The organism is Pseudomonas sp. MM213 (assembly GCF_020423045.1).
Taxonomy (GTDB): domain Bacteria; phylum Pseudomonadota; class Gammaproteobacteria; order Pseudomonadales; family Pseudomonadaceae; genus Aquipseudomonas; species Aquipseudomonas migulae.
Genome location: NZ_CP081943.1, coordinates 6,586,125 through 6,643,427, shown reverse-complemented (window position 1 = coordinate 6,643,427; position 57,303 = coordinate 6,586,125). Strand labels below are relative to the sequence as shown.

General features: G+C 59.4%; 52 protein-coding genes, 1 tRNA gene and 1 pseudogene (2 of these 54 running past the window's edge). 18 read left to right on the top strand and 36 right to left on the bottom strand.

Annotated elements, in window-relative coordinates:
* Together K5R88_RS30265 and pabB are read left to right on the top strand one after the other, a co-directional pair.
* Window positions 1-465 carry the 3' end of an alpha-L-glutamate ligase-like protein gene (locus K5R88_RS30265; protein ID WP_008027343.1) on the top strand. The gene continues 522 nt to the left of window position 1, outside the view, so the window shows 465 of its 987 coding nt (coding positions 523-987); its start codon lies beyond the left edge, outside the window; its stop codon occupies window positions 463-465.
* Between the two features lie 217 nt (window positions 466-682).
* A complete protein-coding gene (pabB, locus tag K5R88_RS30260; RefSeq protein WP_226298873.1) occupies window positions 683-2,020 on the top strand; it encodes an aminodeoxychorismate synthase component I in 1,338 nt (445 codons plus the stop codon).
* Window positions 2,021-2,125: 105 nt separating this feature from the next.
* On the opposite strand, the gene thrH is transcribed toward pabB, so the two are convergent.
* Window positions 2,126-2,743: a bifunctional phosphoserine phosphatase/homoserine phosphotransferase ThrH gene (gene thrH / locus K5R88_RS30255; protein ID WP_008027341.1), complete on the bottom strand. Its 618-nt coding sequence runs from the start codon at window positions 2,741-2,743 to the stop codon at window positions 2,126-2,128.
* A gap of 173 nt (window positions 2,744-2,916) precedes the next feature.
* Here thrH and K5R88_RS30250 point away from each other — a divergent pair, with 173 nt between their 5' ends.
* From K5R88_RS30250 to K5R88_RS30240, 3 genes are all read left to right on the top strand, one after another.
* On the top strand, window positions 2,917-3,657 hold the full coding sequence (locus K5R88_RS30250; protein WP_008042297.1) for a phosphoadenylyl-sulfate reductase: 741 nt from the start codon (window positions 2,917-2,919) through the stop codon (window positions 3,655-3,657).
* A 574-nt stretch (window positions 3,658-4,231) separates the two neighbouring features.
* Complete coding sequence (locus K5R88_RS30245; RefSeq protein WP_008042296.1) at window positions 4,232-5,758, top strand: NCS1 family nucleobase:cation symporter-1; 1,527 nt, start codon at window positions 4,232-4,234, stop codon at window positions 5,756-5,758.
* Between the two features lie 57 nt (window positions 5,759-5,815).
* Window positions 5,816-6,544 (top strand): aspartate/glutamate racemase family protein, encoded by a 729-nt coding sequence (locus K5R88_RS30240; protein WP_008027338.1) that lies wholly within the window; start codon window positions 5,816-5,818, stop codon window positions 6,542-6,544.
* A 107-nt stretch (window positions 6,545-6,651) separates the two neighbouring features.
* Here the strand turns inward: K5R88_RS30240 and K5R88_RS30235 are convergent, their stop codons facing one another.
* Entirely contained in the window at window positions 6,652-7,575 is a 924-nt protein-coding gene (locus K5R88_RS30235; protein WP_226298872.1) for a LysR family transcriptional regulator, read from the bottom strand.
* A gap of 126 nt (window positions 7,576-7,701) precedes the next feature.
* On the opposite strand from K5R88_RS30235, the gene K5R88_RS30230 reads away from it, so the two are divergent.
* Entirely contained in the window at window positions 7,702-8,448 is a 747-nt protein-coding gene (locus tag K5R88_RS30230; protein ID WP_008042294.1) for a 3-oxoacyl-ACP reductase family protein, read from the top strand.
* A gap of 156 nt (window positions 8,449-8,604) precedes the next feature.
* On the opposite strand, the gene K5R88_RS30225 is transcribed toward K5R88_RS30230, so the two are convergent.
* A complete protein-coding gene (locus tag K5R88_RS30225) occupies window positions 8,605-9,300 on the bottom strand; it encodes an HAD-IA family hydrolase (protein WP_008042293.1) in 696 nt (231 codons plus the stop codon).
* Between the two features lie 261 nt (window positions 9,301-9,561).
* Between K5R88_RS30225 and K5R88_RS30220 the strand changes: the two genes are divergently transcribed.
* Both K5R88_RS30220 and K5R88_RS30215 read left to right on the top strand, forming a co-directional pair.
* On the top strand, window positions 9,562-14,439 hold the full coding sequence (locus tag K5R88_RS30220) for an RHS repeat-associated core domain-containing protein (protein WP_226298871.1): 4,878 nt from the start codon (window positions 9,562-9,564) through the stop codon (window positions 14,437-14,439).
* Window positions 14,436-14,828, top strand: coding sequence for a hypothetical protein (locus tag K5R88_RS30215; protein ID WP_226298870.1), 393 nt, complete (start codon window positions 14,436-14,438; stop codon window positions 14,826-14,828). Before K5R88_RS30220 ends, K5R88_RS30215 begins: the two co-directional genes overlap by 4 nt.
* 269 nt (window positions 14,829-15,097) lie before the next feature.
* Here the strand turns inward: K5R88_RS30215 and K5R88_RS30210 are convergent, their stop codons facing one another.
* The 11 genes from K5R88_RS30210 to K5R88_RS30160 all read right to left on the bottom strand — a co-directional run bounded on the left by K5R88_RS30210 (window position 15,098) and on the right by K5R88_RS30160 (window position 23,763).
* Window positions 15,098-15,520, bottom strand: coding sequence for a glycine zipper domain-containing protein (locus tag K5R88_RS30210; RefSeq protein ID WP_226298869.1), 423 nt, complete (start codon window positions 15,518-15,520; stop codon window positions 15,098-15,100).
* A 190-nt stretch (window positions 15,521-15,710) separates the two neighbouring features.
* Window positions 15,711-16,082, bottom strand: a complete 372-nt coding sequence (locus K5R88_RS30205; protein ID WP_008027331.1) for a hypothetical protein — start codon at window positions 16,080-16,082, stop codon at window positions 15,711-15,713.
* Between the two features lie 312 nt (window positions 16,083-16,394).
* Window positions 16,395-16,583 carry a hypothetical protein gene (locus K5R88_RS30200; protein WP_032828671.1) on the bottom strand — a complete coding sequence of 63 codons (189 nt, stop codon included), beginning with the start codon at window positions 16,581-16,583 and terminating at the stop codon, window positions 16,395-16,397.
* A 178-nt stretch (window positions 16,584-16,761) separates the two neighbouring features.
* Window positions 16,762-17,082 carry a YbjQ family protein gene (locus tag K5R88_RS30195; RefSeq protein WP_192226200.1) on the bottom strand — a complete coding sequence of 107 codons (321 nt, stop codon included), beginning with the start codon at window positions 17,080-17,082 and terminating at the stop codon, window positions 16,762-16,764.
* Between the two features lie 45 nt (window positions 17,083-17,127).
* Window positions 17,128-17,841 (bottom strand): phosphocholine cytidylyltransferase family protein, encoded by a 714-nt coding sequence (locus K5R88_RS30190; RefSeq protein WP_192226198.1) that lies wholly within the window; start codon window positions 17,839-17,841, stop codon window positions 17,128-17,130.
* A 28-nt stretch (window positions 17,842-17,869) separates the two neighbouring features.
* A complete protein-coding gene (locus K5R88_RS30185; protein WP_192226196.1) occupies window positions 17,870-18,484 on the bottom strand; it encodes a gamma-glutamyl-gamma-aminobutyrate hydrolase family protein in 615 nt (204 codons plus the stop codon).
* Window positions 18,481-20,796, bottom strand: a complete 2,316-nt coding sequence (locus K5R88_RS30180; RefSeq protein WP_226298868.1) for a PEP-utilizing enzyme — start codon at window positions 20,794-20,796, stop codon at window positions 18,481-18,483. The genes K5R88_RS30185 and K5R88_RS30180 overlap by 4 nt, the downstream gene beginning before the upstream one ends.
* Before the next feature lie 5 nt (window positions 20,797-20,801).
* Complete coding sequence (locus K5R88_RS30175; protein ID WP_223480800.1) at window positions 20,802-21,551, bottom strand: class I SAM-dependent methyltransferase; 750 nt, start codon at window positions 21,549-21,551, stop codon at window positions 20,802-20,804.
* Window positions 21,548-22,129 carry an adenylyl-sulfate kinase gene (locus K5R88_RS30170; RefSeq protein WP_207286653.1) on the bottom strand — a complete coding sequence of 194 codons (582 nt, stop codon included), beginning with the start codon at window positions 22,127-22,129 and terminating at the stop codon, window positions 21,548-21,550. Before K5R88_RS30170 ends, K5R88_RS30175 begins: the two co-directional genes overlap by 4 nt.
* Complete coding sequence (locus tag K5R88_RS30165) at window positions 22,126-23,316, bottom strand: hypothetical protein (protein WP_226298867.1); 1,191 nt, start codon at window positions 23,314-23,316, stop codon at window positions 22,126-22,128. The genes K5R88_RS30170 and K5R88_RS30165 overlap by 4 nt, the downstream gene beginning before the upstream one ends.
* A 357-nt stretch (window positions 23,317-23,673) precedes the next feature.
* A tRNA-Ser gene (locus tag K5R88_RS30160) sits at window positions 23,674-23,763 on the bottom strand.
* Window positions 23,764-24,072: 309 nt separating this feature from the next.
* Here K5R88_RS30160 and K5R88_RS30155 point away from each other — a divergent pair.
* The 3 genes from K5R88_RS30155 to K5R88_RS30145 all read left to right on the top strand — a co-directional run bounded on the left by K5R88_RS30155 (window position 24,073) and on the right by K5R88_RS30145 (window position 26,806).
* On the top strand, window positions 24,073-24,762 hold the full coding sequence (locus K5R88_RS30155) for a crotonase/enoyl-CoA hydratase family protein (protein WP_226298866.1): 690 nt from the start codon (window positions 24,073-24,075) through the stop codon (window positions 24,760-24,762).
* Window positions 24,763-24,974: 212 nt separating this feature from the next.
* Window positions 24,975-25,697, top strand: a complete 723-nt coding sequence (locus K5R88_RS30150; RefSeq protein WP_008027326.1) for a 1-acylglycerol-3-phosphate O-acyltransferase — start codon at window positions 24,975-24,977, stop codon at window positions 25,695-25,697.
* Window positions 25,698-25,834: 137 nt separating this feature from the next.
* Window positions 25,835-26,806, top strand: coding sequence for a magnesium and cobalt transport protein CorA (locus tag K5R88_RS30145; protein WP_008027325.1), 972 nt, complete (start codon window positions 25,835-25,837; stop codon window positions 26,804-26,806).
* A 66-nt stretch (window positions 26,807-26,872) separates the two neighbouring features.
* On the opposite strand, the gene K5R88_RS30140 is transcribed toward K5R88_RS30145, so the two are convergent.
* The 3 genes from K5R88_RS30140 to K5R88_RS30130 all read right to left on the bottom strand — a co-directional run bounded on the left by K5R88_RS30140 (window position 26,873) and on the right by K5R88_RS30130 (window position 31,066).
* Window positions 26,873-27,595, bottom strand: coding sequence for an amidotransferase (locus K5R88_RS30140; protein WP_207286655.1), 723 nt, complete (start codon window positions 27,593-27,595; stop codon window positions 26,873-26,875).
* 95 nt (window positions 27,596-27,690) lie between these two features.
* Entirely contained in the window at window positions 27,691-29,835 is a 2,145-nt protein-coding gene (locus K5R88_RS30135) for a 3-hydroxyacyl-CoA dehydrogenase NAD-binding domain-containing protein (protein ID WP_226298865.1), read from the bottom strand.
* Window positions 29,836-29,860: 25 nt separating this feature from the next.
* The gene (locus K5R88_RS30130; protein ID WP_008042192.1) at window positions 29,861-31,066 is read right to left on the bottom strand and encodes an acetyl-CoA C-acetyltransferase; all 1,206 of its coding nucleotides are present in this window, start codon (window positions 31,064-31,066) and stop codon (window positions 29,861-29,863) included.
* 591 nt (window positions 31,067-31,657) lie between these two features.
* Between K5R88_RS30130 and K5R88_RS30125 the strand changes: the two genes are divergently transcribed.
* A complete protein-coding gene (locus tag K5R88_RS30125) occupies window positions 31,658-32,479 on the top strand; it encodes a c-type cytochrome (protein WP_226300296.1) in 822 nt (273 codons plus the stop codon).
* Window positions 32,480-32,599: 120 nt separating this feature from the next.
* Here K5R88_RS30125 and K5R88_RS30120 read toward each other — a convergent pair whose 3' ends face one another.
* The 8 genes and pseudogenes from K5R88_RS30120 to K5R88_RS30085 all read right to left on the bottom strand — a co-directional run bounded on the left by K5R88_RS30120 (window position 32,600) and on the right by K5R88_RS30085 (window position 39,187).
* Complete coding sequence (locus K5R88_RS30120; RefSeq protein ID WP_223553762.1) at window positions 32,600-33,415, bottom strand: transglutaminase family protein; 816 nt, start codon at window positions 33,413-33,415, stop codon at window positions 32,600-32,602.
* Window positions 33,412-34,328 (bottom strand): annotated as a pseudogene (locus K5R88_RS30115) (alpha-E domain-containing protein). The gene K5R88_RS30120 and the pseudogene K5R88_RS30115 overlap by 4 nt, the downstream one beginning before the upstream one ends.
* A 45-nt stretch (window positions 34,329-34,373) precedes the next feature.
* A complete protein-coding gene (locus tag K5R88_RS30110) occupies window positions 34,374-35,783 on the bottom strand; it encodes a circularly permuted type 2 ATP-grasp protein (protein WP_008027316.1) in 1,410 nt (469 codons plus the stop codon).
* A gap of 497 nt (window positions 35,784-36,280) precedes the next feature.
* Complete coding sequence (locus K5R88_RS30105) at window positions 36,281-36,622, bottom strand: ribonuclease E inhibitor RraB (RefSeq protein WP_008027314.1); 342 nt, start codon at window positions 36,620-36,622, stop codon at window positions 36,281-36,283.
* Between the two features lie 219 nt (window positions 36,623-36,841).
* On the bottom strand, window positions 36,842-37,075 hold the full coding sequence (locus tag K5R88_RS30100; protein ID WP_008042188.1) for a hypothetical protein: 234 nt from the start codon (window positions 37,073-37,075) through the stop codon (window positions 36,842-36,844).
* A gap of 218 nt (window positions 37,076-37,293) precedes the next feature.
* Window positions 37,294-38,169 carry a polyamine aminopropyltransferase gene (gene speE, locus K5R88_RS30095; protein WP_008027310.1) on the bottom strand — a complete coding sequence of 292 codons (876 nt, stop codon included), beginning with the start codon at window positions 38,167-38,169 and terminating at the stop codon, window positions 37,294-37,296.
* 228 nt (window positions 38,170-38,397) lie between these two features.
* The gene (locus K5R88_RS30090) at window positions 38,398-38,589 is read right to left on the bottom strand and encodes a PLDc N-terminal domain-containing protein (protein WP_008027309.1); all 192 of its coding nucleotides are present in this window, start codon (window positions 38,587-38,589) and stop codon (window positions 38,398-38,400) included.
* A gap of 67 nt (window positions 38,590-38,656) precedes the next feature.
* Window positions 38,657-39,187 (bottom strand): hypothetical protein, encoded by a 531-nt coding sequence (locus K5R88_RS30085; protein ID WP_226298864.1) that lies wholly within the window; start codon window positions 39,185-39,187, stop codon window positions 38,657-38,659.
* A gap of 179 nt (window positions 39,188-39,366) precedes the next feature.
* Between K5R88_RS30085 and K5R88_RS30080 the strand changes: the two genes are divergently transcribed.
* Complete coding sequence (locus K5R88_RS30080) at window positions 39,367-40,848, top strand: methyl-accepting chemotaxis protein (RefSeq protein ID WP_223414520.1); 1,482 nt, start codon at window positions 39,367-39,369, stop codon at window positions 40,846-40,848.
* Window positions 40,849-41,052: 204 nt separating this feature from the next.
* Window positions 41,053-41,418, top strand: coding sequence for an Mpo1-like protein (locus K5R88_RS30075; RefSeq protein ID WP_008027303.1), 366 nt, complete (start codon window positions 41,053-41,055; stop codon window positions 41,416-41,418).
* Here the strand turns inward: K5R88_RS30075 and K5R88_RS30070 are convergent, their stop codons facing one another.
* The 3 genes from K5R88_RS30070 to K5R88_RS30060 form a co-directional block, all read right to left on the bottom strand.
* Window positions 41,419-42,216: an acyl-CoA thioesterase gene (locus K5R88_RS30070; RefSeq protein WP_192226186.1), complete on the bottom strand. Its 798-nt coding sequence runs from the start codon at window positions 42,214-42,216 to the stop codon at window positions 41,419-41,421.
* 263 nt (window positions 42,217-42,479) lie between these two features.
* Window positions 42,480-43,238, bottom strand: a complete 759-nt coding sequence (locus tag K5R88_RS30065) for a CHAD domain-containing protein (protein ID WP_226298863.1) — start codon at window positions 43,236-43,238, stop codon at window positions 42,480-42,482.
* A 95-nt stretch (window positions 43,239-43,333) separates the two neighbouring features.
* Window positions 43,334-43,612, bottom strand: a complete 279-nt coding sequence (locus tag K5R88_RS30060; RefSeq protein WP_008027298.1) for a hypothetical protein — start codon at window positions 43,610-43,612, stop codon at window positions 43,334-43,336.
* A 222-nt stretch (window positions 43,613-43,834) separates the two neighbouring features.
* Here K5R88_RS30060 and K5R88_RS30055 point away from each other — a divergent pair, with 222 nt between their 5' ends.
* On the top strand, window positions 43,835-44,875 hold the full coding sequence (locus K5R88_RS30055; RefSeq protein WP_008042183.1) for a patatin-like phospholipase family protein: 1,041 nt from the start codon (window positions 43,835-43,837) through the stop codon (window positions 44,873-44,875).
* Window positions 44,876-45,005: 130 nt separating this feature from the next.
* Here K5R88_RS30055 and K5R88_RS30050 read toward each other — a convergent pair whose 3' ends face one another.
* The 6 genes from K5R88_RS30050 to kdpF all read right to left on the bottom strand — a co-directional run bounded on the left by K5R88_RS30050 (window position 45,006) and on the right by kdpF (window position 53,106).
* Complete coding sequence (locus tag K5R88_RS30050) at window positions 45,006-45,704, bottom strand: response regulator (RefSeq protein ID WP_226300295.1); 699 nt, start codon at window positions 45,702-45,704, stop codon at window positions 45,006-45,008.
* Between the two features lie 56 nt (window positions 45,705-45,760).
* Entirely contained in the window at window positions 45,761-48,418 is a 2,658-nt protein-coding gene (locus tag K5R88_RS30045) for a sensor histidine kinase (RefSeq protein WP_226298862.1), read from the bottom strand.
* Window positions 48,419-48,549: 131 nt separating this feature from the next.
* Window positions 48,550-49,095: a potassium-transporting ATPase subunit KdpC gene (gene kdpC / locus K5R88_RS30040; protein WP_226298861.1), complete on the bottom strand. Its 546-nt coding sequence runs from the start codon at window positions 49,093-49,095 to the stop codon at window positions 48,550-48,552.
* 150 nt (window positions 49,096-49,245) lie between these two features.
* Window positions 49,246-51,303: a potassium-transporting ATPase subunit KdpB gene (gene kdpB, locus K5R88_RS30035; protein WP_192226176.1), complete on the bottom strand. Its 2,058-nt coding sequence runs from the start codon at window positions 51,301-51,303 to the stop codon at window positions 49,246-49,248.
* 10 nt (window positions 51,304-51,313) lie between these two features.
* Window positions 51,314-53,008 carry a potassium-transporting ATPase subunit KdpA gene (gene kdpA, locus K5R88_RS30030; protein ID WP_008042180.1) on the bottom strand — a complete coding sequence of 565 codons (1,695 nt, stop codon included), beginning with the start codon at window positions 53,006-53,008 and terminating at the stop codon, window positions 51,314-51,316.
* A gap of 8 nt (window positions 53,009-53,016) precedes the next feature.
* Complete coding sequence (kdpF, locus tag K5R88_RS30025) at window positions 53,017-53,106, bottom strand: K(+)-transporting ATPase subunit F (RefSeq protein ID WP_007899818.1); 90 nt, start codon at window positions 53,104-53,106, stop codon at window positions 53,017-53,019.
* 393 nt (window positions 53,107-53,499) lie between these two features.
* Here kdpF and eat point away from each other — a divergent pair, with 393 nt between their 5' ends.
* On the top strand, window positions 53,500-54,864 hold the full coding sequence (gene eat / locus K5R88_RS30020) for an ethanolamine permease (RefSeq protein WP_192226174.1): 1,365 nt from the start codon (window positions 53,500-53,502) through the stop codon (window positions 54,862-54,864).
* Between the two features lie 125 nt (window positions 54,865-54,989).
* Window positions 54,990-55,157 (top strand): DUF2897 family protein, encoded by a 168-nt coding sequence (locus K5R88_RS30015; protein ID WP_008031772.1) that lies wholly within the window; start codon window positions 54,990-54,992, stop codon window positions 55,155-55,157.
* A gap of 122 nt (window positions 55,158-55,279) precedes the next feature.
* On the opposite strand, the gene K5R88_RS30010 is transcribed toward K5R88_RS30015, so the two are convergent.
* Complete coding sequence (locus K5R88_RS30010) at window positions 55,280-56,131, bottom strand: urea carboxylase-associated family protein (RefSeq protein ID WP_008031773.1); 852 nt, start codon at window positions 56,129-56,131, stop codon at window positions 55,280-55,282.
* 15 nt (window positions 56,132-56,146) lie between these two features.
* Window positions 56,147-56,800, bottom strand: coding sequence for a GntR family transcriptional regulator (locus tag K5R88_RS30005; RefSeq protein ID WP_008042177.1), 654 nt, complete (start codon window positions 56,798-56,800; stop codon window positions 56,147-56,149).
* Window positions 56,801-56,976: 176 nt separating this feature from the next.
* Between K5R88_RS30005 and K5R88_RS30000 the strand changes: the two genes are divergently transcribed.
* Window positions 56,977-57,303: the 5' portion of a TetR/AcrR family transcriptional regulator gene (locus K5R88_RS30000; RefSeq protein ID WP_008042176.1), read on the top strand. 231 nt of this gene lie beyond the right edge of the window; the window shows 327 of its 558 coding nt (coding positions 1-327); its start codon is at window positions 56,977-56,979; the stop codon falls past the right edge of the window.

Here is a 57,303-nt window from a genome sequence, read left to right as displayed (position 1 = left end):
GCGATGTTGCGCTTGCCGACACGCCAGTCCGGCGGCAAGGCCAACCTTCACCAGGGCGCCATCGGCGTCGGTGTCGACCTCGCCACCGGCCTGACCCTGCGCGGCACCTGGCTGAACAACATCATCGCCAAGCACCCGGACACCACCAACGCGGTGGACGGTGTGCAACTGCCCTACTGGGACGGCTTCATGAAACTCGCGGCCGGCTGTTACGAGCTGTGCGGACTGGGTTACATCGGGGTCGACATGGTGCTGGACCAGGAGAAAGGCCCGCTGATTCTTGAGCTGAATGCCCGGCCGGGGTTGAACATCCAGATCGCCAATGATTGCGGCCTGACGTTGCGCACCCATGCGGTCGAGGCGCGGCTGGAAGAGTTGAAAGCACGCGGGATTACCGAGACCGTCGAGGAACGCATGGCGTTTGTGCAGGAGATGTTCGGGCATATTCCTGCGGTTGAGGGTTGATCCGGGACCGAGTCGCGCCCTTTCGCGGGCAAGCCTCGCTCCTACAGGTTTTGCACTAACCCTGTAGGAGCGTGGCTTGCCCGCGAAGACTTACTCACAGTCACCAAACCATTCAACCCTACCCCCAATCTGCCAATCCCCGACATCCCCTCTAGGAGCAATTCCCCGAGGGGACTACAATCGCCACCCCCGCCTCGATGGCTGATCTGCCCCGCCCATGCTGACCTGTTCCGTACATCCGCTCCCCTATCGCGCCAACCCCGCCGAGTACTTCGCGGCGATCCGTCATGCCCCCGGCGCCGTGCTGCTCGACAGTGGCCGGCCAACGGCTGATCGCGGGCGTTATGACCTGCTCAGTGCCTGGCCACTGGAACAACTGGCGGTAATGCCTGACGAAAGCGGTGGCGATTTCCTGCAACGCCTTCGCGACAATCTGACACGACTCGGTGAGGCGGCGCTGGCACCTGACCTGCCCTTCGCCGGTGGCCTGATCGGCTACCTGAGCTACGATTTCGGCCGTCACCTGGAAAACCTGCCGAGCCAGGCACAGGACGATCTGCAATTGCCGGATGCGCGTTTCGGGCTCTACGACTGGGCTCTGATCAGCGATCACCAACGGATGACCAGTCAGCTGGTGTTCCACCCGTCGCTGATCGACAGCGAACGTCAGCGCCTGATCACGCTGTTCAGTCATCCCGTGGCTGAAACGATCGAATCGTTCAAGCTCAAGGCACCGATGAGCGCCGACCTGAGCGCTGATGACTATCGCCAGGCGATAGAACGTATTCAGCAATACATTCAGGCCGGTGACTGCTACCAGGTCAACTTTGCCCAGCGCTTCCGCGCCGAGTGCCAAGGTGATCCGTGGGCCGCGTACTGCGCGTTGCGCGCGGCGTGCCCGACGCCATTCTCCGGTTTCCAGCGCCTGCCCGACGGTGGCGCAGTACTGAGCCTGTCGCCGGAGCGCTTCGTCAAAGTCAGCGACCGCCACGTGGAGACCCGTCCGATCAAGGGCACTCGCCCTCGTGGTCAGAACGCAGCCGAAGATGCGGCGAACGCCGCCGAACTCCTGGCCAGCCCCAAGGATCGCGCAGAAAACCTGATGATCGTCGACCTGCTGCGCAATGACCTTGGCCGTACGTGCCGCATTGGCTCGGTGCGGGTGCCGGAGTTGTTCAGTCTCGAAAGCTATCCGAATGTGCATCACTTGGTGAGCAGCGTGACCGGCGAACTGGCGGATGACCGGGATGCGCTGGACCTGATCGCTGGCAGCTTCCCCGGCGGTTCGATTACCGGGGCGCCGAAGATTCGCGCGATGCAGATCATTGATGAACTGGAGCCGACCCGACGCGGTTTGTACTGTGGTTCGTTGCTGTATCTGGATGTGCGCGGCGAGATGGACAGTTCAATCGCGATCCGCAGCTTGCTGGTCAAGGATGGGCAGGTGTGTTGCTGGGGCGGCGGCGGGATCGTTGCGGATTCGCAGTGGCAGGCCGAGTATCAGGAGTCGATCACCAAGGTGAAGGTGTTGCTCGATACCCTGCAAAACCTGTAGGAGCGAGCCTGCTCGCGAAAAACGCCCAGGCAACGCATTGTTCCAGACAGCACGCGTTATCGTTGACGACCATCGCGAGCAGGCTCGCTCCTACAGGGTGTGGATTTACAGGCTCAACGCCCGATTCGAAGCCTTGATGAACTCCTGCTTCAAGTCCTCAAACGTATGCACCGCCGGGAATTGCGGGAACTCGCGAATCACGTTATCCGGCGCATGGAACAGAATCCCCGCATCCGCCTCGCCCAGCATCGTGGTGTCGTTGTAGGAATCCCCCGCCGCAATCACCCGGTAGTAAAGACTCTTGAACGCCAGAACCGACTGACGCTTCGGATCTTTCTGACGTAACTGGTAGCTCGTCACCCGCCCGGCATCGTCGGTAATCAGGCGATGGCAGAGCAAGGTCGGGAAACCCAATTGGCGCATCAGCGGTTGGGAGAACTCGTAGAACGTGTCCGACAGAATCACCACCTGAAAGCGCTCACGCAGCCAGTTGACGAACTCGATGGCGCCGTCCAGCGGCTTCAACGTGGCGATCACTTCCTGGATGTCGGTGAGTTTCAGGCCATGCTCATCGAGAATCCGCAGGCGCTGCTTCATCAGCACGTCGTAGTCGGGAATATCCCGAGTGGTGGCCCTGAGGGATTCGATTCCGGTTTTTTCGGCGAAGGCGATCCAGATTTCCGGGACCAGCACACCTTCAAGATCCAGACAGGCAATTTCCACAAGACACTCCCATTTGTATTGATTATTGAGTCGAGCGAGCAAAAGGACTGCCGAACTCTAGCGACTCGCACTGACCTGCGCAACGCAGAGGGCGCGCCAGTGGTTGCAGGATTTTGTTACCATCAAGGCCATATAGAGCGCCCAGCGCCACCGACCTGTAGGAAGCCGCCCTGATGAGCCCATCGTTCGATGTCGTGGAACTCGCCACGACCTATGCCAACAAATCCGCCCAGGACATCCTGAAACTCGCGTTTGCCGAGTTCGGCGATGACCTGTGGATATCTTTCAGCGGCGCCGAAGACGTGGTGCTGGTAGACATGGCCTGGAAGCTGAACAAGAACGTCAAAGTGTTCAGCCTCGACACCGGCCGCCTGCACCCCGAGACCTACCGCTTCATCGATCAAGTGCGCGAGCACTACAAGATCGACATCGAACTGGTGTCGCCGGACTACACGAAACTCGAACCGTTCGTGAAGGAAAAAGGCCTGTTCAGCTTCTACAAGGACGGCCATGGCGAGTGCTGCGGTATCCGCAAGATCGAGCCGTTGCGCCGCAAGCTTTCGGGCGTGACCGCCTGGGCCACCGGCCAGCGTCGGGACCAGAGCCCTGGCACCCGTAGCGCCGTTGCGGTGCTGGAAATCGACACCGCCTTCTCCACCCCGGAACGCACCCTGTACAAATTCAATCCGTTGGCGCAAATGACCAGCGAAGAGATCTGGGGCTACATCCGCATGCTCGAGCTGCCGTATAACAGCCTGCATGAACGCGGCTTCATCAGCATCGGCTGCGAACCGTGCACCCGCCCGGTGCTGCCGAACCAGCACGAGCGTGAAGGTCGCTGGTGGTGGGAAGAGGCGACGCAGAAAGAATGCGGGTTGCATGCGGGGAATATCATCAGCAAGTCAAAAGCCTGATCCCGCCCGGGTACGGCGAAATCCCTGTAGGAGCCGGCTTGCTGGCGATAGCGGTGTGTCAGTCACAGCTGCATTGACTGAAAGATCGCAATCGCCAGCAAGCCGGCTCCTACAGGTTTCGTGACTGATCTGAATAGATGTGTACACACGAATGTCACCTTAGGTGCCATTTATGTGTGCACTTTTCGTTTATGCGCCCTGAAAAGTTACATTCATCCCGCCTGACACTCCCTCGTTCACACCTCCACGAATCCCGCCGAAAAATAAATACCTGTTCAATCGGTCAATTTATATCGTCTTTATTTCAGTCACTTACCAATTACAGATAACAAAACGAAATTACCGGTGAATTTTATAGATCGTTGACTGGCATGGATCTGGCTTAAGTGCATACATGTTTTGTATACAATCACCTCAAAACATACACACACTTTAGATCCGCAAGCCTGAAGCGCCCTATCCCGTACAGGCTGCAGATGCCCCGTAACCAATGATGCTTGTTGTCCGCGACGAAGATTTGTCGAGCCCACGCTCATGCACAGTCATCGCGACGCCAAGCTCGGAGCCTGCCGGAATGCGTACTAGCCTCTCCAATAACAACATCGCGCTGGATCTGCCCTCCTCTTCCCCCGTTCAAACGTTTCAAGACCCCGTGGTGCTCAGCCCGCGCCTGCACAACAAAGACCTGGCACCGACCAAGGCCGAAGGCCGGCGCTGGGGCCGTTACAGCATTTTTGCCCTATGGACCAACGACGTTCACAACATCGCCAACTACTCCTTCGCCATCGGACTGTATGCGTTAGGTCTGGGCGGCTGGCAGATTCTGTTGTCGCTCGGGATCGGCGCGGCGCTGGTGTATTGCTTCATGAACCTCTCCGGCTACATGGGCCAGAAAACCGGTGTGCCGTTTCCGGTCATCAGCCGGATCAGTTTCGGTATCCATGGGGCGCAAATTCCTGCATTGATCCGCGCCGTTATCGCCATCGCCTGGTTCGGTATTCAGACGTACCTCGCCTCGGTGGTGTTTCGCGTGCTGCTGACGGCGGTGCATCCGGGATTCGCCGACTACGACCACAACTCGATACTCGGTCTGTCGAGCCTGGGCTGGGTGTGTTTCGTCGCGATCTGGCTGGTACAACTGGCGATTCTTGCCTACGGCATGGAGATGGTGCGGCGCTATGAAGCGTTCGCCGGTCCGGTGATTCTGCTGACCGTCGCCGCCCTGGCCGCCTGGATGTACACCCAGGCCAACGCGACCATCGCGTGGTCGATCCGTGAGCCGCTCACTGGCGGCGAGATGTGGCGCAACATCTTTGCCGGTGGCGCGTTGTGGCTGGCGATCTACGGCACACTGATCCTCAACTTCTGCGACTTCGCCCGCTCTTCGCCGTGCCGCAAGACGATCAAGGTCGGAAATTTCTGGGGCCTGCCGGTGAATATTCTGGTGTTCGCCGGCATCACCGTCCTGCTCTGCGGTGCGCAATTTCAGATCAATGGCCGGATCATCGAAAGCCCGACGGAAATCATCGCGTCGATCCCCAATACCTTCTTCCTGGTCCTCGGTTGCCTGGCCTTCCTCATCGTCACCGTGGCGGTGAACATCATGGCCAACTTCGTCGCCCCGGCCTTCGTGCTGAGCAACCTGGCACCGAAATACCTGACCTTTCGCCGCGCCGGGCTGATCAGCGCGACCATCGCCGTGCTGATCCTGCCGTGGAACCTCTACAACAGCCCGTTGGTGATCGTGTATTTCCTGTCCGGCCTCGGCGCCCTGCTCGGCCCGTTGTACGGGGTGATCATGGTCGACTACTGGCTTGTACGAAAAGGTCAGATCAACGTGCCGCAGTTGTACAGCGAAGACCCCGACGGCGCTTATTACTACAGCCGTGGCGTCAATTTACGTGCGGTCGCGGCGTTCATTCCTGCGGCGCTGATTGCCATCGTCCTGGCGCTGGTGCCGGGTTTCCATCTCGTATCGCCGTTCTCCTGGCTGATTGGTGCCGGGATCGCCGGAATGCTGTACCTGATCATCGCCAAGCGGCAGCCGCACTACGCGGATGTCAGCGGCGAAGCCATCGCGGTCGATAACGTCAGCCATTAACCCCATGACGGTCCGGCACCGTCGGGCCGCAGAACCACCCCGCTATAAGGACTTTCCATGCGAATTCTCGTGGTCAACGTCAACACCACCGAATCCATAACCCAGGCCATCGCCCGTTCGGCTCAAGCCGTGGCCGCGCCTGGCACCGAAATCATCGGCCTGACACCGCACTTCGGCGCCGACTCCATCGAAGGCAATTTCGAAAGCTACCTGGCTGCCATCGCCGTGATGGATCGAGTGATGTCCTACGATCAACCCTTCGATGCGGTGATTCAGGCCGGTTACGGCGAGCACGGTCGCGAAGGGTTGCAGGAACTGCTCAACGTACCGGTGGTGGACATCACCGACGCTGCCGCCAGCACGGCGATGTTCCTCGGTCATGCCTATTCGGTGGTCACTACGCTGGACCGTACCGTGCCGTTGATCGAGGATCGGCTGAAACTCTCAGGGCTGTGGGACCGTTGCGCATCCGTGCGGGCCAGTGGCCTGGCGGTGCTGGAACTGGAATCCGATCCGCAACGGGCGCTTGAGGCGATTGTTCGTCAGGCGGAATTGGCAGTACTGGAGGACAAGGCCGAGGTGATTTGCCTCGGTTGCGGCGGGATGGCCGGGCTGGACGAGCAGATTCGTCAGCGCACCGGGGTGCCAGTGGTGGATGGCGTGACGGCGGCGGTGACGATTGCCGAGTCGCTGGTGCGATTAGGGTTGTCGACGTCGAAGGTAAGGACGTATGCGACGCCTCGACCGAAACACATCATTGGCTGGCCTGGGCGGTTTGGGCGGTAGACCGCGTTATCGTTCATCGCGGGCAAGCCTCGCTCCTACAGAATACGTGCAATCCCTGTAGGAGCGAGGCTTGCCCGCGAAAGGGCCGACTCGGTCTCAATCCTTGCTCAAACCGCACTAAACCGCGATGCCAACCCCTGCTCCGCAAACTGCTCAATGATGAAATCCACAAACGCCCGGGTCTTGCCCGGCAACAATTTGTGCTCAGCGTAGTAAATGGAAATGTTGCCATCGTCGACAAACCAGTCCGGCAATACCCGCTGCAACGTCCCGGTTTCCAGATAACCCGAAGCGAACGGCATGCTCACCAACGCGATCCCCAACCCCTGAACCGCTGTCGCACATGCCGCTTCAGAATCGCTCATGGTCATCCGCGCCTTTAGCGTCAAAGGGCTGTGTTGCTGGGTGCGGCTGGTCAATTGCCAGGACCGCACTCGCCCCGTCTGCGGCGACCGAATCAGAATCCCGTCGTGATGCTTGAGATCATCCGGTTCAACGACCACCTCGCGCCCCGCCAGATATTCGGCTGACGCCACCAACACCCGATGCGCCGGTGTCAGCTTGCGCGCGACCACGCCCTGCGGCAGCTCGAATCCACCGCCAATCGCGGCATCGAACCCTTGTGCAATCAGATCGACCTGGCGGTTATCAAAATGCCAGTCCGGATTGATTGCCGGAAACCGCCTCAGAAACTCGCCCAGCAACGGCACCACATACAACCGTCCGAACACCGTGCCCATGCTGACTTTCAAAGTTCCCGCCGGACGTCCTTCGGCGCTCGCGAGATTGGCCACGGCATTCTGGATCGTGTGCAGGCTGGAACTGACTTCGCCGAGAAACAGATGGCCGGCCTCGGTCAGCGTCAGGCTACGGGTGCTGCGCTGAAACAGCCGCACACCGAGCCGCGCCTCAAGCTTTGCCACACTCTTGCCCACCGCCGCCGGGGTCAGGCTCAGGCGTCGCGCGGCCTCGGCAAAGCTGCCGACTTCGGCGCTGCGCACGAAGCATTCGATACTGATGAAGGTTTCCATAAGCGCCACTATAAACTTTTGGTTTACACAGACTATCGCAATTACCGTCTACACAGCCTGTAATCCTGAATCAATACTAGGCTCCATCAACCGCGGCATCTCGCCACGGCGACTTTGGAGATCGACATGACTACTCAGAACCTCAGCGGCAAAGTGGCTTTGATTCAAGGCGGGTCCCGCGGCATCGGCGCGGCCATCGTCAAACGCCTGGCCGCTGAAGGCGCGACGGTTGCCTTCACCTACGTAAGCTCCACGGCCAAGGCCGAAGAACTGCAGAACAGCCTCACCGCCAACGGCGGCAAAGCACTGGCCATCAAGGCTGACAGTGCCGACGCCGAGGCGATTCGCGATGCGGTGAGCGCCACCGTCAAAGCCTTCGGTCGCCTGGACATCCTGGTCAACAACGCTGGCGTGCTGGCCGTTGCCCCGCTGGAAGATTTCAAACTCGAAGACTTCGACCAGACGTTGGCGATCAACGTACGCAGCGTGTTCATCGCCACCCAGGCCGCCGCGAAACACATGACCGAAGGCGGTCGCATCATCAACATCGGCAGCACCAACGCCGACCGCATGCCCTTCGCCGGCGGTGGCCCGTACGCGATGAGCAAAGCGGCACTGGTCGGTCTGACCAAAGGTCTGGCACGCGACCTTGGGCCACGGGGCATCACCATCAATAACGTGCAACCGGGCCCGGTCGACACCGACATGAACCCGGCCAGCGGCGACTTCGCCGAAAGCCTGATCCCGCTGATGGCTGTGGGTCGTTATGGTAAAGCTGAAGAAATCGCCAGCTTCGTCGCCTACCTTGCAGGCCCGGAAGCCGGGTACATCACCGGTGCCAGCCTGACCATCGACGGTGGTTTCGGCGCCTGATACGGCCCAGTCAAACGCAAAGTAAATGTAGGAGCGAGCGGTGCGGCGATCCGACTTGCCCGCGAAGGCGTTGTGTCAGTCAACATCAGTGTCGATTGACACAACGCCTTCGCGGGCAAGTCGGATCGCCGCACCGCTCGCTCCTACATTTGTGCATTAAGACCACTCAAGCGCCGGCAAACCGCACGCACTCGGCTTGAACGCTTTCAACGTACGAAGAATGCCATCGGCGTGTGCGTATTTTTCGTCGGCCATCGCGGCGTCGGGAATCGCAATCGCCGTCATCCCCGCCGCTTTCGCCGCAGTCACGCCGAACGGCGAATCTTCGAACACCAGGCAATCCCCGGGCGCCACGCCCAGGCGTCGCGCTGCGGTGAGGAAGATGTCCGGCGCCGGTTTGGCCGCACCGACTTCCGGGTCATCGGCTGTCACGACGAAGTCGAACAGCGCAAACCAGTCACGGTGCAATGTGGTTTTCTGGCCGAACGACAGACGCGACGAACTGGTGCCCACCGCGATCGGAATGTTGTTGGCCTTCAAGTGCCGCACCAGCTCCTCGGCACCGGGCATCGCCAGCGCAGTGGGAAAACGCTCGCGCATCAGCGGCTCGCGGATCACCAGGAACTCCTCGGCGGTAATCGGCAGGTCCAGCGCTTCAACCACATAACGCGCCAGATCACCCGCACCACGGCCGATGATGTTCTGTTTGACACTCCAGTCGAAGGTCCGGCCATATCGCTCGGCAATCATCGACGTGACTTCGGTGTAAATGCCCTCGGTGTCCAGCAGCAAGCCGTCCATGTCGAAAATCACGGCTTTGATCGGGCCGAACTCTTTCAGCGGTGCATTCATCGCATCTGATCCGTTTTTAATGACACCCCGGTTGGCTCAGGCATAGCTGATTCCGGGATTTGATTAAAGGGTTCAGCAGCATAGCGAGCGCGGCCGGCAGAGAGCAACGGGCAATCTCCCGACGGTGACAAAACCTTCGCCGAATCGCTGAGCATGATTTAGCGATTCGCCCTACACCAAACACCTCCTTTCCCGACTTCTTTCCTCGTTGATCCCCCGCAAAGTCTCGCGACCCCAATTTATCCGCGCGAGGGACTGCGAATGTTCAACCCTGACAAGGTCCTGGCCTTGAACAACGCCATCGGCCTGTTGGTAGTGGCAGCCATGAACCCCGAGCAACCGGACGTTGAAGCACTGCTCGGCGATTTTCGCCTGTGCCTCAACGACTACGAGGCCTGGGCGGAAAGCTTCTGGACAGGATGGGCGCTGGATGTCGAGCAAGTGTTCAAGGTCGGCAACGACGTTCGTTTGAGCACACCGAGGGATTCCACCGCCCCCGTCAGTTCGACGATCGCCAGATGCCCGGCCAGCGGCCCGTTGACCCTCGTGCATATGTTCGACGCGGCTCGCTTTGTGCCCATTGGTGATACGCCGGTGATGCTCGAACCGATCATTGAAAAGAGCAACGGCGAGATGACCTTTGGCGAACCGGTGCATCACACCATCGGCCCCAGCGGCATCCTCGAAATCCCTGAGTGTTGGCGCGGTCATCGTTACCGCATCACATTCTTTCCCAATGTTTCCACCGCTCATGTCCAGGCGCTTCATGCCTCCTATCACAGCGTGATCGATGAGCTTGAAGGCTGGTTGCGCAACGAGTGGACGAGTGAATTCCAGCCTTTATGGGCGGGGTTTTCCGAGGCCGTTTTCCCTGAACGCTACGGCATGCTGCAACGGGCCGACTGGCGCGGATTCGAGAAGTCGCTGCACGGTTTGTGGGATGACGTAAAGCAGATCTACGCCCTGATCGCGGACCTGCAGGCCAATAGTGAAAAGCTTCTTGAATACCTGACCGAGGTTGAACTCGAGACTCTGCTGAACGCTCCGGCCGAAGCCATCGCCAATGTGATGCTGGTGTTGAGTGATGAGCCGTTGATGTTCATTCATCTCGCGGCTTTCACCAGTTGGCTACGGATGTTGCCGCCGCAGTACATCGCCGAAGTGGTCGCGGAAATTCGTACAGAAATACTCATCGCTTTCCTGCTGGTGCGCCTCACAGGTCCTACAGGCCTGAAACTCGGCATCAGCGCCAAGGTGCTGGGCAAGATCAAGTCCGAGCGAGCCCGACAATGGCTGGCTGCCGCGAGTTTGCGCCTGGCTGAGCTTGCGAACAGATCGGATCTGACCCACCACGCCGGCGCCCTCAAACCGCTGATGGTCAACGCGCGGAACGTGCCGCTCAAACCCGTGCCGGCGACTCCGTTGCACATCACCACCGGTGAATCACCGATTGTGCGGGTGAACAACCCGGTCGCCCTTGCCCGTGACAAGTCCGAAGCCAAGACCCGCCTGAGCCGCCAGGAACACCGCGACGACGCCCCTGCTCCCGCGCAAAACCCAAACGGCGACAACGTCGATTCAGCGGATAGAACCACAACCAACGGCTGCCCGGTATCGATGGTCACCGGCGAAGAACTGCTGACCCTGATCGATGGTTCGCTGGATGGGCGGTTGCCGTTCGAGTTCATCCGCGTGTATCGCACCAGTGCTGTCGGAATCGACTGTGGGCTCGGATTTGGCTGGAGTCATGCCCTTGCACATCGGCTGGAAATCGACGGTGAACAGGTTAGCTGGATCGACCACGAAAACCGTCGTACGACCTTCCCTTTGCCCAAGGTTGAACGTCCGAACATTCATAACAGCCTGTCGCGGGCGGCGATTTTCCTGGGGGATGAGCCGGAGGAACTGATCCTCGCAATGGCAGGCGAAGCGACGCGTTTCTACCACTTCCGTACAGGTCGACTGACAGCAATCAGCGATGCCTATGGCAACCGTCTGACAGTGCAACGGGACAACGCCGACAGAATCATGCGCCTCGACAACGGTGCCGGACGCTCGCTGCGATTGCGCTACGACCGCCGACACCTCGCCGCCGTCGAGTATCAGCGCTTTCATCCCGCCGACACCCTGGAAGATACCTGGCGCACTGAACAGACATTGGTGACCTACCGCTACGACGCCTGTCATCGCTTGATCGAAGCGACCAACGCCGCCGGCGAAAGCGAACGCTACGACTATGACGACCAGCACGTCATCCTGCAGCGGCAATTGGCTGGTGGCGCGAGCTTCTTCTGGGAGTGGGAAAGGTCCGGCAAGTCTGCGCGATGCGTCCGACATTGGGCGTCGTTTTCGCAGATGGACACGCGCTATGCCTGGGATGACAACGGCGGCGTGCAGGTTAAAAACGTTGATGGCAGCGAAGCGTTTTACCAGCACGACGACCGGGCACGCCTGGTGCGGAGAGTCGAACCCGACGGGGCGGAACACCTCAATGTCTATGACAGCCAGGGGCGGCTGATTGCCGAAAAGAATCCGCTCGGGGCAATTACCCGCTACCGCTATGACGATGTCGGACGGCTGATTGCCCTGATTCCACCCGAAGGTGAGCCAACGTCCTACGAATACCGCAATGGTTTCCTGCATGCGCGGTATCGCGGCAACGCCGTGTGGAAGTATCAGCGCAATGCTCAGGGTGAGGTCATCGAGGCGACCGACCCCGAGGGGCATGTCACCCACTACCACCACGACGAAAAAGGCCTGCTGCTGTCGATCCGCTTTCCGGACAACAGTCGGCATGTGTTCGTCCGGAATGCCTTGGGTCAACTGATCGAAGAGACCTTGCCGGGTGGCGGTCAACGGCGCTTTTCCTACGATGCGTTGGGCCGGCAGGTTACCCGCCAGGACGAACACGGTGCCGTCACTCGCTACTCATGGGATGCCGTAGGACGACTGATTCAGACGACGCTTCCTACAGGTGCCAGTCGCACCTTCAGCTACAACGCCTACGGCAAGGTCACCGCCGAACGGGATGAACTGGGGCGCACCACGCGCTTTGAATATGCCGATGATCTGCATCTGGTCAGCCGCCGGATCAATCCCGATGGCACACAACTGCTTTATCGGTACGACAACGCACGGTTGTTACTGACCGAAATCGAGAATGAGTCCGGCGGTAAATATCTGCTGGACTACACGCTCAATGGATTGATCCGACAGGAAACCGGATTCGATGGCCAACGCACCGCGTATGCCTACGACCTCAATGGACAGTTGCTGAAAAAAACCGAGTTCGGCGACGACGGCTCGCAATGGGTCACGGGCTATCAACGTGATTCGACGGGACGGCTGCTGGTCAAGACGCTGCCCGACGGTGTCAATGTCGAATATCGCTACGACAGCCTTGGCCGGCTGGTCAGCGTCGATGACGGTCACGATCACCCGCTGGAGTTCGAATACGACAAACAGGGTCGGCTAGTCACCGAACACCAAGGCTGGGGCACGCTGCGATATGGCTACGATGCCTGTGGCCAGCTCAACCACTTGTGCCTGCCCGACAACAGCAAACTCGATTACCACCATGCCAAGGGTGGCGCGCTGACGGCCATTGACCTCAATGGCGCCCGACTGACCGCTCACACCTTTTTCGCCGGCCGCGAACAGAACCGTCAACAGGGCCTGCTGCTCAGCGATTATCAGTATGACAATCAAGGTCGACTGAACGCCCACGCTGTCCGGCAAAACCTGCAACCGCTGTATCGCCGCGACTATGCCTACAGCGCCAACGGCAACCTCGACCACATTGCCGACACGCGGCACGGTCAGCGCAGCTACCTCTACGATTCGCTCGATCGCCTGATCCGCGTCCGCCACTCCCGAGATCACCAACCGGAAAACTTCGCCCACGACCCGACCGGCAACCTGCTGATGCAGGACCGCCCCGGTCCGGCCATGGTCAAAGGCAATCGCCTGCTGATGCAAGGTGACCGCCACTACGATTACGACGCCTTCGGCAACCTGATCCGCGAATGCCGCGGCACTGCACAAAAACTGGTCACCGAGTACCGTTACGACTGCCAGCATCGCCTGATTGGCATCACCCTGCCCAACGGCAGCCAGGCGATCTACCGCTACGATGCCTTCGGCCGTCGCATCAGCAAAAACGTCGACGGCAACACCACCGAGTTTTTTTGGCAGGGCGACAACCTCGTCGCCGAAAGCAGTCGCGAGCACTACCGCAGCTACGTCTACGAACCCGGCAGCTTTCGCCCGTTGGCCATGCTCGACGGCAAAGGCCCGCGCAACGCCTGCCCGTTTTACTACCAACTCGACCACCTCGGCACACCGCAAGAACTCACCGATTACAGCGGCGAAATCGTCTGGTCCGCCCAATACACCGCCTACGGCCGCCTCACCCGCCTCAACCGGGACACCCACCAGATCCTCGACCAGCCGCTGCGGTTTCAGGGACAGTACTTCGACCCGGAAACAGGCTTGCACTACAACCGGCATCGGTATTACCAGCCGGATGTGGGACGGTATCTGACGCCGGACCCGGTCGGATTGGCCGGTGGCCTGAACGGGTATCGGTACGTGTTGAGCCCCACGGGGTGGGTTGATCCGTTGGGGTTGAGTGATTGTCCGGGGATGGGTGGGTGCGGGTCGGTTGAGGGGGTTGAGGATCCGGCGGGGAAAGTGAAACGTGATGCAGGAGAGCCTGCCACCCCAACCCCAACCCCAAAAACTAATAAACGTTACTTGTACCGAGGAGACGCGAGGGAATCCTCGGAAATTTTTGAGACTGGATTTGAGCCTTTGGGAGACAGTATTGATCTTTACTTGCACGCACGCGACAACCGAAGCCCTCCCAGTTTTTTTGTCAGCACCACTACCTCTGAAAAGGAGGCTATAAAATTCGCCACTGGTTACGGATTTGAAGACGGTTTTGTGTACGTAATAAAAAACATCAAAGGGATAGATGTGAACAAAAAGCTAGGTTTACTCTCGCCTCATAAAGGTGAGGCTGAAATTGCCATGCCAGGTGGAGTCGATAGCAAATACATCCTCGGCGTTACCCCCGTGCACGCCGATGGTACCTACAAAGGTTACTCAACTCCCAACCCAAACAGAAAGCTGCCATGAAAATAGTAGAAATAACCACGGATACTCAGGGCACCATTAATAAGGTAGTGATCGAATGCGACCGACGAATCCGTTCATTAACTTTAGTTTTGGAAAACGGCGTAAGAAAAACATACTCAGGCTCTGATCTGTATGTTTGCTTTGGGATGTTGCGAGCGGACTACCCGGAAACAAAGTTTTTATGCAAGGGCGCCAAACTCAACGTGCACCCATCCAGCATGTCTTCGCAAATGTCTGCAGGAGTAGTAGCGTATGAGCTTCAATTGGGTAAACCAGCCGGACCCGACGACCTGGTCAATATTTTTGATTATGAAGTAGCCGACATTACAAATGACATTGAACAACAACGTGATTTTTACAAGCGCTGGCTTGAGTCTTTTGCTGGGTAAACTCCTGGCGCGCCTTTACAGGTTCTACCAGTTTGACTCGCGTACTAGCATGGGGTGCTAGGGGTGTCATCGACATCAGTATCTTTCGTGTCAGTGTTCATAAAGCACCTCTCAGGGGCATTGAAAACAACACCTGAAGTTTTGATGACACCGCCACGGAAACCGTTCGATCGAAGGGACAATCGGTTGAGCGGCAACATTCCGATGTCACGCTCGCAATAATGAAAAACCCGGCACCAGGCCGGGTTTTGCTGTCACTGATCGTCGAATCAGTGGTGTTTATTCTTGTGCTTATGCTTGTGTTTGTGCCCGTTGCCGGAATGGGAACCGCCGCTGTCAGTACCCAGGTTGTTGCCCAGCGCACCACCCGCTGCGCCGCCGAGGCCTGCGCCAATGGTCGAACCGGTCTTGCCGCCAATGCTGTTACCAATCACCGAGCCGCCCGCCGAGCCCAAACCACCACCGATCGCTGCTTCAGTGCGACTGCCTTTAGGTGCACCAACAGCGCTACCCGCCGCGCCGCCTACACCTGCGCCAATCGCGGCACCGGTGCTGCCGCCCATTTGCTGACCTACCACGTTACCCAATGCACCGCCGATACCACCGCCAACAGCAGCGGTGCCATCACCGGCAGCCATCGCACCTTGAGCAACCAAAAGTCCCAGAAACAATGTGGACAATGTCAAACGCATGATATGAACCTCTAATTCCGCATCGGGAGAAAAGAATTCGCTGCGGATGGGCGGAGTCTAGCACCTGCCCCCACTGAATCCGGCCAGCGATGACCGTTGGACCGCTAAAGATGCAAAAGCTGCGAAAGAGAAACAGCCAGATACAAAAAGCCCGGCATCAAGCCAGGCTTTTTGAGCGGATCGATCAGGATCAGTGACCCTTGTGACCCTTGCCCAGGTTGCTGCCCACGCCGCCGCCCAAAGCACCGCCCAGGCCTGCGCCGATGGTCGAACCGGTCTTGCCGCCCAGGCTGTTGCCGATTATCGAGCCGCCCGCAGCACCCACGCCGCCACCGATGGCCGCTTTGGTGCGGCTGCCTTTGCGTGCTCCAACAGCACTGCCGGCGGCGCCCGCGACACCAGCACCAATCGCAGCGCCAGTGCTGCCGCCCATGCTTTGGCCGACCACATTACCCAGCGCGCCACCCAGACCGCCACCCAGTGCGGCAGTGCCGTCGCCAGCAGCCATTGCACCTTGAGCAACCAAAAGGCCCAGAACCAGAGCGGGCAGTGTTAAACGCATGACAAGAACCTCAAAAAATAGGGGGAAATCAAAAAGGGTCGAGATTGAATGCTTTAGCGGCGAGAAAGTCCAGACACACAGCCCCAACCTCACCATCGGCGACGGTTGGACAGCTTTTATGGAAAAGGTTTTATGACAGACAAAAAAAAGCCCGCTGGGGAGACGGGCCAGGTGTTGCTTTCTAACGGATGAGTTGAGATTACGTAAGGCCTTGTGAAAACTTTGTGAAAACCCAGGCCAAAAAACACACGCCGCAAAAAAGGTTGCAGGCATAAAAAACCCCGCTCAATGACGGGGTCTGGAGAGGATGGATTACTTCCTGACGGGTGCCGCAACCTTGGGTAAAAATTTCGCCTTCGGCCCTTGGGGCACCTGGGATTTCATTTTGCCAAGCTTGACCTGATCGTCACCGTAAGCCACCACATAGTCTGTCTGGCCACACCGCACGCTATTGTTGATTGGAAATTCAGCACCGTCGTCTTCGATATACGGATCAGCCATCTTTTCGCCCCTTTCAAAAGCGGGATCGATACCGGCAAGCCCTTTTGCCTGAAACATATCGACCACCAAGCTTTTGAGACTAGCCGGTCATTACCGGACTTGTAATTCAGATTCCCCAACACCCGACGAATGGCCCGCACGGCTTCCTACAAAACAAACACACAAACCGTTACCTGAATCACCTCAGTTTGACGGCCGTCCCGGTCACAAATACCACCACCATGCCGCCCTTGCCGGCCGGCATGCTGATCTCGAAATCGAGCCCCACCACCGCGTCGGCCTGCAGCGCCCGAGCCCGTTCCTTGATCTCGTCGGTGGCCTGAATCCGCGCCTCCTTCAATGCACGCTCCAATGTTTGAGAGCGCCCTCCGAAAAAATCCCGCATCCCGGCGAACATGTCGCGGATAACGTTGACACCCTGCACCGACTCGGCGCTGACGATGTCGAGGTAAGCAGTGATTTGGCGGCCTTCGATGGCGTGGGTGGTGGTGGTGATCATGGGCATTCCTTCTTCATAAATAGTCACTCAAGGCCTGAACCTCAATTATTGATACACAAAGAGATCCTCTGAAGAGTCCACCTCTCCCCACTCTCCAGTGTATGCAACGGCGTGTATCGGCACCCGCCCCGCATCAATGACGTGTTGAAGCGTGTTCGTCATATGCACCTTGTCTCTTTGTTCCGGGGTCAAGGCCTGGCGAAGCCGGACGACCTCTGCCCACCCCTCAGGCGTGAAGCGTAGAAGCCCCATGTATTGACCCTGAACATCATCGACTGATGTCGGTTTATTGCCGATTTCGGTCAAGGTGCCGGTAGAGGCAAGGCGGAACGTTTCGGCATCCAGTAACGGATCACCAAAGCGCTGTGTCCAGAGCGCCAGCCAGTTCGGATCATAGGTGACGGCCAGGGAAGCCTTGCATGTCATTAACGACTGGACTGCTGCGGGACTGTAAAAGATGTCGGAGTAACTCACGATGCACGGAGCATCCTGCAACCAGGCTTCAGCACACGCCAATGAGGAGACCATGTTGGTGTGCGCCCAGCGAGGATTATGGAACTCGATCAGCCCTTGGTCTGCCAACACCTCGCGCTTGTAGCCGGTCACGATGGCTATCTCGCTAATGCCTGCACCGCGCAGCGCCAAAAGTTGCCACTCCAGCAGTGTCTTGCCACGCAATTCGACCATGCATTTCGGACGTTCATCCGTGAGACTTTTCATGCGGCTGCCACGTCCGGCAGCCAGAATAATGGCTTTCACAACAGTCCTACCTCATGAAATGTCTTTATTAACCGAACAATTGCTTCAGTCGATGAACGTCGTGCGCAGCCCAGACGTCCTCTCGCTCCGGATGCCACATCCAGCCCTCCCAAGGGAGGTTGCGGTGCCGGATGGCTTCAATTTCCCCATCCCCACTGCACGCCAGGACCTCAAAACCTTCCGGGCAAGCGGCAAGCGAAAAACCGTGATAACTGTTCACCTCGGCAACGATTTTTCCTGACAGTTCATGCCGGGTTCGCACATGACCGTTCACCGCTTTCAGCTCGCCGCCCGACCAGTGCGCAATCATCTGCATGCCCCGGCAAATTCCAAGCACGGGCAGGCAGAGGGATCGTGCATGGGCAAGCAATCTGCCTTCAGTCAGATCGCGCGCCGGACACTGGCCGATGTCATTTCCCCCCGAAAGCACAATGGCTTGTGGCGATACCGTGTGCAGCCAGTCATGCAGGGCGTCCTGAGTCAGCCGTCCGTCAGCGGTTTGCAGACACAACCCGTTGGGTACCGGCACCGGCAAAAAGCCGGCATCCAGTAGAAAGCTGATCAGACGCTGGTCAATTGCATCGCGGCTTTCACCACGCTCGGGAAATACGTCCACACGCTGGCTGAGGGCAACGACTTTCATGCCAGCATCTCCACGCAGCGCCCCGGGCAATCCAGGTGCAAGCGTTGAGCCGCCGACCAGCGCCGATAGAGGACTTCGCCGGCACCGATCACTGCCGGCAAGCCAAGTTCTCCTGCACGAATCGCCATGTGCGAGTTCGCGCCGCCCCAAGCCGTTATCAGCCCGGCAATCGGGTAGGCAAACAACCAGTCGAACCCGGGGTCCGCGTTGGGAATGCAGACAATCGCGCCGGCGAGTATTTCTCGGTCGTCACTGCCCACCACGGGGGCAGTCACCTGCTTCTGGGTGATGAAGTTGGGGGCTGTTTCCGGCCATTCGAAAGACCAGACATCCTCAGGCCGGGTGATCACCGGCGGTAACGATACCTTTAGTGTCTCTGCGTGGCGGGCCTTGCCCTGCTCAATGCTGCGCAACAGCACATCGCTCGTGTTGGCTGCCGCAACGTGCAGTTCCTTGAAGACACTGATGTCGCAATAGGCCATGTCTTCACGGCTGATGCCGTGCTGCGCCCCCACTTGCGCGATCAATGCCAGGGCATCCGAGAGATTGCGGGTGAAGTGGAACTTGGCCAGCTCGCGCAGCTCGATTCCTGCTTGCATGAAGTCCAGCAAGCCGACGGGGTCGGGCTGCAAGCCGTGTGACTCCAGTTGCTTCACGATTTCGCGCATTTGTGGAAGGGTCAGCGAAAACGGTTGTACGGGCTCCGGGACGGACGGGCGCTGAGTCCAGTCAAAGTAAAGTTCCGGCGCTTCATCGTAGCGAGGCGAAAGGATGTCGTAGGTGCCCGGGCGCAAGTGGCCGTAGCGCGCGAGGAACGTCGCCTTGTCCAATGTCGCGCGGTCACGCGCCAACTGGCCGCTGACAGTCGACACCCCACCCATGAAACAATCGTAGTCAGCCTGCGAGAGCACGCCCACCGTCATCAGGGATTTGAGCATCTGCACCGCGACGAAGCCGGCGCGGGCCAGACCGGCGAATGGCAGGGTCCCGTAGCGTTTGGCATCCTCCAACAGCCAGTAAATCCGCTCCAGAGGGTCGGCGTTGGAGGCCAGCAATGCCTCACGTCGCGCATTCAGCGTATCGAGTTTGTTGGCATCAGCGCGCCACAAGCCATCCTTGGGATGGACGATGCGGTTGGTCAACTTGCGCAAACTGCTGCTGATGGCCTCCAGTTCATGCTCCAGGAAACCGGCACTGGCCAGGCGCTCCAGTCGCTGCGACAAATCCAGTGTGTAGCACGAGAACACAATCTCGAACTCCACTTTGTCGTGCAGCGTCGGCTCGGACAGCAGCCGATCGATATAGTGATCGACCAGACGCCCCGCCAACCCCTCATCCAGGTCTGCCGGGATGAACGAGTTGAAAGACAATCGAACATCGATGTACGGCAGCCCGAAAAAATGCGGCATCAGCGGAAAGCTGCGCAAGTTGCGGTAGCCGTAGTTATGGCGCTGATAGGCCCAGATCGAGTCAGTCACCAAATCCCGGTAAAGCGAAAGCGCCAGTGGTTTGGGACGGATACCGATAATTTCGGCCGGGTTCCAGTCCGGCATCACACCATAAACGGTACGCTGGCCGATCAGGAACGGGTGCGGTCGCATGCCCCGCGCCACCTTGCGTTGAATATTTTCCAGCCGATCGGCTTGAGTTGTTTCGGATTCCGGGCGTGCTGGCAAAATCAGTGGTCGGGCTTGCAATAACCACAACACCTCGCCTTCAGCCTCCCGCGTGACAGCGAACTCACAGTCGACCGGCACCCCCTCGAACAACTCCAACAACTCTTCGAGCAAGGTCACGACGGGCAGCATATCTGGCGGTGGCGGCACTTTGCTGTGGGCCGCCTGCTGCCAAAGCCGGCCACCCAGACCGCCAGTGACAGAGGCGGTGTCACGGCCCTCCGTCCAGTTCACCACCCGATAGGGCGCACAGGTATTCGGGTCGTGGGAGAAGGCAACGCCGGACCGAACGACATTACTCAACATCGGTTGAATCAGAACTTCGTCTGCCTGGTTGGCATCGCCATAACTGGCGATGACCTGTTCAACCGCCGATTCCAACCCTGCTTCATTGACGTCAAGTACAGAGAGAAACGCCCCCGCACCGGATGCTTGTACGCCATCTTCGCGCAGACAACTGGAGCGCACGATCCAGGGGCCGGCGTCCAAGCGTCCCTGAATGTCGCGAAAACAGGCTTGCCGGCCCATTTGCCAATCCCTTACGGTGAAAGACAGCAACGGAGCAATGCGCGCCGAAGTCAGCCGCTCTTGCAGGCCGGCAAGCGTACCGGCCTTGGTGGAAAATCGCAGAGCCATCAGGATTATCTCAGCTGAGCAACCCAGATATTGGTTGAGTACGGAATCTGGATCGAGGCAGTCCCCAGGCCCTTCAAATAGTCATCGATTGCGCTAATTACCTCATGGAAATTCGCACCGGCCTGACGCTCAAGCGTTGCGTGAGAACGCCACGCCTCCAGACATTCTTCAATGGTTTGTTCGTGAATGACACGCGCATCAAGATGAACAACAGGACCGAATAGCGCACTGGCATCAATCACCGCAGTTTGATCTTCACGACGAGTACCGTAGCCGTAACCCTGAACCCGTTCTTTAATGATCGCTTCAATTCGGGCCTGGACAGGATCATCAAGATGACGATGATTCCACATACAGGCGAACCAGCCTCGCGGCTTGAGAATGCGCGCGGTTTCCTTGAGAGCCTGCTCACGGTCACAGACATTGAAGGAACTGCCGAAAGTGACCATGTCGAAGGCTTGCGACTGCTGCCCTGTTACTTCGCCTGTGCCTTCATGCCAACTGACATGAGTCAGGTCCGCGGTACGCTTGATGCCATTCGCTCGCATCGCATCATTAGGTTCCACCGCAACAACATCCAGGCCTCGCGCAGCCAACATTAAGGTCAGGTGCGCAACCCCGGCGCCAACGTCGCAGAACTTGTCGCCTTTCTCGGCGCCTGCAATCGAAAGCATTGCATCGATCGCAGCATCGGCGTAGTCAGGACGCTTCAAGTAAGCGTCAGCCAGTGTGGTGTAATCCCATTCCGTTTTCATACCAACTTCCTTTTATAAAAATGGTGCAGTAAGTCATCAGTCAACATAGATAGAGGGCGGTGGGGGTCGAACTCCACCACCCAGTCCGCCGCGCCCGGTTCATCAATCGACAAATCGAGCCCCGCGACGTTGTGCAACTCGCCCGCATCGAACCGGCGATAGATGCCCTTGGGATCCCGACGGCGCAGCTCCTCCATCGGCACCTTCAAATAGATTTCGAAATAACCAGGCAGGTGGGCACGGTTCCACGCATGAACTTCGCGGAACAGCGAAATCGTGGCGATCACCACCGTGAACCCCTGCGCCGCTATGACCCTGCATAAATGAGCGTATTGCATGGCCAGCGCCAACCGCCCTTCACGCCCGTGGTTTTGCGCATTGGCCGCACTTGCGCCAAACACATCACGCAGTTCATCTCCATCCAGCATGACAACCGGATGACCATCGCTTCTAAGCCTGGCAACAAGCTCATGGGCCAGCGTTGATTTACCGGCACCCGACAAACCGGTAATCCACACGACCTCGCCAATAGAGGTATTCATATCAACACTGGGAGCCTGGAAGTTACTCACGATCATTGCAGCGCTCTTTCAGGGTCGCTAATGAAATTGTCGTGAGCGCCCCCAAAAGAGTCGATCACACAGTAACGAAAACGGGACTCATGTCGGCTTTCAACCAACTCAAGAAACACCTCATCCGGATGATGAAGCCCGCTGTACTCTGAGTCGTAGAACTTCTTATAAATGAAGTACTTTTGCTCTGAAGTAAGCAATTTAAACCCAAGCACCATATCCTTAAGCTCATCGCCATTTTTAGCGATCGGCAACAAGCCCTCCATCTGTTCCAGCCAGGCTTCGACGATTGGACTGCTATCGTGACCCACTGGAACATAATAAATCGGCAGCTTGCACGTATTCAGCATAAAGGACACGCCACCACTGGAGGCATCAGTGATGATCGTGTCACATATCCGATAGAAGTCTTTACTGCTGCCTTTAGTATCGTCAATTGAAACCCATGGATACCGGGCAAGTTGCTCACACAACTCTTTTACATAGGGACGGTCAAAATCCGTCATATACGGCCGAAAAATAATCTTCGCATGAGGAATCTGGGATTTCACCGAGTTAATGACTACCTCCATGTTTTCAAACAGAGAAGCGCCACTCGGGCAAATACCTATCTGGGTAGGCAGAAGGCCAACAACATACTCCTCGGACATGCACCGAAACTCAGGGGGAGCGCTGAACATGTCGGGAATTTTGATGGGCAGTACGGATACTGCACTAGTGTTTCGAAGGTCCGTACGTGATCGGTCCGGTTCAAGTTCCAGACGCAAGGCGACTCTGTCTCGCCTGAAGTAGTACATGCCTGTTTTAATCAAATCAAAAAGCGATCTGGAGGAGGAAACAATTGCATCCCAATAGGATGTCCAGCCGGAACAGTAGTAAACATCCGCGAGGGGCATCCCTACATTGCCGTGCGCAATAAAAATGGAAAAATTTGATTCATCAATTAACTTCCCGATAGAAGCATCGTTCGAGATAATTACTTGTGATTTCAGTTTTCCAATATCATCCAGTCCCACCTCTTCAACTGGACAGCCTAGAAACTGTTCTGCTTCAAACTTGCTGACACCGACAATATTTGTCTGAAGCACAATGCAGTTGTAGTGATTGCGAAGAGCATTTAGCGCTGGCAGCAAGTACTCAAGATAGGTTTTTCCGCCATTATTGACGTTACTGATCAAATAAACGCTTTGCATATAAAACGCGCACCTTCAAAGCTGTCCCAGGCAAGCCAGGCTTAGGCCAAGTAAACGCGCAAAAAAGGGAAAAGCATTTGATCCTGCCTAAGTGCATATCCCTTTCGCACGTGTACATCCTTGTTGTTAAGCGAATCAGACTAAAGTCGTATTAATTTTCATTGAAAATCAATAGTAAAGCTTTGATCCTGATCACATAAACCGCGCCAATATATCATACGCTGGCAAATTGACACCCCACCAGGCGAGCATTTTTTACCCTTGGCGCGGCCAACGTGCCGCCTCGAAATCCAGACACCCAGAAACCACAAAACCCCTGATTTCTTTCGAAATCAGGGGTTCTGGTTACATCGAATTTGGCGGTGAAGGAGAGATTCGAACTCTCGATACAATTTCTTGTATACACACTTTCCAGGCGTGCTCCTTAAGCCACTCGGACACTTCACCGTATCTCTTCAAACATGTTCTGTCTGTCGAGGCGCGCTAATGTAGTCGAAAGCTTTTCTGATGGCAAACTTTTTTTGCAGAATTTTCATGTGCTTAGCGGTTTGGAGGTTCCGGGAGCATTCCGGGCCATGGCAAACCTGCCAATCTCTGGCTTCGCGCTCTCCTATATAGAGAGGGGAATGCACGGCGGGAGCGGCGAGCTACGCTTGCCCGGCGGGGAAAGGGTGACTGGCGGGTCAGTCACGGCGCTTTACCTGGCCTGCGGCGGTGGGTAACGTCTGCCCCAACTTTCATACAAGGAATAGCGTCATGAGTGAGTTGATTTCCTACCACCTCGAAGACGGTATCGCGACCCTGACCTTGAGCAACGGCAAGGTCAATGCCATCTCTCCGGACGTGATTGCTGCGTTTAACGCTGCGCTGGATCAGGCAGTGACTGATCGCGCAGTGGTGATCATCACCGGTACGCCGGGGATTCTGTCGGGCGGTTATGACCTGAAGGTGATGACAGCAGGCCCTAAAGAAGCCGTATCGCTGGTGACGGCTGGCTCGACATTGTCCCGTCGTCTGTTGTCGCACCCGTTTCCGGTGGTTGTCGCGTGCCCTGGGCATGCAGTGGCCAAGGGCGCGTTCCTGTTGTTGTCGGCGGATTACCGCATTGGTGTCGACGGCCCGTTCAGCATTGGCCTGAACGAAGTGCAGATCGGCATGACCATGCACCACGCCGGCATTGAGATCGCCCGTGATCGCCTGAGCAAGGCAGCGCTGCATCGTTCGGTGATCAACGGTGAGATGTTCAACCCGAAGAGTGCCGTGGATGCTGGTTTCCTCGACTTGGTGGTGTCGCCCGAAGAGCTGCAAGGCGCGGCACTGGCAGCGGCTCGTCAGTTGAAGAAGATCAACATGACCGCGCACAAGAACACCAAGCTGAAAGTGCGCAAGGCACTGCTGGACACCCTGGACAACGCAATCATCCAGGATCAGGAGCATTTGGGTTAACCCAAAGATGCTGCACCGAAAGCCCGACCATCGTGTCGGGCTTTTTCATACACGCTCTGTGGAAAAGTCTACAACCCCTCTAGAACAGATCTGACCAACTAGTCGGAAACATGCGCTCAAACATCGGCTATCTCCTACCTCTATAGAGGCAATTGCCGAAAACAGTGCACATCCGTACACTGCGCCACCTTTTGTCCCGGTGGGGCCTATAAATGCTGTTCGTGTTTCGTATGTTATTGATGGGCCTGCACTTTATTCTCGCTGGTGTGCTGGGGGTGATTCTGGGGCTGTTTCGCCCGTTCAACCCGGACAACAGCCGTTTGTGCGCGCGCCTCTATGCGTGGCCGGCAATGTGCATTTTGCGTTTGCGAGTGAAGGCCGACGTCGGGCCATTGATGGACAAACCCGAGAGCTGCGTGATCATCGCCAACCACCAGTCCAACTATGACTTGTTTGTTTTCGGCAACGTGGTGCCCCGCCGCACCGTGTGCATCGGCAAGAAGAGCCTGAAGTGGGTGCCGTTGTTCGGTCAGTTGTTCTGGTTGGCCGGTAATGTGTTGATCGACCGTGGCAATGCGCACAAGGCACGCCAGTCGATGCTGACCACCACACACACCTTGCAGCATGAAGACACCTCGATCTGGGTGTTCCCGGAAGGCACGCGCAATCTCGGTGAAGACCTGCTGCCCTTCAAGAAAGGCGCGTTCCAGATGGCAATCGCGGCGGGCGTGCCGATCGTCCCGGTGTGTGTCAGCAGTTACGTCAAACACATGCGATTGAACCGCTGGCGCAGTGGGAAAATTCTGATCCGTTCTTTGCCGGCCATTCCAACCGCCGGACTGAGCCTGGACGACATGCCGCTGCTGATCGCCCAGTGCCGCGAGCAGATGCGCGAGTGCATCGCCTCGATGGATCGGCAACTGCAAGCCGCATGAAACAAAACCCGCCTTGTGCGGGTTTTCTTTTGCCTGCGAACTTTTGCCTTCGAACTCTGCAGATTTCACTGACTCTCAAGCGGTATAGAAGGATAAGCTGAACACTGCCTGCTACTAATAAGAAGTGAAGCTGAATCATGGGTAGAGTTGTTGCTGCTGCGGTTTACAGCGCTGGTAAGAAGGTCACCAATATCACCCTCGACGAAGGCGCTGCCTGGGCCGCCAAGCCTGGTCACTTTGTCTGGATCGGCCTCGAAGAGCCGAATGCCCAGGAGCTGTTCAATCTGCAACGCCAGTTCAACCTGCACGAACTGGCCATTGAAGACGCCCTGGAAAAACACAGTCGACCGAAGCTGGAAACCTTTGGCGATGCGCTGTTTATCGTCACGTATTCGCCGATCCGCCATGAAGGAAAGCTTGAGTTCATCGAGACTCATATCTTTGCCGGCAACGGTTACATCATTACTGCGCGTAACGGTCATTCGGCGTCCTACGCTTATGTCCGCCAGCGTTGTGAGGCGCGTCCACTGTTGCTGGAGCACGGGGAAGATTTCGTACTCTATGCCATCCTCGATTTTGTGATTGAAAACTATCAGCCGATGGGCGAAGCGATCCATGCAGAGATCGATGAGCTGGAACGTAACGTCATGTGCAGCTCCCTGAACGAGCGCGACATTCAAAAACTCCACAGTCTGCGCCGCGATGTATTGCGTTTGCGGCGGTATGCGGCGCCGATGGTGGAAATCGGTGAGGAGCTGCAGAAGCTGAGTTTTCCGTTCATCGACAAGAACATGCGCCCGTACTTCCGCGATGTGCAGATCCATGTGACCCGGCAGATGGAAGACCTGACGACCCTGGCGGACATTGCCAGCCAGACCATTGAAGTCGGGGTGTTGCTGGAGGCGTCACGGCAGAGCGTGGTGCAGCGCAAGTTTGCGGCGTGGGCGGCGATTCTGGCGTTCCCGACGGCAGTGGCCGGGATCTATGGGATGAACTTCCAGAACATGCCCGAGCTGACTTGGCATTACGGGTATTTCGCGGTGTTGGGGTTTATTGCGGTGGGGTGTGTGAGTTTGTGGGCGAGTTTCAAGAAGTCTGGGTGGTTGTAGCCAACACCGCGGCGTCTGTGAAATTCGCGGGCAAGCCTCGCTCCTACAGGAGCAAGGCTTTTAACTTCACACCGACTGTGGTTTATGCGCCACAAACCGCATCATCCACTCCGCAACGGTCGCGCCATGATGCTCATGCTCAAGGCTCGCCATGCCCTTGGTATACACCTGCTCGCCCAACGCTTCCTGACGAATATCCAGCAAGGCTCGCGAGTAATCGTGAATGAATTCCGGGTGCCCCTGGAAGCACAACACCTGGTCGTTGATGTGGTACGCGGCAAACGGGCAGAAATCGCTGGAAGCGATGACCGTGGCGTTTTCCGGCAGCGACGTCACTTGGTCCTGGTGGCTGATTAACAACGTCAACTCCTCGCGCACCGGGCTCATCCATGGCGCCTTGGCGGCGAGTTTGTAACTGTGGGTGCCGACGCCCCAGCCCTGGGTCGCACGCTCGCTCTTGCCGCCCAGCAGCAGCGCCAGCAACTGATGGCCGAAGCACACGCCCAGCAGTTTGTCGCCGCGTTCGTAGCGGGTCAGCAGGTAAGCCTTGAGGGTTTGAATCCACGGGTCGGTGCCGAAGGAATCGGCCTTGCTGCCGGTGACGAGATAGGCGTCGAAGGCCTCATCATCGCTGGGATATTCGCCCTGCATCACGTTGTAGACAGTGAACTCGGCCGCGATGGGTTGTTGCGAAAACAGACGCTGGAACATCTGCCCGTAACCCTGATATTGATCGACCAGTTCCGGACGCAGGATGTCGGTTTCCAGAATGCAGATGCGTAACGACATAAAAAATACCTGACACGTGATGGGAATAATGCACACCCCAGAGCCTGCCTCGAAACACCGTCCCAAGGCAAGCCCCACGAGTCGTCATCGGTCCCTTAAAACACCTCCCCTTTGGCCGCTTTCTCCAGCAGCAGCGCGGGTGGCGCGAACCTTTCGCCGTACTGCTCAGCCAGGTATTGTGCACGCGCGACGAAGTCCTTCACGCCGTACTGGTTGATGAACTGCAGCGCGCCGCCGGTCCAGGCCGCGAAACCAATGCCGAAGATCGAGCCGACGTTGGCATCCGCAGTCGAGGTCAGCACGCCCTCCTCCACGCAACGCACGGTTTCGATGGCTTGCACGAACAGCAGGCGATCACGCACGTCCTTTGGTGAAATCTGCCCGTCAGCCTTCTCGAAACGGCTTTTCAGCCCTGGCCACAAGTGCTTCTGGCCGCCGGCCGGGTATTCGTAGAAACCACCGCCTGCCGCTTTGCCCGGACGCTTGTATTCGTTGAGCAGCAAGTCAATCACGGCAAACGCCGGGTGCTCAATCAGTGGTTTCCCTTCCGCTTGCAGGTCTTTGGCCGTTTGCTGGCGGATATGGCTCATGAGGCTGAGGGAAACTTCGTCGGAGATCGCCAGAGGCCCGATGGGCATGCCCGCCTTGCGCGCTTCGGTTTCGATCATCGCGGCGCTCACGCCTTCGCCAAGCATGGCAATGCCTTCGTTGGTGAAGGTGCCGAACACCCGTGAGGTAAAGAAGCCGCGGCTGTCGTTGACCACAATCGGGGTTTTCTTGATTTGCAGGACGAAATCGAAACCGCGGGCCAGGGTTTCGTCGCTGGTGCGGGCGCCCTTGATGATTTCCACCAGCGGCATTTTTTCCACGGGGCTGAAGAAATGCAGGCCGATGAATTTGCTTTGGTCCGGTACGGCAGTAGCGAGCCCGCTGATCGGCAGAGTCGAGGTGTTGGAAGCGATCACCGCGTCCGGGCCGACGACCTGTTGTGCGGCTGAAGAGACTTTGGCTTTCAACTCACGGTCTTCAAACACGGCTTCAATGATCAGGTCGCAACCGGCCAGGTCGGCGTCACTTTCAGTGGTTTTGATCCGCGCCAGCACTGCATCCCGCTGTTCAACGCTCAACTGTCCCCGGGCAATCTTCTTGTCCAGCAACGCCGCCGAATGAGCCTTGCCCTTTTCCGCCGCAGCGAGGTTGATGTCCTTGAGCACCACTTCGATGCCCGCTGACGCGCTGACGAAAGCGATCCCGGCTCCCATCATCCCCGCGCCCAGAACCCCCACGCGACGCGTCACGTAAGGTGCACACCCTTGAGGTCGCGAACCGCCGGCATTGATTTCGTTGAGCTGGAACCAGAACGTGCCGATCAGGTTCTTCGAGATCTGGCCGGTGGTCAGCTCGGTGAAGTAGCGGGTTTCAATCAGGTGCGCCGTGTCGAAATCCACCTGAGCGCCTTCCACTGCGGCGCAAAGAATCTTCTCTGGTGCGGGCATGCAGCCCTGGGTTTTAGTGCGCAGGATCGACGGTGCAATCGCCAGCATCTGTGCGACTTTCGGATGCGACGGCGTACCGCCCGGAATCTGATAGCCCTTCACATCCCAACGTTGCACCGCTGTCGGGTTGGCCAGAATCCAGGCGCGCGCCTTGCTCAGCAGCTCATCGTGATCCAGCGCCAACTCATCGATCAAACCTCCCTGCAAGGCTTGTTGCGCGCGGACTTTCTTGCCTTCAAGCAGATACGGCAAGGCCTTCTCCAGACCGAGCATGCGCACCATGCGCACTACCCCGCCACCGCCCGGCAACAGGCCGAGGGTGACTTCCGGCAGGCCGAGCTGCACCGATGAATTGTCCAGCGCCACGCGGTGATGACAGGCCAGGCAGATTTCCCAACCACCCCCCAGCGCCGCGCCGTTGATTGCGGCGACCACCGGTTTACCCAGGGTTTCCAGGGTGCGCAGTTGGCCCTTCAGCGTCAGCACCATGTCGTAGAACGCTTTGGCTTCAGGCTTGCCGACTTTGATCAGTTCATTGAGGTCGCCGCCGGCGAAGAAGGTCTTCTTCGCGGAGGTGATGATCACGCCGGCGATGCTGTCTTTCTCGGCAACCAGTCGGGCGACGCAAGCGGCCATGGCCTCGCGGTAGACCGCGTTCATGGTGTTGGCGCTCTGGCCCGGCATATCGATGGTCAGGACGACGATCTGGTCCTGCCCTTTTTCGTAACGAATGGCTTCAGTCATGAAGAGAATTCCTTGAAATCGTGGCTCAGAGGCGTTCGATGATGGTGGCAATGCCCATGCCGCCGCCGACGCACAGGGTCGCGAGGCCAAAGCGCAGGCGCCGGGTTTCCAGTTCATCGAGCAGCGTGCCGAGGATTGCGCAGCCTGTAGCACCCAGTGGATGCCCCATGGCGATGGAGCCGCCGTTGACGTTGACCTTGTCCGGGTCGATGGCCATGTCCTTGATGAATTTCAACACGACGGAGGCAAACGCCTCGTTGACCTCGAACAGGTCGATGTCTTCGACCCGCAGCCCGGCCTTGGCCAGCGCTTTGCGGGTGGCCGGTGCCGGGCCGGTGAGCATGATCGTCGGGTCGGTGCTGGTGACCGCCGTGGCGACGATTCGCGCCCGTGGCTGCAAGCCGAGCGCACGCCCCTTGGCTTCGGAGCCGATCAGCATCAACGCCGCGCCATCGACGATCCCGGAACTGTTGCCCGGCGTGTGCACGTGGTTGATCCGCTCAACGTGGCTGTAGACCCGCAATGCCGTGGCGTCAAAACCCATTTGCCCCATCATCTCGAAGCTTGGCTTGAGTTTGCCCAAGCCTTCCAGTGTGGAGTCGGCGCGAATGAACTCATCGTGATCGAGCAAAATGATGCCGTTCTGATCCTGCACCGGCACCAGCGATTTGCTGAACGAACCGTCGGCCCGCGCCCGCGCCGCTTTTTGCTGGGAGTGCAGCGCGTAGGCATCGACGTCCTGGCGGCTGAAGCCTTCGAGGGTGGCGATCAGATCGGCGCCGACGCCTTGCGGGGTGAAATGGCTGTGCAAATTGGTTTCCGGGTCCAGCGCCCAGGCGCCGCCATCGCTGCCCATCGGCACCCGTGACATCGACTCGACGCCACCGACCACCACCAGGTCTTCGAAGCCGGAACGCACTTTCATCGCCCCGAGGTTGACGGCCTCCAGCCCTGACGCGCAGAAGCGGTTGATTTGCACGCCCGCGACGCTGACGTCCCAATCGGCCACCTGTGCGGCCGTTTTGGCGATGTCCGCACCTTGATCGCCAACCGGCGTCACACAGCCCAACACCACGTCGTCGACCTGACTGGTGTCCAGCGCCGTGCGCTGTTGCAGCGCCTTGAGCAACCCCGCCACCAGGTTCACCGGTTTGACACTGTGCAATGCACCATCGGACTTGCCCTTGCCACGGGGCGTGCGTAACGCGTCGAAAATCAAAGCTTGGGTCATGACGTCCTCGAACCTGGCGGTGAAAATACTGAGCCCTCACCTTATGCCGAGCCACCGCCGATTCAATGACCGCAATGCTCACTGACGTTGACGGACACGCTCAGACGGACGGTAGTGTGCTACCGGATTGATCGTTTCAGGACACCGAGATGTCTAGCAAAAGGGCGGCAAAGAAGCTGGCAATAGGCCTCATGCCTTTTTTAAAGCAATAAGTGCGCGCTCCATACGAAAGGGATCTAAGTCACGAGTGACGCGGGCCCTAAGGTGAACATATGCGAAGTTGTCGTCGGGTTTTGCCGAGGCGCTCGCCTTACAGGAAGTGCAACGCTCTGCCGTCATGGAGATATGCAGGCAGGCATCAGGAAATAACAAAAAAGGCGGTCAAGCCATGTTCAAACATTCGAAAGTACGTCAAGCCGGGCTCATTCTTTTCGCTACTACGTTGCTGTTGATTTTGCCGAACCTGACGAAGGTGATCGGCTGAGTCTTTATTAAAAAATCGGCGCACAGTTTCCATCGCCTCTTAAAAATGTGACTGGCTCGCTACCCGGGCCGGCGTGGGTGTGCCAACCTTTGCGGCACTTCCACGACATGGACGGCGATCTGTTGAAAACGCTCATTCTGCTCGGGGCCTTGCTGTTCGGCTCGCCCCTTTATGCCGCACAGCTGAACCTGGAGCTGGGCGCACACAGCCGCACCTGGCAGACCGAGGAGTTGCTCAAGCATCCTCTGGTTCAGACCATCACCATTACCAACGACGTTTCCTACAAACGGGACATGAGCTATCGCGCCGTGCCCCTGGCGGCGTTGTTGAGCGGCATCAAGCCTGACGATCACCTGCAAGCTGTGGCACTGGATGGTTTTGCTGCCGAACTGGCTGCCGCGCCGTTGCTCAACAGCCAAGGTGCGCGAGCGTGGCTGGCGATTGAAGACCCGGCCAAACCGTGGCCGGCGCTGTCGGCAGACAAGCCGAGTGCCGGGCCGTTTTATCTGGTGTGGACGGATCCGCAGGCGGGCAATGTCAGTCCCGAGCAATGGCCCTTTCAAGTGGCTGACATCAAACGCATGGCGCCGGTGGCCGAGCGCTTCCCTGCCCTGCTGCCGGATCCGGCGCTGAAGGCGGGCGACCCGGTGAATGTGGGGTTTGCGCTGTTCCAGAAGAACTGTCTGGCGTGTCATCGATTGAACGGTGCCGGGGATGCGCAATTCGGGCCGGATCTGAACATTCCGTTTAACCCGACCGAGTATTTCGGGGCGGACTTTTTGAAGCGCTACATCCGTGATCCGCAGAGTTTGCGGCAGTGGCCGCAGGCGAAGATGCCGGGGTTTTCGGCGGCGGTTTTACCGGATGGGGATCTGGAGATGTTGGTGGGGTATTTGAAGCATATGGCCGGGCGCAAAACCAAGCCCTGACACTATTTCCATGTGGGAGCGAGCCTGCTCGCGATGACGGTGGCACATTCAACATGAATGTGACAGACAGACCGCTATCGCGAGCAGGCTCGCTCCCACAGGTTTTTGCGGCGAACAGACCTATTGCTGCTGGACTGAAATCACCGGCATCGGCATCGGTGTCGGCGACACAAACACCTTTGCGTGCATCTGCTCGCACCCGCCGCCCCGACGCATCCCGCGTACCGGGCAGGCATCCAGGTAATCCAGGCCCACCGCCAGTTTCAAATGCCGCTCCGGTCGCGCCAGTTCATTGGTCACGTCAAAGCTGTACCACGCGTCATCCAGCCAGGCTTCCGCCCACGCGTGGCTGGCCAGATGCTCGCTGTTCTCGCTGTACAAATAGCCCGACACATAACGCGACGGAATGCCCAGGCTGCGGGCGCAGGCGAGAAACGCGTGGGTGTGGTCCTGACAGACACCCGAACGCCCGGCGAAGGCTTGCGCGGCGCTGGTGTCCACTTCGGTGGAGCCCGGCGTGTAGGTCATGTGCGAATTCAGGCCATGCATCAAGTCGATCAATGCCGCGCGGTCCCGGCGCTTTTTGCACGCCTTCTCGGCGAACTCACGCAAGGCTTCGTCGGCCTCGGTCAGGCGCGTGAAGCGCAGGAACGGCAGCGCCGACTGGCTCTCGTGCTCGGCTTCACGCAGTTCGTCGATGTCGACCTGGCCACGGGCGCCGATGATGATCGCTTCATGCGGCTCATCCATGGTCAGCACGTGCAGGATGTTGCCGAACGGATCGAGTTGCGCACGCACCGGGCGCGGCAGGTCGAGCTGCCAGCTGAGCACGTGCTGGCGCTCGCTGTCGTGAGGGGTCAGTCGCAGGTACTGGATGCTCGCCCGCACCTGATCTTCATAGTGATAGGTGGTCTCGTGGCTAATGGAAAGTCTCATGCAGCCTCCAGGTAGGAACTGTGTATGGCGTTACCCAACTGGCGCACCAGCGGGATGAACTCGGTCAGCCAGGCGTGCAGGCCTTCGTCGAGAATTTCGTTGATGCCGGTGTAGCGCAGGCGTGCGTCCATCTCGGCGGCCAGACGTTGCGCAGGACGACCATTGGCCCCCGGCAGTTGAGCGAGGATCTGGTCGATTTCTTCGGTGCACGCGCGCAGGGATCGCGGGACATCGGCGCGCAGCAACAGCAGCTCGGCCACATGCCGGGCACCGGGCGCGTCGCGGTAGATTTCGGTGTAGGCCTCGAACGACGACAACGCCCGCAACAAGGCACTCCACTGGTAATAGGCGTGAGCCGTACCGTCGCTGACCGCTTCGGCCTGATCGCCCGCCATTTCGTAGCGAGCATCGAGCAGGCGCAAGGTGTTGTCCGCCCTTTCGATGAAAGTGCCCAGACGAATAAACCGGAACGCATCGTTACGCATGATCGTGCCGTAGGACGCGCCGCGAAACAGGTGAGAACGTTCCTTGATCCACTCGCAGAAACGACTCATGCCGTAGCGACTCAAGCCTTGATCGGCGATGCCGCGAATTTCCAGCCAGGTGGCGTTGATGTTTTCCCACATGTCCGCGGTAATTCGCCCCCGCACGGCATGCGCACTGGCCCGCGCCGAACCGAGGCAGCTGTAGATGCTCGCCGGGTTGGCTGCGTCCAGGGCAAAAAGTGCAGCAGCCGTTCGGCATGCAACTCGCCGTGGCGTTCGAGGTAATCGTCCAGGGTGCCAGTGATCAGCAGTGGCATGGCGAGTTCGTGCAGACCGTCACCGCGGCCATCCTGCGGCATCAGCGACAGCGAATAACTGATGTCGAGCATCCGTGCGAGGTTTTCCGCCCGCTCCAGGTAACGCGACATCCAATACAAATCCGAGGCAGTTCTACTTAACATGGCAGGCTTCCTTCAATCCTCGACCACCCAGGTGTCCTTGGTTCCGCCGCCCTGGGAGGAATTCACCACCAGGGAGCCTTCACGCAGGGCGACACGGGTCAAACCGCCGGGCACAACCCGGGTTTCGCGGCCAGACAATACAAACGGACGCAGGTCGATGTGGCGTGGGGCGATGCCGTTTTCGACAAAGGTCGGGCAGGTCGACAGGGACAACGTCGGTTGCGCGATATACGCGTGGGGCTTGGCCTTGATTCGCTCGCGGAAGGATTCGATTTCCGCCGCCGTCGCCGCCGGTCCCACCAACATTCCGTAGCCGCCGGAGCCCTGGGTTTCCTTGACCACCAGTTCTGGAAGATTGGCCAGCACGTGGGACAGTTCGGAGGGATTACGACACTGGAACGTCGGAACGTTCTTCAGGATCGGCTCTTCGTCGAGGTAGAAACGGATCATGTCGGTGACAAACGGATACACCGACTTATCGTCCGCCACCCCGGTGCCGATGGCATTCGCCAGCACCACATTGCCCGAGCGGTACGACGACAGCAGCCCCGGAACGCCAAGCATCGAGTCCGGATTGAACGCCAGCGGATCGAGGAATGCATCGTCGAGACGGCGGTAGATCACATCCACCGCTTTCGGCCCGTCCGTGGTGCGCATGAACACCTTGTCATCACGCACGAACAGGTCCGCGCCTTCCACCAGCTCCACGCCCATTTCCCGAGCGAGAAATGCATGCTCGAAAAACGCGCTGTTGAAGCGACCCGGCGTCAGTACCACCACGCTCGGGTTATCGAGGTGGCTGGAGCTTTTCAGGGTGTCGAGCAACAGGTTCGGATAATGGTCGATCGGGGCGATGCGCTGGGCCGAGAACAACTCGGGGAACAGGCGCATCATCATCTTGCGGTCTTCGAGCATGTAGCTCACGCCGCTGGGTGTACGCAGGTTGTCTTCGAGCACGTAGTACGTGCCGTCGCCATCGCGCACCAGATCGACGCCGGAAATGTGGGAATAGATATCCCGGTGCAGATCCAGCCCCTGCATCGCCAACTGGTATTGCTCGTTGGCCAGCACTTGTTCGGCCGGGATGATGCCGGCCTTGATGATGCGCTGCTCGTGATAGAGGTCGGCGAGGAACATGTTCAGCGCCTTGACCCGCTGGATGCAGCCGCGTTCGACGATCCGCCATTCACTGGCGGGGATGCTGCGTGGAATGGTGTCGAAGGGAATCAGGCGCTCTGTCCCCTGCTCGTCCCCGTAGAGCGTGAAAGTAATCCCGGCGCGATGAAACAGCAGATCGGCCTCGCGTCGCCGTTGTGCCAAAAGCTCGTCAGGCGTTTCGGCCAGCCAACGGGCAAACTCCCGATAATGCGGGCGGACCTGGCCGCCGGCATCGTACATCTCATCAAAATAGGTGCGGATCATGCCGTACTCCTTGTCACCCGGACATCCAGGCCTTCGCAAGGCCCGTGCCATCGGCAGAAACGCTTTGATATCAATCGGTTGGATATTCACATGATTAACACCGCACCAATCCTGTGCGGCAAATGCCCCAACCTGATCGCCCCCGCTTCATTGCGAAGCAATGCTGTCGCCTATCACCAGCATAGTCAGAGTTGATTTCACTGCCCGGAGGGGGATGCGGATAATTCGCGCATTCGCTGGAAATGCTCACCGAACTTCCCTTTTAGCCGCCTTGCTCAGGCGGCTTTTTTTTGTTTCGGGATTTGTGGCTGATGGTTTGGCGGTGATTGGGAGGACGCCATCGCCAGCAAGCCGGCTCCTACAGGGGGGCGGTGATTTGTGGCACGCCGGATTTCTGTAGGAGCCGGCTTGCTGGCGATCGGCCCTCGAATTCTGCGCAAACGAAAACGGCCAACCCGAAGGTCAGCCGTTAGTGGATGTTGTCGCTGTTCATAGTGTTATGCGAGTAGCCCTCGTACCTCCTGCTTGACGCCCCATCCTTCGATGATGCCACCCAAAGGCTCGACCACCGCCTCGAAGTCCTGCTCAAAGTCGCCGATGCCGTCATAGGTGGCGTACATCACTTTGCTCAGTTCCAGGGACCAGGCGCCGTCGTCGCGCACGCTGATTTGTGCATTCATGGATTCACCGCAGTAATGCCCTGCCGCCCTGCGTGCCCGCTCCTCGTCCGGGAAAATGGCGTAGAACTCGATGGGATGGAAACGTGAAAAGTCGAAACCGCCTTCTTTCATGCGGCGCAGAACCGAGCTGCTGATGTCTTCTTGATAGGCTGTGCTCATGAAACGTCCTCCTGATACCGATGGATAGACTTTCCGTACTCCCGACGCCGGCAACCGAAGGATGCGAGCGCTGCGGCAAGCAAATTGCCGATGGGAAACAAGCATGTAGCTGACAAGACCAGACCTTAGCGATCCATTCGCTGATCTCGCTTGCAGAGTAGCCCCAAGTCGGAGCCGCTGCCAAGGCCTGGTTATTTCACGAGTGTTCCAGAGGGGGTATCAGACGGGAGTAATGCCGAGGATCTGGATGCTGTTCTGGGCTTTAAGATTCTTGACGCTTGCATCAGCAGTTCGCCCTTCCAGATCATTCAGATCCAGTTCGGCGACGACAGGAAGGAGACGTTCCTTGATCAGTTTGGCGGCGTGCTCGTTGTCCGGGCATTCGTCGCACTCAAAAACTTCGTTGGCTGTTTCACCGTGATCATCCACGAAAGTGATTTTCCACTTTTGCATCACTGCCTCCTCGAACAAACCCGTAAATGGGCTTACATCCATCTGGACTTTTACCCTGACCGATCGTTCAAACAGATTACGCCGTGCAAGCATGAAAAACACGGTCCCTGTAGGAGCGAAGCTTGCTCGCGAAGGCGGCATATCAGTCAATAAAAATGTCGACTGAAACACCGCTTTCGCGAGCAAGCTTCGCTCCTACAGGGGTTTTGCGTATTTCTTTAGTCGTTGCTTGGCTTGTTCACGGCCTGCAACACGTATTGCGGCAAGGCGAACGCGCCGATGTGGATTTCCGGATTGTAGTAGCGGGTGACGATGCCGCTACCGGCAAAGCGCTGTTGCAGGGTTTCGCGGGACAATTTGCGATAAGCGGTGTTGGTCGCGCCCCAGGCAAAGGTCATCGAACCGCCGATGTAGGTCGGCACGGCGGCCTGGTAGAAGTGCCAGTCCGGGAACAGGCTGCGCAGGCGGCCGGCGGTGGTTTTGACTTCTTCGATCTGCATGAACGGCGTGCCGTTCTGGGTCACCAGGATGCCGCCTTCGTTGAGGCAACGACGGCAGGCCTGGTAGAAGTTTTCCGAGAACAGCACTTCGCCCGGACCGATCGGGTCGGTGGAATCGGAAATGATCACGTCGAACTTTTCAGTGGTGGTGGCGACGAAACGCATGCCGTCGTCGATCACCAGGTTCAGGCGCGGATCATCGAATGCACCCTTGGAGTGGTTCGGCAGGAACTCCTTGCACATGTCGACCACGGTGCCGTCGATCTCGACCATGGTGATGTGCTCGACGTTACGGTGTTTGGCCACTTCACGCAGCATGCCGCCGTCGCCACCGCCGATGATCAGCACGCGCTTGGCGCTGCCATGCGCCAGGATCGGCACGTGGGTGAGCATCTCGTGGTAGATGAATTCGTCGGCTTCGGTGGTCTGGATCACGCCGTCCAGCGCCATGACGCGGCCCATGCGCGGGTTCTCGAAAATCACCAGGTGTTGGTGTTCGGTGCGCACTTCGTGCAGCAGTTTTTCCATGCGAAAACGCTGGCCATAGCCTTCGTAGAGGGTTTCCAGGTAATCGCTGGTTGGAGTGTTGCTCATGGGAAGTGCTCCGATGAATGCGGTGGCAACGGACGGTTACCCGCCCATGATGGCCAATCGATCAGCTCGATTGCCCGGGAAAGGCGCGCATTCTACGTCGCGGAAGATGACAGGTCGAACCTTCTGACTCCACATACCTGTAGGAGCGAGGCTTGCCCGCGAAGGCGTCCGTGAGATCGCCAAAAGCTTCGCGGGCAAGCCTCGCTCCTACAAGGAAGGTGGAAACCATCAAATACGCACGTTGCCCCTTGGCCCGGCGATGGCCCAGATGATCAGGCCCAGGACCGGCAGCAGCAGGATCAGCAGGACCCAGATGATTTTCATCACGGTGTCGGCGCCACTTTTCAGCACGTTGATGATTGCCCAGATGTCCAGGACAAGGATGATCAGGCCCACCAGGCCGTTAAACGTGGAACCCATGGTGTCGCTCCCTAAGCGTTGTGTGCCCTCTCAGGATAGTCGGCCCCAGGGGTTTCGTTTCATGCCATCAAACGTGGATGGCGACTTTCAGGGCTTCCAGAGAAGGCGCGGCAGCGATGCCGACCTCGGCGCACAGCTCGAGCACACGCGGTACGTCATTGCCGTAGACCAGCACCACTTGCAGCTCGTCGTCGAGCAACTGGCTGAAGTTCATCAGCGTATAACCGCCGTTTTCCTTGTTCATGCTGCCCATTTGCACCTGGATGCGATTAAGCGCGGTCAGCGCTTCGGTCTTGGCCAGTTGCTTGGGTTTGATGTTGAAATCCACGCCCGGACCAAACGAAGCGACGATCTGCGCGAACAGGTCCATATAGGTGTCAGCCTGGAACTGCACGGTTTCCGGCAGGCTGCCGACGACGACCCACTCGCCCAACGGAATCGGGAAGGTGTCGTCGTAGTTAATGTCCGGATTGGCTGTCAGAAAAGCCTCTGGATCGGCGTAGGCCTGGGCCGCTTCGTCGGCGACTTTGAGGATTTCGTCTTCGCTCATGCACCCGGAGCTGATTTTGCTGATGAGTTCGACGAGTGCGGCTTTCATGGGGGCGGAATCCTGTAGCGAGGGAATTTTGAAGGCGCGAAGGATAGCGCATTACGTCCCGCAGTTCCTGTGCGCGAGCGTGACCGGGAATGTTGACCCATATCAAGATCCGGCGCACGGGGCCGCGGCACAATGCTGGCACCTTGCCAATACTGTTTCCGCTATCAGAGAAGACCTCCATGGGTGCCTGGCTTAGCAACATCTCGCTGAAATATAAATTCTGGGCGGTCAATGCTGTCGCCTTCGTCACGACCCTGTTGTTGGTGCTGTATGCCGTACAGCTCGAACAACAGGCCCGCAGTCACGCATCCAAAGTGTCCGCCCAGGCACAGGCACGCCTGCTCGGCGCCTGGCCGGCCGGGCAAGCGCTGCCCAAGGCCGATAACCTGCTGACGTTCAGTCGCGGGCACGCGCCACTGCTCAACGACCAGCCCGTGCTGGAACTGACGGACAGCAACGGCTGGGTCGAGATCAACTCGATGCCGCTGTTCGGCGAAAACCCGTTGATGGGCGCCGAAGTGTTCACGCGTGCCGACGGCCAACACATCGCCGTGATTGCTTATGGCCCGAGCCTGAGCCAGGTGTTCGAAGAACGGTTCGCCAACTACGCCGTGGCGGTGTTCATCCTGATGCTGGCGATGCTCGGTGCGTCGCAATTGTTGATCCGCTTTCTGCTCAGCCAGCTCAATACGTTGAAAGACGTCATGCTCCACGTCGAAAAAACCGGCGACCTCTCGGCCCGTGTGCCGCTGGCCTGCACAGACGAAGTCGGGCAGATGGCCGGTGCGTTCAACGCGATGCAGGCCGGTTACCAACGGGTGGTCAACACCGTCGCCAGCACCGCACGACAACTGGATGACGGTGCCGCTCGGCTGGCATCGAGCATGAACGAAGTGCGCCACGGCATGCTCGGCCAGCAAAGTGAGACCGATCAGGCTGCCACGGCGATCAACGAAATGACCGCCACCGTCTACCACATCGCCCAGCACGCCGGTGCCACCCGCGACCTTTCGAAAACCGCCGACACCCTGGCTGGCAGCGGCCAGGAAGTGGTCAGCCGCGTGCAGAAGTCGATTGCCGGGTTGTCCACTGGCGTCCAGCAGACGGCCGAGATGATTCAGCGTCTGGCCGAAGACAGCCAGAAGATCAACGGCGTGGTCAATGTGATCCACAGCATCGCCGAGCAAACCAATCTGCTGGCGCTGAATGCGGCGATTGAAGCAGCCCGGGCCGGGGAAATGGGTCGTGGTTTTGCCGTGGTCGCCGATGAAGTGCGCAACCTGGCCAAAAGCGTGCAGACCTCGACCGACGAGATCACCCTCATGGTTTCGGCGTTGCAGGCCGGAACGCGGGACGCGGTGGATTTCATGCAGGAAAGCTCGTTCAAGGCGGACGATTGCGTGCAACAGGCGCAAGAGGCTGGCGCCGCACTGGCCGAAATCACCAGCGCAGTGGCGCAGATGCGCGAAAGCAATACCCAGATCGCCGTGGCGGCGGAACAGCAGAGCCAGGTGGCGGAAGAGATGAATCGGGCGGTGGTGAGTATTCGCGATGTGACCGAGAACACCGTGAAGCAGACCGTGGACTCGGCGACGACCAGTAATGAGTTGGCGGCGCTAGCCGGGGAACTGAGTAAGGCTATAGGTCAGTTGAAACTTTGAGGCCCCCTTCGCGGGCAAGCCTCGCTCCTACAAGTCGTGCGCAGTTTCTGTAGGAGCGAGGCTTGCCCGCGAAGACGTCTGTGTGAGTAACATCAATTCCGAACATGAACACCTATCACTCCGATAGCCATCCTTGATTCGCCGCCCGCCCATGCCGCGCCTATTCTTCAATCATGTGTTCAACATGGATCGAGGATCAGCATCATGGGCAAACGTCACCCCAACCTTCCCGCCTGGCAATGGCGCGCGTACCCGGACAATCACCAGCACCCGGCCAATCTGGTGTTGCACCTGATTGCCGTGCCGCTGTTCATCGTGGCGTTTTTGCTGCTGGTTTGCGGGGTGTTCAGCCTGAGCTTTGCGAACTTCGCGATTGGCGTCATCGGCCTGCTCGCGGCATTGGGCCTGCAGCGCCACGGTCACAGCCTGGAGGCGCAAGCCTCCGAGCCGTTCAGTGATCGCAAAGACGCGGTGTCGCGCCTGCTGGTCGAGCAGTTCCTGACCTTTCCACGGTTTTTCCTCAGCGGCGGCTGGTGGCGCGCCTGGCGTGAGCGCCACCGTCGTCACTGATCAGGCGAAAACCGTCACCGTCTGCCGGCTCATGGCAATCAACTGATCTTCTGCGTTCCACAGCTGCGCCGCCGCGTGACCGTAGCCGTCAGCGGCATGTTCGATTTCAACGAGGTATTTGCACCAGTCCAGCGTGCTCAATTCCAACACCGGCTGGACGAATTCGATGGTCCAGGTCAGCGTGCTGCCCATCGCCGGTTTCGTCAGGTGCGGCATCAAGGATGGGGGCCAGGCGTCCACCAGCGCCAGGATATGCGCCTCACTGACCGCCTCTTCCTTCACATCCCCACGCAAGCGCACCCAACCGCCCATCTCGCGGGATTTATTGCCGGTGAACGGCAAGCCGCCAACACTCCAGCGCATCGCCAGATGGCGCATGAATTCCGGCAGTACGCCTTTGATGAATGGCAGCTCCTGGCAATCGTCCCAGTGCTTCATTTCGGGGGCCGGCGTGGCGGTTACCGCCACTTCGGACGGTCGCGAGGCGCCGAAGCTGCCCTGGATGAGTGTCACCACCTGGCCCTTCTGCATCGCCCGACCCAGTACCTGGCTGACCGCCTTGCCTTCGCGCAGGACGTCGACTTCAAAACTGACCGGCACTTCAGGCTCGACCGGCCCGACAAAGGTGATCGCCAGCGAACGTACAGGACGATCCGCCGGCACCTTCGCGCGCATGGCTTCGTATTGCAAGGCGGCCACCAGGCCACCAAAACTGGCGCGACCCTGCGCCCATTCGGCCGGAATAGACAGCTCCAGCGGCTGGCTGCGGACGGCGTCGAGCAGATCGGAAAAGCGCATGGAAACCTCAGGGGCAGAAAAGGAATGAAGAGATCTTAACCAGCCAGCTAAAACGGCACAGCGCTTATTCCGGCCAAAAGTACGGACAGATGGGCCGCGCATGGCTCGGCTCCACACCGACCCCATGTGGGAGCGAGCCTGCTCGCGATAGCGGTACAACATCCGACATTGATGCTGCTGATTTACCGCGATCGCGAGCAGGCTCGCTCCCACAAGGTTCTGTGTTGTCCAGCCAATTAGTGATCAAGTCATCCATGGTGGTTTCAGGATTTGAAACAGCTGGCACTGAGTTTGTCGAGCACACGGTCCGCACGGCCTTCGGCCTGGGCCATGGTGGTTTTCCAGACCGCCACGCAAGGCTGCAAATCGGCTTCCTGTTCGGCCCGGGCCAGCCATTGCCAGCAATCGTGCCAATCGCCCAACGCGGCCTGGGCCGACTTCAATCTGGGCAGCGCCGGTTTCGGCAAGCGATCCAGCTCGGGATACGCCTCGATGCCATAACGCACGCGCTTGATCAGCAAGCGCAGACGATGGCGATCATGGGCGGGATCGTGCAGCGCCTGATCGAGTTTCTTCCATTGTTTGGCCAGGCGTTTCTCGATGCGTTGGCGCAAGCCCTTGAGCAAACCCTGACGCTGCGAGGCGCGTAAAAAGCGCGGAAAGGCGTCAAGGATCATCAGCAACTGCAACAGCTCAGGACTCGCCGCAACCGCCGGGTAAGCCTCGGCCATCTGCGCCATGCGCCGTTGCGCCGCCTCGGGTTGATCGTGCTCGAGCAAATACGCCGCCAGCACTTCGCGATCGCGCAACGGCGTGGTCAATTGCCCCACGGCCGATGCTGCCGCTTCCAGTTGCTCGACACCGGGCAAGCCACGCAATGGTCGCAGCAGGCTGCGCAAACGGCGAACCGTGGTGCGCAGATCGTGCAACGCTTCCGGATCGGTGCGGGCATTCAATCGGGCCTGACAGGCCAGCAAACGGACTTCCAGGCCCAGAACTTGAGCCACCAACCGATTAATCATGTGATTGACTCCAATTGTAGGAGCCGGCTTGCTGGCGATGGCAGCCGTGATGACGCCTTCACCAGCAAGCCGGCTCCTACAGATTAGCGCCTTGTTTAACGGCCAGCGCGTGACTCACGAATATAAAAGCGCGCCTTCTCGGCTTTCCTGGCGCAGCCTTCGAACGCTTCGAATTGCTGCTGGGTCTTGGCGCCGGTCAGCAACGACAGGGCCTTGGAGTAGCTGACGGTGCCGGCGAAACCTTCGGCCTTGGCCAGGTCCAGCTCACGCCACGCCGCATCGAGCCCGTTGCCGCAGCTGTCACGGTAAGCGGTTTTGCCGGCACAACCGGCGAGTGCCAGCGCAATCAAGGGCACACAGATCCAGGCTTTCATCACTCACACCTCAACAATAGGAAAACAGTCTTGCAGGTAAGACGGTCCGGCGCGTGAAAAGTGCCTTGCTCCCGCCGCCGAAACTATAGCGCTCGGGAGAATAACCATCTGCCGCCATGGAGTGTCGAAAAAACGACGCCTTCACCCTGCCAAGCGACCTTGACGATTGAAGCGCGCCCCTCGATGGGTGCATTGTTGAACCTTGTCAGACGAGGGCGATTCATGAAAAAGCGCGTCGCACTGGTGCTGGGCTCAGGTGGGGCCCGAGGATATGCCCATATCGGGGTCATTGAAGAGATCGAACGGCGTGGCTACGACATCTCCTGCATTGCCGGCTGTTCGATGGGTGCGGTGGTCGGCGGGATTTATGCCGCCGGCAAACTGGACGAATACCGTAACTGGATCGAAAGCCTGGATTACCTCGACGTGTTGCGCCTGGTGGACGTCAGTTTTCGGCTGGGGGCGATTCGCGGCGAGAAGGTCTTCGGGCAGATCCGCAAGATCGTCGGCGAAATCAATATCGAAGACTTGCGCATCCCCTACACGGCGGTGGCCACCGACCTGACCAACCAGCAGGAAATCTGGTTTCAGGAAGGCTGTCTGCACCAGGCGATGCGCGCCTCGGCGGCCATCCCGAGCCTGTTCACCCCGGTGATGCAAGGCAATCGCATGCTGGTGGACGGCGGCATTCTCAACCCTTTGCCGATCGTGCCCGTGGTGTCGAGCCATTGCGACCTGATCATTGCGGTCAACCTCAACTCCACCAACCAGCGTCACTATCAATTGCCGGTGATCCAGCGCCCTGCCGCGTTCAGGACCCGGTTCGACAGCCTGATCAACTCGCTGGGTTCGAAAATGCCGTTCCGCCGCAAACAGGCAGAACAATTGCTGTTGCTGGAAAAGGAAGCGTTGATGGCCGAGGCGGCCGAGATCAATCCCTGGGTCGAGTCCGCCGAACCCGAAGCCCAGCAACCGGCGGCCGCCCCTGAACGCGACGGTGCGCCGAAGTCGGCCACCGGTTCATTCATCATCGACAACGTGGGACCGGCGTCCTTGCTGGATTTGATCAACCAGAGTTTCGAGGTGATGCAGACGTCGTTGGCGCAGTACAAGATCGCCGGCTATCCGCCGGATATTCTGATCAACGTGCCGAAGCGGGTGTGCCGGTTCTTCGAGTTTTACAAGGCACCGGAGTTGATCGCGCTGGGGCGGGAGATTGCGCGGGACACCTTGGATCGGTATGAGAATGAGCGGGATTCCTGAGGGTCTCGGGTGAATGTGAGGGCCTCTTCGCGGGCAAGCCTCGCTCCTACGGGTCGAGTGCAGCCTTGTAGGAGCGAGCGGTGCGGCGATCCGACTTGCCCGCGAAAGCGTCATCCCACCCAACACAAAACTAAAGCCCACCCTCACTCAACAACCGATACCCAACCCCCGCCTCGGTCACGATAAACCGTGGCTGCGTCGGATCATCCGCCAGCTTCTGCCGCAAATGCCCCACCACAATCCGCAGATAGTGACTGTCTTCGGTATGGGTCGGCCCCCAGATATCCTTGAGCAATTGCTGCTGGGTGATGACCCTTCCCGGATGCCGCGCCAGTTGCGCCAGCACTGCGTATTCCTTGCGGGTCAACGCCACTTCGACGCCTTCGAGCAGCACCCGGCGATACGCCAGATCCACGGTCAACGGGCCGAACGTCAACGCCGCTTGTTGCACCTCGCCCACCGGCGCCTGACGCAACAGGGCACGCACCCGCGCCAGAAATTCCTGAATGCCGAACGGCTTGGTCACGTAGTCATTGGCTCCGCCATCCAGCGCTTCGACCTTCTGACCTTCACCGGCGCGCACCGACAGCACCAGCACTGGCACCGTCGACCACTCGCGAAACTCCCGCAGCACTTGCTGGCCGTCCATGTCCGGCAGGCCGAGGTCGAGCACCAGCAAATCGGGTTTGTTCAATGCGGCTTGCGCCAGGCCTTCGGTGCCGGTGCCGGCCTCCAGCACTTTGTAGCCTTGGGAGGCGAGGCTGATGCGCAGGAACTTGCGGATCTGCGGTTCGTCGTCGATGACCAAAATGGTCGCGGTCTGGCTCATGGTTTCCGGTCGCGGCATGGAGATGTCCAAAGGGTATCAGGCTTCACTTTCAGTACTCACTGTCCGCTCTCGATTTCAAAGGAAGGCTGTTCCTGCAAGGGCAAGTGAAGGGTGATGCAGGTGCCGCGCCCGTCGATGCCGTCACCGACGCTGATGCGCCCGCCGTGCGCGCCGACCATGCCCTGACAGATCGCCAGCCCCAGCCCGGTCCCCTGCCCGCCACGATCACCGCGTGCGGCGGTGTAGAACATGTCGAAAATCTTCGCCCGCTCCTCCTCCGGAATGCCCGGGCCTTCATCGCTGACCGAAAAGAACAGCTCGTTTTCATCCACGCCGGCGCGCAATTGCAAACGCCCATGCACCGGTGAAAACCGTGCGGCGTTTTCCAGCACGTTGACCAGCGCCTGCTCGATCAGCGCAGCGTGAACGAACAGCAGCGGCAGTTGCGCGGGCACATCGGTGTTGACCTGCAACGGTGCCAGCACCGCGCGCAGGCGATTGAGCGAACTGCCAACGATGTCGGCCGGTGACACCCAGTCCCGCGCGAGCTTCAGCGCACCGTGACCGAGGCGGGTCATGTCCAGCAGGTTTTGAATGTAGCGATCAAGGCGCTCGGCTTCATCACGCGTGCCTTCAAGCAGTTCGCGACGATCCTCCAGCGGGATGGCTTCGCCGAGCGCCAACAGGCTGTCGATGCTGCCGCGCATGGAGGTCAGCGGCGTGCGCAGATCGTGGGACACCGAGGCCAGCAAGGCACTGCGCAGTTGCTCGGTTTCACCATGCAGCCGCGCCGCTTCCAGGTCTTCGGCCAATTGTGCGCGTGCCAGCGCCTGGGCCAGCGGCTGACTGAGCGCGGTCAACAAACGTCGACGCTGACCGCTCAAGGTCTGCCCTTCTTTGGCACAGACGCCGAGCAACGCCAGCGGCCCGTCTTCCACCGAAAGCGGCCACCACCACCAACGCCCGAACGGCAACGTGCCGGTGCCCGCGCCCGCCGGTTGATCGTGTTGCCAGGCCCAATCGGCGGCGGCGCGTTCGGCTTCGGTGAATTCCAGGGGGCCACCGGTTTCGACTTTCCAACCCGCCTGACCGTCGCGATTGAGCAGGCACAGCTGCACGTCTTTCCAGCCGTTGAGATGCTGCGCGGCGGCGCTGACCACGGCCTGGCGGTCGGTGGCGGCGGTGAGTTTGCGCGACAGGTCGAGCAGTTCGGTGGTCTCTTCCTGCGTATCGCGCAACGCCTGCAATTGCCGGCGCTGGCGCGCCGCGAGGTTGCCGGTGAGCGCAGCCATCAGCAGGAAAAACAGCAGCGTCAGTACGTCTTCTTCGCGCTGGATGCTGAAGGAAAAATTCGGCGGAATGAACAGAAAGTCATAGGTCAGAAACGACAGCGCCGCACAGGCCAGCGCCGGGCCGAGGCTGCTGCGCACCGCCACCAGCAACACGGCGGCGAGGAACACCAGCGAGATGTTCGGCAGCGGCAAGACACTCGCCACGGCCCAGGCCAGTGCGCTGGCGAGCACGGTTGCGACCAGCGCCAGCGCATAGTCGAACCACACCAGTGACTGCGCCGAACGCTGGCGCGGCTGATGCTGTTCGTGATCGCTGTCGAGGACGTTGATTTCCAGTCCACTTGCATCGCGCAGCAAGCGTGAGGCCAGACCACCGCCGAACAGGCGCCGACGCAAACGCTGCCGGGACTGACCGACCAACACCAGGCTGGCACGGCGTTCGGCTGCGTGCTGGATCAGGGTTTTCGCAACTTCGCCGGCACGCAACAACACCACTTCGCCACCGAGACGTTCAGCCAGTTGCTGGGCACTTTGCAGACGCAGGCGCGATTGCTCGTCGCGCACGCTGCCGTTGTCCACGTGCACCAGGCTCCATGGCAAATGCCGGCGCTGGGCGACACGACTGGCGTGACGCACCAGGCGTTCGGCCTGAGCATCGCCATCGACACCGACCAGCAGCCGACCGCGCACCGCAGGTGCCGCCTGGCCGAGCTGGCGATACCCTTGCGCCAGATCGTTATCGACCTGGGCCGCCGCCGTCTGCATCGCCAATTCGCGCAGGGCGGTGAGGTTGGTCTGGGTGAAAAACGCATCGATGGCCGCCCGCGCCTGCTCCGGCACGTAGACCTTGCCGTCGCGCAGTCGCTCGAGCAGCTCCCGTGGCGGCAAGTCGATCAGCAGCAGTTCATAGGCTTCTTGCAGCACCCAGTCCGGCAAGGTTTCGCGGACCTGCACGCCGGTGATGCCGCGCACCTGGTCGTTGAGGCTTTCCAGGTGCTGGACGTTGACCGTGGTGAACACGTCGATGCCGGCGGCGAGCAGTTCCTGAATGTCTTGCCAGCGCTTGGCGTGACGACTGCCGGGCGCGTTGCTGTGGGCCAGTTCGTCGACCAGCACCAGTTTCGGTTTGGCTGCGAGCAGGCCGTCGAGGTCCATTTCTTCGAGCATCACGCCACGGTATTCCGAGCGCACCAGCGGTTGCTGCGGCAAGCCGCCGAGCAGCGCTTCGGTTTCGGCACGGCCGTGGGTTTCTACCACGCCGGCGATGACCTTTACGCCCTGGCGCAGCTGAGTGTGGGCCGCTTGCAGCATGGCGTAGGTCTTGCCGACACCGGGCGCGGCACCGAGGAAAACCTTGAGCCGGCCACGGCCATCGCGGGGCAGGTCTGCTAACAGCGCGTCGGCGCGGCCGGAGTCACTCATGTTTGGGGATCTCTTATTTCAGGTGTTGATGTGGTGATTGTTCTATCGCCATCGCTAGCAGGCTAGCTCCCACAGGGGGTATGCATTTCCATGTGGGAGCTAGCCTGCTAGCGATTGGCGGCGCCACCGATTTACAACTTTTCCAACGCCATGTTCAGCGCCAACACATTCACCACCGGCGGGCCTACCAACGGCTGTTCGATGTGCGCGGCCAGCAGATTCTGAAGCGTAGACACCGGCAGATTCCGCGTCGCTGCAACACGCGCCAGTTGATAGGCAATCGCCGCTGGTGGCAAGTGCGGATCAAGCCCGCTGCCAGAAGTGGTCAGCAGCGCCAACGGCACCGGCCCCTGGCCTGGCACCAGCAGTTTATTGGCATCGTCGATCACCCGAGTGGCCAGCGCGGGATTGCTTGGCGACAGGTTGCTGGCGCTGCTCGATACCGTGGTGAAAGCGCCGGCCGACGGGCGTGGATGGAACCACGCGTCACCGGTGAAATCCTGGGCAATCAGCGAAGAGCCGCGGACTTTGCCGTCGGCGTCACGCACGAGGCTGCCATTGGCCTGATCCGGGAACGCGACCTGCGCGACGCCAGTGACCACCAACGGGTAAGCGACGCCGGTGATCAGGGTCATCAGGACCAGCAGGCTCAGGGCCGGACGTATCATTGTGGACATTTCAAAATCCTCGAATTCGGTGAACAGATTCGGTGTTCATATAGATGAACCGTGGTGCATTCTTCGCGAGCAAGCTTCGCTCCTACAGGGCGATATCACACCTGTAGGAGCCGGCTTGCCGGCGATCGAGCGCGAAGCGCTCGCCAAGGGTCAAACCAGATGCAACGCCGTCAACAGCATGTCGATCGCCTTGATGCCCACAAACGGCACCAGAATCCCGCCCAGTCCGTAGATCAACAGGTTGCGGCGCAGCAACGCCGCCGCACTCGCCGCCTGCACGCGCACGCCACGCAAGGCCAGTGGAATCAGCACCACAATGATCAAGGCGTTGAACACGATTGCCGACAGAATCGCGCTCTGCGGACTGCTCAGTTGCATGACGTTGAGCACACCCAGTTGCGGGTAGATCGAGGCAAACAGCGCCGGCAGAATCGCGAAGTATTTGGCGACGTCGTTGGCGATCGAAAACGTCGTCAGCGCACCGCGAGTCACCAGCAATTCCTTGCCGATCTGCACCACGTCCAGCAGCTTGGTCGGGTCGCTGTCGAGGTCGACCATGTTGGCCGCTTCGCGCGCCGCTTGTGTGCCGTCGTTCATCGCCATGCCGACGTCGGCCTGGGCCAGTGCCGGGGCGTCGTTGGCGCCGTCGCCGCACATGGCGACCAGACGACCGTCGTTCTGCTCATGACGAATGCGCGCCAGTTTTTTCTCCGGCGTAGCTTCAGCCAGCACGTCGTCCACACCGGCTTCGGCCGCAATCGCCGCGGCGGTCAGCGGGTTGTCGCCGGTCACCATGACGGTGCGAATCCCCAGTTTGCGCAGCTCGGCGAAACGCTCGCGGATGCCTGGCTTGACCACGTCCTTGAGGTGAATCGCGCCGAGCAATTTACCGTCGGCGCACACCAGCAACGGCGTGCCGCCGCTCTGGGCGATCTTGTCGATTTCCCGGGACAGTGCCGGGGCGAGATCGGCGCGTTTCAGGCCGACGAACGCCAGCAACGAATCCACTGCGCCCTTGCGATACACGCGGCCCTGATAGTCGACACCGGACAAGCGAGTCTCGGCGCTGAACGGCACCGCCGTCAGCACTTCGGTGGCAGGCTCGGGTTGTGGATGAACGCCGCGCAGGTACTCGACGATGGACTTGCCTTCCGCGGTGTCATCGGCCAGCGAAGCGAACAGCGCACCCTCGGCCAGCTCCTTGGCGCTCACACCCGGTGCGGCATACACCGCGGTGCAACGACGGTTACCGAAGGTGATGGTGCCGGTCTTGTCCAGCAGCAGGACGTGCACGTCCCCCGCCGCTTCCACGGCGCGCCCGGATTTGGCGATCACGTTCAGGCGCACCAGACGGTCCATGCCGGCGATGCCGATGGCCGAGAGCAAACCGCCGATGGTGGTCGGAATCAGCGTGACCAATAACGCCACCAGGAACACCAGCGGCAGGCTGCCGTTGGCGAAGTGGGCGAACGGTTGCAGGGTCACGACCACCAGCAGGAAGATCAGCGTCAGGCCGATCAGCAGGATGTCGAGCGCCACTTCGTTCGGGGTTTTCTGGCGTTTGGCGCCTTCGACCAAAGCGATCATGCGGTCCAGTGTCGACTCGCCAGGGTTGGCGGTGATGCGCACCAGCAGCCAGTCGGAGACCAGTCGGGTGTTGCCGGTGACGGCCGAACGGTCGCCGCCGGATTCACGGATCACCGGCGCGGATTCACCGGTAATCGCCGCTTCGTTGACCGCCGCGATGCCTTCGATGACCTCGCCGTCACCGGGGATCATTTCCCCGGCTTCGACGCGCACCACATCGCCCTTGCGCAGGCTGGTGGCCGGCACCACTTGAAAGGCGCCGTTGCCGGTTTTGCGGCGTGCGCTCAAGCCTTCGCTGCCAGCCTTGAGGCTGTCGGCGCGAGCCTTGCCGCGACCTTCGGCCAAGGCTTCGGCGAAGTTGGCGAACAGCACGGTGAACCACAGCCACAAAGCAATTTGCGCAGCGACGAAGGTCGGCACGGCGCTGTCGGGAATGAAGCACAGCACGGTGGTCAGGACGGCGGTCAGTTCGACCACCAGCATCACCGGCGCACGCTGCAACTGCCGTGGGTCGAGCTTGACGAAGGCTTGCACCAGCGCCGGACGCCACAGGGCCGAGATCGCGGTTTTCGGTTGTTCCGGCGCCTTGACGGTGGCGGCTTTACTTACGGGCATATTCATCATTGATTCCTCAGAAGCCCATGCTCAAATGTTCAGCGATAGGACCCAGCGCCAATGTCGGCAGGAAGGTCAAACCACCCACCAGCAAAATGGTCACGGTCAGCAACGTCACAAACAGCGGGCCGTGGGTCGGGAAACTGTTCTGGCCGATCGGTGCGGTTTTCTTCATTGCCAGGCTGCCGGCCAGGGCCAGTACCGGAAGGATGTAACCGAAGCGACCGATCAACATGCCCAGGCCGAGCATCAGGTTATGGAACGCGGTGTTGGCACCGAAGCCGCCGAACGCCGAACCGTTGTTGGCACTCGCCGAGGTGTAGGCGTACAGCAACTGACTGAAACCGTGGGCACCGGGGTTGCTCACCGAGGCGACCGGGCCCGGCAGGCTCGCGGCAATCGCACCAAGCACCAGCACGCCGACCGGCATGACCAGCAAAGTCACCACCAGCAGTTGCACTTCCTTGGCCTGCAGTTTTTTGCCGAGGTATTCCGGGGTGCGGCCGATCATCAGGCCGGCGAGGAACACCGCGATCAGCACGTTGAGCAACATGCCGTAGAGCCCGGCACCGACGCCGCCGAAGATCACTTCGCCGACCATCATGTTGACCATCGCAACCATGCCGCTCAGCGGGTTGAGGCTGTCGTGCATGCCGTTGACCGAGCCGTTGGATGCGGCGGTCGTGGTCACCGACCACAACACCGTGGCGGTGGTGCCGAAGCGCGCTTCCTTGCCTTCCAGCGGCGCGGTCTGTTCGACGGCGACGTTGTTCAGGGTCGGGTTCGGTTGGTATTCAGCCCACAGCGAAGTCGCGCCGCCAATCAGGAACAGCGCCAGCATGCAGGCGATGATCGCGCGGCTCTGACGCAGGTCTTTGACGTAATGACCGAAGGTGAACACCAGGGCGACCGGGATCAGAATGATCGAGGCCACTTCGAACAGGTTGCTCCACGCTGTCGGGTTCTCGAACGGGTGCGCCGAGTTGACGCCGAAGAAGCCGCCACCGTTGGTGCCCAGTTGCTTGATCGCAATCTGGCTGGCGGCCGGGCCGAGCGGGATCACCTGATCGACGCCTTGCATCGTCACCGCATTCACGTACTGCGCGAAAGTTTGCGGCACGCCCTGCCAGACCAGATACAGCGCCAGCAGCAGGCACAGCGGCAGCAGGCCGTAGAGGGTGGCGCGGGTCATGTCGACCCAGAAATTGCCCAGGGTTTTGGTCGATTTGCGACCGATACCCCGGCACAACGCAACCAGCACAGCGAGGCCGGTGGCGGCGCTGACGAAGTTCTGCACGGTGAGGCCGACCATCTGGCTCAGGTAGCTCAGCGAGGCTTCGCCGCTGTAGCCCTGCCAGTTGGTATTGGTCATGAAACTGACGGCGGTGTTGAACGCCAGCGTCCACTCCTGACCCGGCAGGTTTTGCGGGTTGAGCGGCAAGTGGTCCTGGAACAACAGGATCACGAACAACAGCAAAAAGCCCGCAAGGTTGAAGGCGAGCAAGGCCAGGGTGTATTTCTGCCAGCTCTGTTCGGCTTGCGGATCAACGCCGGCCACCCGATAACAGCCACGCTCCACAGGTCCCAGGATCGGTGTCAGCCAGGTGCGCTGGCCTTCCATGACCTTGTAGTAGAACCGCCCGAGAAACGGTGCCGGGATCAGCACCACGGCGAAGAAGGCCAGGATCAGCCAATAGTCATAACTGTGCATAGCCGCTCCTAGTTCCGGTCCGCGCGCAACAGCGCAACCAACAGATAAATGAACAGCCCCACTGCCAACAGCAGTGACACCCCGTCCAGAACGCTCATGGAAGTTCTCCGTGTTACGGCGTATTGCCGCGTGTGGAGTCATTGTCGGAAGGAAGGCTGTAAAGGAGCGAGATCGAGGGTGCTGGCTGTGCATAAAGAAAGTGTAAAGAGTGGGTTTATGCGGGCGTTACAGCGGTGTTTTTGCGGGCCCCTTCGCGGGCAAGCCTCGCTCCTACAGTTTTGAATGCGCCGATCCCCTGTAGGAGCGAGGCTTGCCCGCGAAGACGGCATAACAGACACCAACGCCCCCAACTGATGCATAAAACCCATCCATCCGGCGCCGAACATCCCCGATACGACACCTTTTTGCGCTTTACGACGGCCATCACCACACTGGCACGCCCACTGCACACGCCCTCCCCGAGCTGTCCAAACCGTTCAGGGAGCAAACGCATGAACACACAACTCAAACCCACGCTGGGCACGCTGCACCTGTGGGGCATCGCGGTCGGGCTGGTGATTTCCGGTGAGTATTTCGGCTGGAGTTACGGCTGGGGCGTGGCGGGCACACTTGGTTTCCTGGTGACGTCCTTCATGGTCGCCACGATGTACACCTGCTTCATCTTCAGCTTCACCGAGCTGACCACGGCGATTCCCCACGCCGGCGGTCCCTTTGCCTACAGCCGCCGCGCCTTTGGCGAGAAAGGCGGATTGATCGCCGGGCTGGCGACGCTGATCGAATTCGTCTTCGCCCCACCGGCCATCGCATTGGCAATCGGCGCCTACCTCAACGTGCAATTCCCCGCCCTCGACCCAAAACACGCAGCGGTCGGCGCCTATATCGTGTTCATGGGCCTGAACATCCTCGGGGTGAAACTGGCAGCAACATTCGAGCTGGTGGTCTGCGTACTCGCGGTGGCCGAATTGCTGGTGTTCATGGGCGTGGTTGCGCCGGCGTTCAGCTTCAGTAACTTCGCGCTGAATGGCTGGGCCGGCTCCGATGTGTTCGGCGCACCGGCGATTGCCGGGATGTTCGCGGCGATTCCGTTTGCCATCTGGTTTTTCCTCGCCATCGAAGGCGCCGCCATGGCTGCCGAAGAAGCCAAGGACCCGAAACGCACGATTCCCAAGGCGTACATCAGCGGCATTTTGACCTTGGTGTTGTTGGCCATGGGCGTGATGTTCTTTGCCGGCGGCGTCGGCGACTGGCGCACCCTGTCGAACATCAACGACCCGCTGCCACAAGCGATGAAAACCGTGGTCGGCGAAAGCTCCGGCTGGTTGCACATGCTGGTGTGGATTGGCCTGTTCGGCCTGGTGGCGAGTTTCCACGGGATCATCCTCGGTTACTCGCGGCAGTTCTTCGCCCTTGCGCGAGCCGGTTACCTGCCGGCGTCGCTGGCCAAACTCTCGCGTTTCCAGACGCCGCACCGGGCAATCATCGCCGGTGGTGTCATCGGGATCGCGGCGATCTACAGCGACGGCTTGATCAACCTCGGCGGCATGACGCTCACCGCCGCGATGATCACCATGGCAGTGTTCGGCGCGATTGTGATGTACATCATGAGCATGCTCAGCCTGTTCAAGCTGCGTAAAACCGAGCCGAACCTGGAGCGCACTTTCCGCGCGCCGTGCTACCCGTTGGTGCCGGCCATTGCACTGGTGCTGGCGGTGGTGTGCCTGGTGGCGATGGCGTGGTTCAACGCGCTGATCGGTGCGATTTTCCTCGGCTTCATGGCCGTGGGTTTCGTGTACTTCATGCTGACCGCGCAATTGCGCGCCGATGCACCGGCGGACGCGATGTTGACCGGGCTCTGAATCGCAGCAGGTGTTGCGAGTCGATCAGGCATAGAATGGAACCACTGCGAAATTGAATCGCTCAAAGTGGTATGCACGATCGATTGGCGAAACCCGCCAATCGGCCTGCCCTCAAGGAGAGCCCTATGCCCTGGTATGCCTGGTTGATTCTGATCGTTGCAATCGGCTCGATCGTGGGTGGTTTGATGTTGTTGCGCGACACCGCCCACAAGGTCGAACTGACCGATGAGCAACGCAAACGCGTCGCTGAACGCAACGCGCAAGCGGATGCCAAGGATGCGCAGGACCGCTGAAAAAACCTGATCCCTGTAGGAGCGAGCCTGCTCGCGATGCACCTGAGAACAACGCGTTTATTCAGAATAAACGCGTTATCGTTAACGTCCATCGCGAGCAGGCTCGCTCCGACAGGTGACGGCTATTTTTCCCAATCGGCCTTGGCGATGTGCAAGCCATGCAGCCCTTTGTACGCCGCACGCTCCGGCTGGCTCCAGCCTTCGAGCAGTGAATCCTCCAGTTTGTAGATCTCCACCCCAAGCGGGCGACACACGCTCAGCGGGTCCTGCGCGTCCGGCCCCCACATGGCCAGCGACAGATCGCCCCCCGGGCAGGTCGACAGTGCACACAACAGATCAATCTCGGCGAAGAATTCCAGGTAGTCGCCCTTCTGCGCCGGACAGGCTTTCATGAAGTACATGTCGTCGTGATTGAGGCCGGTGCACTGGAAAATGTTCAGCACGTCATGCACGTCGAACTCGGTCAGGCCATGGGGCAACACTGCGCGGGTCAGGTTGGAGTGGCAGTGATGGTGGAAGTCTTCGCCGGTGAGCATTTTGTTCACATAGGGATCGCAGCGGGTGCCGAGCAAGTCGTGCAGGCGCCCGCCATGTTCGTCAATGCCGTAGTCGGCCAGGCTGTCATCGGTGATGGTCACCAGCGGCCGCAAGAATGGCAGGTTCGACCAGAGCCGGTCGTGAGTGCTGACATGCGCCCCTTGCAACTGCCGCGTGCGTGAAGCCCACAAGCGTTCACGCGGATCGTTGGCATTCCAGACGTTGAAATCCCCGACTTGCGGGCCGACCGGCGTGGTCACGCGAAACACGTGCCCGGCCGGGACATGCCAGGCGCGGCCGGTGCGGATCGGCACTTCGAACTGCTCGATCAGCGTGCGCCCCTCCTTCGTATCCCGGATCTTTTCATAGAAGGCTTTATCCACCTGCAAGGCCGAACCTTTGCTGACTTGGTAGGCCGCCGGATAGTCTTTGTACATGGCACGAATCCTCGATCAGTGATGGGAAGAAGGAGCAAGCATTTGCAACAGAAGGTGTTCGGAATCGTCGAGATAACGGCTCATGGCGTCCTCGGCGGCGCGTTTGTCGCCTTCGGCCAGCAGCTCGTGAATCTGCCGGTCACGCGCCAGCCAGGGCGCCTGAAACCGTGATTCATCGGGCGCGGCGCAAAACACCAGGCGCAGTTGCGCGACGACATTGGTGAAGAACTCATCGAACAACGGGCTGCGCAGCAACCCGACGATGTGTTGATGAAACGCCAGGCTGTGCGTGCCCACGGCGCGCCAGTCCTCGCGCTCCCGGGCCAGTTCGGTGGCTTCCAGGGCTTCGAGCATCCGGTCGGACTGATAATCGCGCAGCGGCTGACTGGCACTGATGGCCTGCAACTCCAGCGTGCGGCGGACGTTGAACAGATCCCGCACATCGTCGACGCCCAAGCGACGCACCATCACGCCTTTGTTGCGCACATAACGGGTCAGTCCTTCCTGCCCCAATCGATGCAAGGCTTCGCGGATGGTGTTGCGGGAAGCGTTGTAGGCTGACACCAGATCGTTTTCCACCAGCGCCATGCCGGGCAGCAAACGACCGCCAATGATGTCGGCGCGTAACTCCAGGGTGATGTGGTCGGCCAGGGACAGTCCGCTGTTCATACTTATCGCCTTATGATTGTTCAACTATCGTCAGCTAACGGGTAATCACTATCCGTGCCAGTTCGTTCAAGACCTCATGAAGGAGTTCTACGCATCTGCATGCTTTTTAGAAATAGAAGTACAGTCACCATCCCATTTCCATTGGTTAAGATGGCGCATTGTTGCGGAGATACCAGATGCGTTACTCGCAGGACCATAAAGCTCAGACCCACAAACGCATCATCAAGGAAGCTTCAGCGCGATTTCGCCGCGACGGTATTGGCGCGACCGGCTTGCAGCCCCTGATGAAAGCGCTGGGCTTGACTCACGGCGGCTTCTATTCGCATTTCAAGTCCAAGGATGAGCTGGTAGAAAAGGCCCTGCAGGCTGCAGGCGCCGAGGTGGAAGTCATCTGCGCCGAACTGTTCGCTCAGGAACGCCCACTCGAGGCGTTCATTGACGCGTACTTGTCCGAATGGCACCAGACTTCGCCCCATGAAGGGTGCCCGTTGCCGACCATGTCA

Coding starts and splice junctions, on each gene's coding strand:
- K5R88_RS30110 (WP_008027316.1), bottom strand. CDS start 35,783: ATGATCCGCACCTATTTTGATGAGATGTACGATGCCGGCGGCCAGGTC.
- K5R88_RS30205 (WP_008027331.1), bottom strand. CDS start 16,082: ATGCGTTTAACACTGCCCGCTCTGGTTCTGGGCCTTTTGGTTGCTCAA.
- K5R88_RS30170 (WP_207286653.1), bottom strand. CDS start 22,129: ATGATCGTGAGTAACTTCCAGGCTCCCAGTGTTGATATGAATACCTCT.
- K5R88_RS30100 (WP_008042188.1), bottom strand. CDS start 37,075: ATGCAAAAGTGGAAAATCACTTTCGTGGATGATCACGGTGAAACAGCC.
- K5R88_RS30125 (WP_226300296.1), top strand. CDS start 31,658: ATGGACGGCGATCTGTTGAAAACGCTCATTCTGCTCGGGGCCTTGCTG.
- K5R88_RS30090 (WP_008027309.1), bottom strand. CDS start 38,589: ATGGGTTCCACGTTTAACGGCCTGGTGGGCCTGATCATCCTTGTCCTG.
- K5R88_RS30240 (WP_008027338.1), top strand. CDS start 5,816: ATGCGAATTCTCGTGGTCAACGTCAACACCACCGAATCCATAACCCAG.
- K5R88_RS30105 (WP_008027314.1), bottom strand. CDS start 36,622: ATGAGCACAGCCTATCAAGAAGACATCAGCAGCTCGGTTCTGCGCCGC.
- K5R88_RS30015 (WP_008031772.1), top strand. CDS start 54,990: ATGCCCTGGTATGCCTGGTTGATTCTGATCGTTGCAATCGGCTCGATC.
- K5R88_RS30010 (WP_008031773.1), bottom strand. CDS start 56,131: ATGTACAAAGACTATCCGGCGGCCTACCAAGTCAGCAAAGGTTCGGCC.
- K5R88_RS30250 (WP_008042297.1), top strand. CDS start 2,917: ATGAGCCCATCGTTCGATGTCGTGGAACTCGCCACGACCTATGCCAAC.
- K5R88_RS30155 (WP_226298866.1), top strand. CDS start 24,073: ATGAGTGAGTTGATTTCCTACCACCTCGAAGACGGTATCGCGACCCTG.
- K5R88_RS30215 (WP_226298870.1), top strand. CDS start 14,436: ATGAAAATAGTAGAAATAACCACGGATACTCAGGGCACCATTAATAAG.
- K5R88_RS30085 (WP_226298864.1), bottom strand. CDS start 39,187: ATGAAAGCCGCACTCGTCGAACTCATCAGCAAAATCAGCTCCGGGTGC.
- K5R88_RS30120 (WP_223553762.1), bottom strand. CDS start 33,415: ATGAGACTTTCCATTAGCCACGAGACCACCTATCACTATGAAGATCAG.
- K5R88_RS30225 (WP_008042293.1), bottom strand. CDS start 9,300: ATGAATGCACCGCTGAAAGAGTTCGGCCCGATCAAAGCCGTGATTTTC.
- K5R88_RS30245 (WP_008042296.1), top strand. CDS start 4,232: ATGCGTACTAGCCTCTCCAATAACAACATCGCGCTGGATCTGCCCTCC.
- K5R88_RS30130 (WP_008042192.1), bottom strand. CDS start 31,066: ATGACCCAAGCTTTGATTTTCGACGCGTTACGCACGCCCCGTGGCAAG.
- K5R88_RS30145 (WP_008027325.1), top strand. CDS start 25,835: ATGGGTAGAGTTGTTGCTGCTGCGGTTTACAGCGCTGGTAAGAAGGTC.
- kdpB (WP_192226176.1), bottom strand. CDS start 51,303: ATGAATATGCCCGTAAGTAAAGCCGCCACCGTCAAGGCGCCGGAACAA.
- K5R88_RS30060 (WP_008027298.1), bottom strand. CDS start 43,612: ATGAAAGCCTGGATCTGTGTGCCCTTGATTGCGCTGGCACTCGCCGGT.
- K5R88_RS30075 (WP_008027303.1), top strand. CDS start 41,053: ATGGGCAAACGTCACCCCAACCTTCCCGCCTGGCAATGGCGCGCGTAC.
- K5R88_RS30140 (WP_207286655.1), bottom strand. CDS start 27,595: ATGTCGTTACGCATCTGCATTCTGGAAACCGACATCCTGCGTCCGGAA.
- kdpA (WP_008042180.1), bottom strand. CDS start 53,008: ATGCACAGTTATGACTATTGGCTGATCCTGGCCTTCTTCGCCGTGGTG.
- K5R88_RS30235 (WP_226298872.1), bottom strand. CDS start 7,575: ATGGAAACCTTCATCAGTATCGAATGCTTCGTGCGCAGCGCCGAAGTC.
- K5R88_RS30230 (WP_008042294.1), top strand. CDS start 7,702: ATGACTACTCAGAACCTCAGCGGCAAAGTGGCTTTGATTCAAGGCGGG.
- K5R88_RS30055 (WP_008042183.1), top strand. CDS start 43,835: ATGAAAAAGCGCGTCGCACTGGTGCTGGGCTCAGGTGGGGCCCGAGGA.
- K5R88_RS30175 (WP_223480800.1), bottom strand. CDS start 21,551: ATGAAAACGGAATGGGATTACACCACACTGGCTGACGCTTACTTGAAG.
- K5R88_RS30070 (WP_192226186.1), bottom strand. CDS start 42,216: ATGCGCTTTTCCGATCTGCTCGACGCCGTCCGCAGCCAGCCGCTGGAG.
- K5R88_RS30065 (WP_226298863.1), bottom strand. CDS start 43,238: ATGATTAATCGGTTGGTGGCTCAAGTTCTGGGCCTGGAAGTCCGTTTG.
- K5R88_RS30180 (WP_226298868.1), bottom strand. CDS start 20,796: ATGGCTCTGCGATTTTCCACCAAGGCCGGTACGCTTGCCGGCCTGCAA.
- pabB (WP_226298873.1), top strand. CDS start 683: ATGCTGACCTGTTCCGTACATCCGCTCCCCTATCGCGCCAACCCCGCC.
- K5R88_RS30195 (WP_192226200.1), bottom strand. CDS start 17,082: ATGATCACCACCACCACCCACGCCATCGAAGGCCGCCAAATCACTGCT.
- speE (WP_008027310.1), bottom strand. CDS start 38,169: ATGAGCAACACTCCAACCAGCGATTACCTGGAAACCCTCTACGAAGGC.
- eat (WP_192226174.1), top strand. CDS start 53,500: ATGAACACACAACTCAAACCCACGCTGGGCACGCTGCACCTGTGGGGC.
- K5R88_RS30220 (WP_226298871.1), top strand. CDS start 9,562: ATGTTCAACCCTGACAAGGTCCTGGCCTTGAACAACGCCATCGGCCTG.
- K5R88_RS30210 (WP_226298869.1), bottom strand. CDS start 15,520: ATGCGTTTGACATTGTCCACATTGTTTCTGGGACTTTTGGTTGCTCAA.
- K5R88_RS30050 (WP_226300295.1), bottom strand. CDS start 45,704: ATGAGCCAGACCGCGACCATTTTGGTCATCGACGACGAACCGCAGATC.
- K5R88_RS30165 (WP_226298867.1), bottom strand. CDS start 23,316: ATGCAAAGCGTTTATTTGATCAGTAACGTCAATAATGGCGGAAAAACC.
- K5R88_RS30150 (WP_008027326.1), top strand. CDS start 24,975: ATGCTGTTCGTGTTTCGTATGTTATTGATGGGCCTGCACTTTATTCTC.
- kdpC (WP_226298861.1), bottom strand. CDS start 49,095: ATGTCCACAATGATACGTCCGGCCCTGAGCCTGCTGGTCCTGATGACC.
- K5R88_RS30080 (WP_223414520.1), top strand. CDS start 39,367: ATGGGTGCCTGGCTTAGCAACATCTCGCTGAAATATAAATTCTGGGCG.
- K5R88_RS30005 (WP_008042177.1), bottom strand. CDS start 56,800: ATGAACAGCGGACTGTCCCTGGCCGACCACATCACCCTGGAGTTACGC.
- K5R88_RS30045 (WP_226298862.1), bottom strand. CDS start 48,418: ATGAGTGACTCCGGCCGCGCCGACGCGCTGTTAGCAGACCTGCCCCGC.
- K5R88_RS30200 (WP_032828671.1), bottom strand. CDS start 16,583: ATGGCTGATCCGTATATCGAAGACGACGGTGCTGAATTTCCAATCAAC.
- kdpF (WP_007899818.1), bottom strand. CDS start 53,106: ATGAGCGTTCTGGACGGGGTGTCACTGCTGTTGGCAGTGGGGCTGTTC.
- K5R88_RS30185 (WP_192226196.1), bottom strand. CDS start 18,484: ATGAAAGTCGTTGCCCTCAGCCAGCGTGTGGACGTATTTCCCGAGCGT.
- K5R88_RS30135 (WP_226298865.1), bottom strand. CDS start 29,835: ATGACTGAAGCCATTCGTTACGAAAAAGGGCAGGACCAGATCGTCGTC.